We start from the raw sequence: 57,671 nt of genomic DNA, 5'->3' as shown, positions 1-57,671 counted from the left end.
AAAATTTTACGACGCTCTTTGAAAAACCATGTACTGCAAAACTGAATTCATTGATCGATCATTGCCTATCTATAACCGGCAATGGTCCTTTTTTTGTACAACCAAAGTATATCAAGCTGCATAAAATATATCGGAGAAACTTAAAACCTTGATTCTTGTTTAGAAAAGAGTTATGATAGTCATTAAAAATTTCCACATAATTGTAAGGAGGGGTTAGATGAGAGATGTAAAGCTTTTGGATATTTTTACACATCCCATTGCTCAAAAATACTTGAACCGTTCAGGGCTGTCACATGCGATTGCGGTAGCATACCATGCTTTTCACTTAGCAAACGAATATAATGTCGACCCTGATATTGCTGCTAAAGCTGGACTTTTGCATGATATGGGTCATTTCACCTGGTATCGCAATGGTAAATGGGATTATGATCTTTATAAACAAAATGATATTCACCCCATAAAAGGTGCAGAACGAGCACATAAACTGTTAATCCGCTTGGGAGAAAACCCGATTAAGGCAAAGACCATTTCCCTCGCCATCTTATTTCACACCGATTCGTTCTTACCTTCAAATGATATTATTCGTACACCGCTTCAGCAAGTCGTCAAATGGGCCGACGAAAAAGATGAAGAAGAAGGTGGAAAACACCATTATCGCAAAATTGATTTTCCACGGGCAAAGGAGAGCATCATGAAACTTGATACGCTCATAGATGAGGAACAAAGAAAAAGGCTATCATCCTGAAGGCAAACGGGTTGATAGCCTTTTTATGTCAGGAGGGGCATATTTAATTAAAGTATTTTACAGTTTAAATTTGTTATCAGGTGAATTAATGATGTAAAATATAGACCATTAGAACTATTTCTCTGCGGGAAATTATAAAAACGATCGGATTAATAACAAATAATGAAAAGAACAGGTGAAGTTATGAAGTCGATTAAGCTAATGATATATGGTGGTCAGGGAGGACTTGAGGGAATCATCGAAAATGAAGAAGACATTAAGGTCATAGGGATAACCGGAAATGAAATGGACCTTCTTGATTCTGATCATAGACCATCAGTCATGCCAGATGCCATTCTTATTGATGCCCGGTCATCAGGGAAGTATGGACAGGAAGTCATGCCAATCCTAAAGGAAAAACACCCATTTACTCCTTTCGTCATTTTTACTGCCTATTCAGAAGATCATTATCTTATCGAAGCGATATGCCATGGTGCAGCAGGTTATGTGTTACAGGGTGGCGGAATGAAACAAGTGCTGTCGGCAATCCGTCAATGTGCCAATGGTCAAATAGTCTATCCTGCCTCAATAAAATCAATATTAATGAAGAAGCTGCAGCAGAATGTTGAAAGATCACCAGTAACTTTGGATAAGGCAATCGAAAAATTGGGGGCCTTTTCCAAACGCGAGTATGAACTGCTTATCCTGATAACCCAAGGGGAAACGAATCAGCAAATTTCAAAAAAACTTTTTCTATCCATCGGCACGGTAAAAAACTATATAAGCCGGATTTACAGAAAACTGAATGTTAATAATCGACCGGAGCTTATTGCGCTTTTGTATAGCTTTCAAAATAGCGGGATGAAGGGATGACTTACTCATGTCCGTCCCCCCCGTTAATCGTTTTCACGGATTCTTTATCGGAGTCACATTCCAAAACAATTAGGTAGCGGCAGAGAGACAAAATCGTTTAACCCAACCAGCCCTCAGCTTTTTAAAAATGCCTCTGCATATGCATCATTCCGCCTGGTGGATAATAAAGAATCAAGAAAATGATGGAGATTGAAAAGAATAAATATATAGAAGGTAAATGCGGTTCTAACCTGTCCATTTTGGATTAAACTATTAAGAGGGAGATTCGGTTTAAGGAGGGGCATCATGGTCAGAAAATGGGCTGGCAGAGCGATTCTATTATATATCCTTTATGCAGCAGCGATGTATTGGTATATTTTTTATGGAGCTGATACCTCCATTCCCGAAGCTTTGCGTGGAACTGCAGCAGATCCTGCAACATTCCTGAATGCAAGGGAACTAAAGCTTAGCGAAGAATATTCAGGGCTGCGGAATTTCATTTTTTTCGTATCCACGCCATATGAGTGGCTGCTGTATTTCTTCATTTTACTATTTGGTTTATCAAAAGCATTTGAAAAGTCGTCAAAGGCGGTCTCGAGAAGGAAAGCGATCAGAACGGGCATTTACTTATTCTGGCTTTCCGTTATTTCTTACCTGGCACAGTTTCCAATCAGTTTCATTGGATATCGGATGAGCAAAAGTTACCATATAAGTACACAAAGTTTTACCTCGTGGATGAAGGATGGAGTCATCGAATTCTGGGTGAATTTTGGGATGATGTTCATTATCGTTTCCGTTTTATATTGGTTAATGAAGAAAAGTGTGAAGAAGTGGTGGCTCTATGCCTGGATGTTGTCCATTCCATTTACCTTGTTCCTGATGTTTGTTCAGCCTGTAGTGATTGATCCGCTGTACAATGAATTCTACCCGCTAAAAAATAAAGAGCTGGAAACGGAAATATTGGCACTTGCGTCACAGGCTGAAATTCCGGCTGAACATGTGTATGAAGTAAATATGGCGGAAAAGACAAATGCCTTGAATGCATACGTGACCGGCATAGGTTCCAACTCAAGAATAGTTCTTTGGGATACGACTCTGAACAAACTGAAGGAAGATGAAATCCTTTTTATCATGGCACATGAAATGGCTCATTATGTGGAAAAGCACATTTATATAGGGATTGCAGGTTATTTAGGACTGACTTTAATCGGTTTGTGGCTGACATCGAAAATAATGAATTTTATCATTAGACGCTGGGGCCACCTGTTAAAGGTCCGTTCGGTTGACAGCATATCATCTCTTCCATTATTTCTCTTAATAACGTCTGTGCTGCTCTTTGCTTCGAGTCCGCTGTCCAATTATGTTTCCAGATATCAAGAAACAAGGGCTGACCGTTACGCCATTGAAATGACCGGGGATAAAGAATCAGCAATCACGACTTTCCAGGAACTCACGAGGTCGGGTTTGAGTCAGGTCAACCCGCCATTCCTGGTTAAATGGCTGAGGTATTCCCATCCAACCATGCTCGAACGGATTTCAACTGTTGAAAATGCAGATACAAAGGGTGATTGAAAGCCAGCTGAATACCAGCCGGCTTTTTTTCTTCGGAAAGTGGAAGTTTGTAGTTGTTTTCAGAAAAAACTATTATTTTTAAAAATCTTAGGTTCTCTACTATAATAAATTAAATTCCCAGTTCGTTTTAAGGAGATCGGATATGTATAATGTACTTTTCATCACTATAGGCTCAGTGCTTGTGGCAGTAGCCTACAACTTATTTTTGATACCACATTTAATTTTAAGCAGCGGACTTAGTGGGCTTGCGATTATGTTCGGAATCATCACCCCGGTCAACACAGGGATATTGAATTTTCTGATGAACCTGCCATTGCTGATTCTTGGATACTTGAAATTAGGGAGACGCTTTATCACCTATACGATATTATCAGTTGTCGTGATTTCCGTCAGTTTATATCTCATTCCAGTTCACGGAATTTCCACTGAACCGATTTTGTCTTCTTTATTTGGCGGAATCATATCGGGAATCGGTATAGGCATCGTCTTTCGCGCTTCGGGGTCTTCGGGCGGCTTTGACATCATTGCCATGCTATTGGCTAAGAAGAGCGACTTTCCGCTTGGTACATTGCTTTCGGTGATGAATGCAGTTGTGGTGGTTATCTCAGGCTTCATCTTCGGTTGGGATGCCGCATTGTATACGCTGATTTCCATTTATGCAGCAGGAAAGGTGATCGATACGATCCATTCCAATCACATTAAATTAACATTGATGATCGTGACCAAAAAGAGTGACGAAATGAAAACGAAGCTCCTGACCAACCTATATCGTGGTATTACAGTCATGGATGGTGAAGGTGCATATTCAGGAGAAAAGAGTAAAGTAATGATGACAGTCATTACACGTTATCAGTTAACCGATGTAAAAACGATGATAAAAGAAGTTGATCCGAATGCTTTTGTCAATATTACCGAAACATCCGAGGTCATGGGGATGTTTCATAAAGAGTGATGATAATTAGAAAAGCCTCCCAACATTATGGGAGGCTTTTTTGATCATTAGGCTTTTTTTAAATCATGCATTTTAATTTCCAAACTGTTTTAGTAAAACGTTCATTTCAGAACTTAGTTTTAAGAATAAAGGTTTGTTTTTCTTATCCAAGGCTTCATCGATCTGTTTTGCAAGGATATTCTTTTTGGTAGTAAGGACGGCTTCCTGAATAATCATATCAATTAACATTTCCTGAACCACGGCATCGTTTTTCATTTCGCTCATTGATAAGGACTTCACTGACTCTGAATAAGATTTTTCATTTTTCAAAGTTACCACCCCTGACCCTTTTTATTATTATATGGATTTGAGCGGATAAAATCAACTGAAAATTTAAAAAATTTAAATATTAATAGAGAATGTGTCGTTTATATGAAGAAAAAGCCACTATATAAAAGAATTTTTAATTCTTTGTGAACTTACTTTTTATGTTCAAGGGTTGTGCTATTATAGTGAGTAATTTAACATACATTTACTATCTCCATTCACTTTTCTTCGGCAATGGGGAATGGAAGGGTACAAGCAATTAAGTGCATAAGCTTTGGTAAAGTAAAAGCGATGTTTAGCAATGAGGAAGAGGTGGATTAAAAATGAAGGAAAACAATCAGGGAATCATCGAGGAATATGAAATCACGCCACATACATTGATGGTTTCGCCAATCAATTACGGCAGTAAAATATATGCCCGTATAGTTGAAATGGAGGACGAGTTCATATCCCCGTTTAAACCTTTGGAAATAATAAAGAAAAGCTGTGAGTTTTTCGGATCAAGTTATGAAGGACGCAAGCAAGGCACAAAACAGCTTATAAACATCACACATAAAGCACCTATTGCGATCGATCCGACCAGTTCGATTTTCTTCTTTCCCACTACATCTCCGTTGCGTCCTCAATGCATCTGGTTATCACATGAGCATGTGGTATCCTATGATCGCCTGGATTCCAAACATACTACCATCACATTCAGGAATAGACAAACCATCGATATAGCAGTATCATGCAGTTCTTTCGAAAACCAGCTGCACCGGACTTCGTTTTTAAAAACGAAATTGATCCAGAGGATTGAGGAAACAAAGAGGAAATCATTCTATCTGTTCAACGAAGCAAACGGGGTCAAGGCTTCAGAGGTAATGTCAAAGTATATACCGCGTTAGACATTCAAAATTAAAGCAAGCCCTTCTTATTAAAGAAGGGCCCAGGAATTAATCTTCAAATAATTCATCCATTAGATCGTCAATTTCTTTTCTTAACTTCTCAGTGCCCTCTTTGGAAATGGTGATGGTATCTCCATCGATAATCAGCATATCTCCTACTTTTGCTCCCTTGGGGAGAGCGCTTTTAGGAAAATCCTTCATGTTACCACCATCGATTTCAACGACAGCGATCTTTCCTTCGAAGCGGTCAATAATACCTTGTACCATTTATTTCACCGTCTTTACAGTAATTTTCTGACCTGTAGAAGTAAAAATAATGTTACCTGATTTATCTGTGCGATAAGTTTTGGCCTTCACTGAATTCAACCGTTTTATAACAGTGGAAGTAGGATGCCCATAGCCATTTTTTCCTACACTGATTACAGCGTATTTCGGTTTTGTTTTGTTAATGAATGCTGAACTAGTTGATGTTTTTGCACCATGATGGCCCACTTTAAGTACATCCACACTTGGTACCAGTTTTTTAGCCAGCATATCTGTCTCTGATTTTTCTTCAGCATCACCTGTAAACAAGAATGTTTTTTTGTCGTGTTTAAGTAAAAGGACTGCACTCCAATTATTTAAGTCAGACTTGGCATATTCTTTAACAGGTGCAATGAATTTAAGGGAATTATCCTTAGCTTTAGTGTTGATTTCCACGCCAGTCTGCGCTTTTTTTATTGTAAGCTTCTTCTGCTTAACAGCCGTTAAAAAGTCTTTATATGCCTGGGTAGTATGAGAAACTTTAGGGGCATACACAGATTTTACATTAAGCGATTTAATCACATAAGCCAGACCGCCCACATGATCCGCATCTGGGTGAGTGGATACTAATGCATTAAGTGTTTTCACCTTTTGCTTTTTTAGGTAGGCTACAACTTCGTCGCCCTTTCCTTTACCGCCGCCATCAATTAAAACGTTTTCGTTACCGGTTTGAATAAGGATGGCATCTCCTTGTCCAACATTGATGAAATGTACCTTCACATTTGAGGCTGCCTCAGTTGCTTTAAGTCCAGTGAATAAAGACAAAACAAGAACAGCAACCAGTAGAATATTTATTTTCTTCATTTTTCCCCTCCAAATAATAATTTACCATGTGTAATTCGAAAAATGGGGATTTGGACATAATTTTCTTTGTGATAAAAAAAGGAAGCGGGCATCAGAATCGTGGTTAGGTAAAATGATCCTGGGTATTTATGATGGATTGTCGCTGGTGAAGAAGGGGAATCTATCTGAGTTTTTAATATGGTGGAGGAGATGATATTCTACAGGCGGATAATGGAATGATTCTTTCATACGATCAATCATATCAATGTTTGCTTTAGCAAAAGTCACAACCAAAAGCCCTTCTCATATGAGAAGGGCTTCAGAATTAATCTTCAAATAGCTCATCCATTAAATCTTGAATTTCTTTTTTTATGTTTCAGAGCCTTCTTTGAAAAAACATCGATATACAAACATTTCCTCTTTTGCTTCCTTAGGATAAAGCATTTTTACTGTAATTTTCTAATTTGTGGAAGTTAGCTGAACACAGTTTAAGTATAGGTATCATAAAATGTATAGTTACTGGAAATGTGTACAGCCTTCTTCTCTCAAATGGTTCAGAAATAGAGGTGAGAGAATGCTGAATTTCAAATCACTTCTAAAATGAAACTACCTATTAAAGTGATAAAAAAACATGCTCTCCCAAAAAAAAGTGCCTTTTGGGGGACCTTTAATTGCTTCTCAAGGTAATATATATATCCAAAAATGAAAGACGTTCCTAATGTAAGAATAATGTAATCTGCTTCAAAACCTAGAATTGTATAGTTATATACCGGTATACTTCTAATATAACCAATAACGAATACCCCTATTGCAATATATCCAAGTATAGAATTTATTATAAGGCTACTCTTTTTCATAATTTCCCCCGACTTTATTTGGACTGCACTTCATAGCGTTCGTATATCATTTTAAAGCGACATGCCGTAAATCAATATAAGGGTATAAAGATTTATATGTTATGAAATTATTCTCTTTTTTTGACCCCATTGTATAATTTCTGTCTCTATGTAACCCTTATTATCTCTTTCCGCTAACTATTCGGGAGGTCTGTACTTTCCGTCTTCTTTGTTATGTGTTTCTTCTGGATAAATCTCTTTAACAAAAGTTTTCAAAATGAAAATTGGTGCAATATACTGTGTTTAGACAAAATACTTTCTGCTATTCCAATTAGATCTAATAGATTGTACACCATATATTAGTAAAATGTTGCTATGATTGGATATAATTAAATACGTTAGCAATTAATCAAGAAGCATTTACAGAGTGTAGTTAAAATCAGAAAATCAAATTTACTCGATGGATATCATTTGCTGATAAAGTTCCAAATAAAAAACATTATAGCTTATTCTTAACCGAAACATTCCGTTACGTTAATTCATATATTGACTGATTAAGCTTAACCTTCTCATATAAGATACTGGATGATCTAATGCTCCAAACATCCACATACATGGATGCCTGCACCCGCTAATTCCTTGAACGGTGGTTTTTTTCGAAAAAGTAATAACATAACAAGTCTTCAGTTTTGTTGCGAAGGCGGGGATTGAAATAATTATGATGTTCCTCGTATCCTTTATATAAAAAACAATACATCGTGAAGGATTCATCGCGTTTGATTTCACTAACCTTAATATTCTCCTTGCGCAAATAGCGCCGCACCTCGGCAAGTTCGTCTTGAACCACTTTTAAAATATGTTCGACTAGCTCCGAATAGGGCCTTTTTAATTTAAACGGACTAATTTCGATGACCTTGAGATCCCGGTTTAAGACTGTAATAACCATAGGGAGGTAGATGGCTTTTTCAATCATATTTCGGTCATCTTCTGGAATGCGGGTCATCATGACCGCCCCTTTCTAAAATAGCGCGTTTTTAATAATAGTATGTATATTCTGCAAAAATAAGAACATCCGTTCTGTTTTTTATCCTAATGTATTTTCAGTGTATATGCAAGCAGTTTTGATAAATCAAGAAATATTCGTTAACAAGATTATGTTTTCCGGAGATAGGGAAAGTATGAAGATATATGGATAATAATTCTTGCAATTTCAGGGGAAAGTGATATATCTAAAATAAACAGTTTTTAATAAGTTTATGCTGCAATGATGGCAGCATGTCGAGGGAGATAATTATGGATTTGGATACTATACGTGAGTGGTTTACACTTGATCATATATCGGCACTTATTCAGCAATATCGCTCATTCGGTCCAATTCCTGGGATCTTGCTGCCGATGCTGGAAGCATTTTTGCCTTTTTTGCCCTTAGTGGTGTTCGTGCTTGCTAATGCAACGGCTTTTGGTCTCTGGTGGGGATTTTTATTTTCTTGGATTGGTGCGGTAGCGGGGTCTTTTTTGATCTTTTGGATTATTAGAAGATATGGTCAAATGAGGTTTTTCCGATTTTTGCAAAAGCATAAACAGGTGCAGAGGTTGATGGTTTGGGTTGAGAGCCATGGATTCGGTCCTTTGTTCATATTACTCTGCTTCCCTTTTACACCTTCGGCTATCGTTAATATCGTGGCAGGACTTTCAAAAGTCAGTACCCTGCAATATGGACTTGCAGTAGTGGGTGGGAAAGCGGTGATGATTTTTACGATCAGCTTCGTAGGTTACGATTTAGTATCATTAATTCATAAGCCTGTGCGAACGATCATTATCGGAATCGTCATCTTTATCCTATGGTATGTGGGAAAAAGACTGGAAGTCAGGCTAAATAAAAGCATGAAGAGAGAAGAAGGACAATAAATTAATATATAAATGCAGTAGGGGTTGAACTAGATGGAAAAAACAAACAAGAATTCTTTATCCGATTGGATAAAACCAGCGATGATAGCTTTTGTTATTTACATCTTAATCCGTACATTTCTCTTTTCAAGCTATGATGTTGAAGGGAAGTCGATGCAGCCGACCCTTGAAGATGGAAATAAACTTGTCGTGAATAAAATCAATTACCGGATTCATGATATCAACCGTTTTGACATTATTGTTTTTCATGCTAATTCACAAGAAGATTATGTTAAGCGAGTCATAGGGATTGCAGGTGACCGAATTCGTTATAAAGATGATTGGCTTTACGTAAATGGTGAAAAAGTGGATGAGCCTTATCTTGAGAAATTCAAGGAAGGTTTCCCGGAACAGGATTTTACAGGTGATTTTACATTAAAAGAATTGACGGACATGACCAAAGTTCCGGAGGGTAAGCTTTTTGTCATGGGTGATAACCGTCTTGAAAGTGCTGACAGCCGTCATTTTGGTTATATACCGGTTGAAAATGTTGTCGGTAAAGTGGATGTTCGATATTGGCCGGTCAATGATTTCAATTTTAAATTTACAGGTGAATGATTGTGGAAGCCCCAAAATTATGTGGGCTTTTTCTTTTGGGGGAAACGCGAACGTACGATTGGTGTTTTTTAAAGGGAAACGGTAAAATAATAGAAAGTAAATCTAATTGGAAACAGAAACCTAGTCATAAAGACGAAAGTATTTCTGGTATGATGGGTCTAGATATTATGTTGTAAGGGGGAAAAAGAGATGTCACTCCGTTTTTTACTGGGAAGATCGGGTGCAGGGAAAACTTCGAATATATTGGACGAAATCCGCTCCAAATTGGCAGAAGATCCCGAAGGAAATCCAATTATCTACCTCGTTCCTGATCAGATGACGTTTCTATCTGAATATAAATTAATTAAAACACCAGGCCTTGCCGGAATGATCCGGACACAGGTTTTCAGTTTTAGCAGGCTTGCATGGCGCGTCCTTCAGGAAACCGGGGGGATGAGTCGGCTGCATTTGGACAGTGTCGGCGTCAATATGTTGATACGGAAGATCATGGAAGATAAAAAGGAAGAGTTAAAGATGTTTCGTCGATCTGCTGATAAGCAGGGGTTCATTGCACAGATGGAGCTAATGCTGGCCGAGTTCAAGCAGTATTGCATCCAACCTGATGACATTCAAAACTATTTGCAAGAAACCTCACAAGCCGGCAGCGGCATTCAGGATAAACTGCATGATCTTGAATTGGTCTATCAGGCTTTTGAGGATGAAATGGTCAACAAATATTTAGATTCCGAAGACTATTTCACTTTGCTGATCGAGAAAATGCCAGAGTCTTCATATATAAGGAATGCGGATATATACATCGATGGTTTTTATAGCTTGACTCCACAGGAATTATTGATTGTGGAAGAAATGATGAAGCTGTGCAGGAGTGTAACGATCTCACTGACGTTAGATCAGCCCTACAGGCAATATGCCCCGGATGATTTGCAGCTGTTCAGGCAAACGGGTAATCTTTATCATCACCTTTATCAGGCTGGATTGAGGAATGGCATACCGATTTCAGAAGATCGAATCTTAAAAGGGACGGAAAGGTTTGGAAAGAGTCCAGGGCTGAATCACCTGGAAACTCATTTTGCCATTCGTCCTGCACAAACGTTTGAGCAGTCACCTGATGTAACGATCGCCCAGGCAGTTAACCGCAGAGCTGAGATTGAAGGAGTTGCCCGGGACATCTTGTCGCTGGTCAGACAGAAACAGCACCGTTTCCGTGATATTGCGATTTTAGTCCGTAATGGGGAAGCATACGCAGATATTTTACAAACCGTTTTTCGGGATTATCAAATACCCTTGTTCGTCGATTCCAAACGGACGATGCTGAATCATCCTCTGATTGAACTGATTCGTTCCACTTTGGAGATCATCAATGGCTATTGGCGTTATGAGCCGGTATTTCGTGCAATCAAGACTGAGCTTCTATTTCCGCTGCAAAAAAATCATGATAGGATGCGCGAACAGGTAGATAAGCTGGAGAACTATGTGCTGGCCCGCGGCATTAAAGGAAGCAGGTGGACGTCCAAAGAACGTTGGACCTACAGGCGCTTCCGCGGCCTGGAACTCGAGGACCGGAACCAAACGGATAAGGAAATGAAGCTTGAGCAAGAGTTGAATGAGATGAAGCAATTATTTACCGAGCCCATCTTGAAGCTCTCAAAACGTGTTAAAAAGGCTGCTAATGGCAGGGAATTGTGTGAAGCCCTTTATCTATATCTTGAAGAATTACATGTGCCGGAAAAATTGGAAAAGCTAAAACTAGAGGCAGAAGAAGCAGGTGATTTGGTATCGGCAAGAGAGCATGAGCAAACTTGGAATGCGGTTGTCGACCTATTGGACCAATTCGTTGAACTGCTGAGCGGGGAAGAACTCTCCATGAAACAGTTTGCAGTAATTATTGAAGCTGGTCTGGAATCTCTTGAATTTTCTTTGGTACCGCCGGCAATTGACCAAGTATTGGTCGCTAATCTAGATTTATCCCGCCTGGATGATGTGAAGACAGCTTTTGTTATCGGCCTGAACGAAGGGGTTTTGCCAGGAAAAGCTGTATCTGACGGAATTTTTTCAGATAGTGATCGTGATGTGCTGCTGGCTGGCGGACTTGATGTTGCCCCAAGTTCAAAAGTGCGCCTGCTGGATGAGGAGTTCACAGCGTACAAAGCATTCACTACGCCTGCTGAGGCACTTTATTTATCATATCCGCTTGCCGATGAGGAAGGAAAGGCACTTTTACCCTCATCCTATTTAAAACGGGTAAGGGACGTATTGCCTAACGTTTCCGAAGTGTATTATATGAACGATCCATCCGATCTGCCTGCTGAGGAACAGGTGAAATATGCTGCGAATCATGATGTGGCACTATCGTACCTGGCTGCCCAATTGCAGCTGAAAAAAAGAAACTATCCAATCCATTCACTATGGTGGGATGTGTATAATGCCATTATTGATGATGAAAGGGCCGGTCCTTCAGCAACTAAGGTTTTATCGAGCCTTTTTTATCAAAATAGGACAAAGAAATTATCTGAGGAAACAAGTAAGCAATTATACGGTGAGAGCATTCTTACGAGTGTATCCAGGATGGAAATGTTCAATAGCTGCCCGTTTTCCCATTATGCCGCTCATGGCTTGAAATTGAGGGAACGGCAAATTTTCCGTTTGGATGCACCGGATATAGGCGAGATGTTCCATGGAGCGTTGAAAATGATTTCCGATTACTTGAAGGAACATGATATACCTTGGTCTACATTGACTTCGGAACAATGCTTGGAGCTGGCCAGAATTGCCGTGGAGAGACTTGCTCCTAAACTCCAAAATCAAATCTTGTTAAGTACGAATCGCCATCACTATTTACGCAGGAAACTGGAACACGTGATTGGACGGGCCTCGATCGTATTAAGTGAACATGCAAAGGTGAGCGGTTTTGCTCCAATTGGATTAGAACTCGGATTCGGAAAAAATGGCGAGCTGCCACCACTATCTTTCACATTGAAAAACGGTACGAAGATGGAATTGGTCGGGCGGATCGACCGCGTTGATAAAGCGGAAGAAGATGAGGGTGTCTATTTGCGTGTGCTCGATTATAAGTCGAGTGAAAAGGAACTGAACATGAGTGAAGTATATTATGGACTCGCGCTGCAGATGTTGACATACCTTGATATCGTCGTCACCCATTCCAAGTCGCTTATTGGAAAAGAAGCGATCCCTGCCGGGGTTTTATATTTTCATGTGCATAATCCCGTTGTCAAATCAAAGGGAATGCTCAGCTTGGATAAAATTGAAGAAGAAATCTATAAAAGTTTTAAAATGAATGGACTTGTACTGGATCATTCAAATGTCATTCAAATGATGGATACTTCACTTGATATTGAAAATCCTGGTAAGTCGGATATCATTCCAGCTGGATTTAAAAAGGACGGATCGCTCCTTGCGGCTTCCAAAGTTGCCAGCAGGGAAGAGTTTTCGCTCCTGAATCATCATGTGCGCCGTATTTATCAGGAGGCTGGTGATCGAATTGTCGATGGTGATGTGGATATAACACCATACAAATTAAAGGAAAAAACGCCGTGTACCTTCTGTTCCTTTAAATCTGTATGCCAATTCGACCAGTCACTGGAGGAGAACCAATTCAGGAATTTGGCACAGAAAAAACAAAATGACGTTCTTGAGCTATTAAGGGGGGAGGGGGAGAGCGATGAGTAAAACGAAAATTCCTGCTCTGCCAGGAGACGTGACTTGGACGGAAGATCAATGGAAGGCGATATGGGCTAAAGATCAGGACATTCTGGTTGCGGCCGCAGCAGGCTCAGGGAAAACAGCGGTGCTGGTCAACCGGATCATTCAAAAAGTCATTTCAGAAGAAGAACCAATCGATGTTGATGAACTGCTCGTCGTTACATTCACAAATGCCTCGGCTGCCGAAATGCGTCATCGGATAAGTGAGGCATTAGAAAAAGCGATCAATGATAATCCGCATTCACAGCATTTGCGTAAGCAGTTGAGCTTGATTAATCGTGCTTCGATTTCCACACTTCATTCTTTTTGTTTAGAGGTGATCAGGAAGTATTATTATCTGACGGATATCGACCCGGGCTTCCGAATTGCAGATTCTACGGAAATCCAGCTGCTTCGTGATGAAGTGATGGAAGAGCTTTTCGAGGAGCAGTATGGGCAAAGTGATAATGAAGAGTTCTTTAATTTGGTTGATGCTTTCACTAGCGATCGAAACGATGATGCACTTCAGAATATCGTTCGATCGCTGCATGATTTTTCGCAATCGAATCCAGACCCGGACCGATGGCTTGATGGTGCCGCCAGTATGTATGAGCTGGCAGATGATGATGGGATTGATGATCTTTCGTTTATCGATTCATTGAAGTTCGATATTGGTTTACAATTGGACACCTCCAGAGATTTATTGGAACGCTCGCTTGCGTTGACAAAAATCCCTGGGGGACCGGCACCAAGGGCTGAAAACTATTTAGCCGATCTTGCCGTGGTGGCTAAACTTTCGGAAGTGAAGGACCAATCCTGGAATGCTCTTTATGAAGAAATCCAAAATGTGAAGTTTGGGACGGCGAAACGCCTTTCTGGTGCGGAGTTTATCAAAGAAATTACGGATGAGGCTACCAAGTATCGGGATAAGGCGAAGAAGATCATCAAATCGTTACAGGAAGAGTTATTTTCCCGTAAACCGGAAAGCTACTTGAGGGATATAAGGGAGCTCAAGGGATATGTCGATACACTTGTAATGCTTGTTAAACGGTTTGATGAAAGGTTCTTTGCTGCAAAAGCAGAAAAGAACTTGGTGGATTTCGCCGATTTGGAACATTATTGTCTACAAATTTTGACAGGGGAAACGGTGGATGGTGAACGAAAACCCTCAGCGGCAGCCATTGAATACAGGAACCAGTTCAAAGAGGTACTAGTGGATGAATATCAGGATACTAACCTGGTTCAGGAATCCATTTTAAAACTTGTGACGGCCGACGGCGAATATGATGGGAATCTTTTCATGGTAGGCGATGTCAAGCAGTCCATTTACCGGTTCAGGCTTGCGGAACCGAATCTCTTCCTTGGAAAATACACACGTTTTACCCATGATGGTGTTGATTCCGGACTGAAAATTGATTTAAACCGCAATTTCCGGAGCCGAAAGGAAGTTCTCGATGGGACCAATTTCTTGTTTCAACAGTTGATGGGCATTACTGTCGGTGAGATTGATTATGATGAAGATGCCCAATTGAAAAAAGGCGCCCCATATCCCGAAGACGATCCAAACCCGATCGAACTCCATTTAATTGACGGAACAGCCGATCCGGAAGCTCATTCTGAAATGGAAGGATCGGAAGGCGGGTTTGAGGCCGAGGAGCTTGAAAAAGCGCAGCTCGAAGCAAGGCAGATGGCAAAGCTCATTAAAAAGGCTATAAGCGAAAAGCATCGGATATATGATACGAAAACCAAAAAGTACCGATCTGCCACTTATCGGGACATGGTCATTCTTCTTCGTTCGATGCCATGGGCACCGCAAATCATGGAGGAATTTAAAAAACAAGGAATTCCGGTCTATGCCAATTTATCGACAGGGTATTTTGAAGCGACCGAAGTGGCCATCATGATTTCCCTATTGAAGGTGATTGATAATCCGCAACAGGATATCCCATTGGCATCCGTTCTCCGTTCACCCATCGTAGGATTGGATGAAGAAGAGATGTCACAGGTGCGTTTATTCCATACAGGGAGCTACTATGAAGCGCTAGCTGATTTTTACAGAAAGAGTGACCCGGAAGAACATCCGGGGCTTTATGAAAAGGCCACTGCTTTTTATAAAAAACTAGTGACATGGAGAAAGCTTGCCAGGCAGGAGGCATTATCAGACTTGATCTGGCTGCTATACCGCGAAACGCAGTTTTATGATTTTGCAGGTGGGATGCCGGGCGGAAAACAGCGTCAGGCCAATTTAAGAGCGCTGTATGACAGGGCAAGGCAATATGAAGCAAGTTCTTTCCGCGGTCTGTTCCGTTTCTTGCGTTTCATAGAAAGGATGCAAGAACGTGGAGATGATTTAGGGGCAGCTCGTGCTTTAGGGGAACAGGAAGATGTAGTCCGGCTGATGACGATTCACTCGTCAAAGGGGCTTGAGTTCCCGATCGTGTTCATTGCCGGTCTTTCCAAGCAATTCAATATGATGGATTTACGCAAGCCCTATTTACTTGATAAGGATTATGGCTTTGCGGCAAAGTATGTGAATTCCGAATTACGGATAACTTATCCATCCCTCCCTCAATTGGCTTTTAAGAAAAAAAAGCAGCTTGAATTAATTGCCGAGGAGATGCGTGTCCTCTACGTGGCTCTAACGAGGGCTAAGGAAAAGCTTTATTTGATTGCCAGTATCAATGATGCAGAAAAGATGCAGCAAAACTGGGAAAGTAATGCGGCACATGGAGATTGGCTATTGAAGGACTATGTACGGGCAGGTGCAAAAAGTTATCTTGATTGGATTGGTCCATCCCTTGTCCGGCATCGGGATTCTCTTGGGGCTGCAGGTCTTGGCTTGGAAATGGAGTCGCACCCATCGAATTGGTCCATTTCCGTCATTCCAAGTGAAGAGCTTGCTGTTCTGGATGAGGAAGAGGCACTGGTTCAAGAGCGAATGCTTGAACATGTCCAGAAATCGGAGAAGGTTGATATCGTTTCTGAGTTTTATGATGATATCAAGGAACAGCTCGAGTGGGAGTACCCCGAGCATGAGGCAACGGTGTATCGTTCCAAGCAATCCGTTTCTGAATTAAAACGTCAGTATGAACTCAAGGACGAGCAAAGTTCCACAGAGCTGTTGCGTAAATTTAAGCGGCCTATCACGAAGCGGCCGACTTTCATGCAAGAAAAGTCACTGACTCCTGCTGAAAGGGGTACGATTACACATTTAGTCATGCAGCATATTGATTTATCAAAAGAGGTTACCATTCAGTCGATTCAGGAACTGATGGTTGACTTGATTCAACGTGAGCTGTTGACGGAGGAACAGAAAGAAGCTGTGGACCCTGAGACGATCGTCGATTTCTTTGACAGTGAAATCGGGCAAAGAATGCTAGAGGCCGTGAACCTTCGCCGTGAAGTGCCATTTACGATGTCGCTGCCTGCAAAGGAAGCTTACAGCGATTGGGCAGCTGGAGATGAAGAGATCCTAATCCAAGGTGTAATTGATTGTATCTTTGAGGATGAACAAGGTCTTGTGCTTCTCGATTATAAAACGGATACAATCACCGGCCGTTTTGCCAGCGGGTATGAAGGGGCTAAAGAGATTCTTGCCGATCGATACCGGATGCAGCTTCAGCTTTATACGCGGGCTGTTGAAGGGATAATGAATAAGAAGGTAACCGGCCGTTACTTGTTTTTCTTTGACGGCTCGCATTTATTGGAAGTATAAGAGAGAAGGAGTGTCCCATTGATGTGGGACGCTTCTTTTTGGATAAATAAACAGAATAGTTTGAAAAGGTATAAATGCTTACTATATACTAGTGGAGAAAAATACCTTTTTAAAGGAGTAGAGAAGAGTATGACGAGTGAGATTAAGAGCAAGGGATACTTTGGTGAGTTCGGCGGAAGCTTTGTACCGGGTGAACTTCAGGAAGTAATGGATATTTTAGAAACGGAATTCCTGAAATATAAGGATGACCCCGAATTCATTGAGGAGTTTAAATATTATCTGAAAGAATATGTAGGACGCGAAAACCCGTTAACACTTGCAAAGAATTTAACGAAAAAGGTTGGCGGGGCAAAAATATACTTGAAGCGTGAAGATCTGAACCATACAGGTGCTCACAAAATTAATAATGCGATCGGCCAAATCCTGCTCGCTAAACGGATGGGTTCTAAACGAGTCATCGCAGAAACTGGCGCTGGGCAGCATGGTGTGGCGACTGCGACTGCATGTGCGATGTTTGGCATGGAATGTGTGATTTATATGGGTAAGCTGGATACGGAGAGGCAGGCATTGAATGTCTTTCGGATGGAATTGTTGGGGGCAAAAGTCGTAGCGGTCGAAAAGGGACAGGGTCGATTGAAGGATGCCGTTGATGAGGCATTGAATGATTTGGTGCAAAACTATGAAAATACTTTTTACTTGCTTGGTTCAGCAGTGGGACCACACCCGTATCCAACGATCGTTAAACATTTTCAATCAATCATAAGTGTAGAATCAAAACGCCAAATCCTTGAAAAGGAAGGAAAACTGCCAACTGCCATCATTGCTTGTGCAGGAGGGGGAAGTAATGCGATCGGTGCTTTTGCTCATTATATTGATGAAGACAATGTCCGTTTAATTGGTGTAGAGCCAATTGAAGCCCCAAGTATTTCGCAAGGTGTCCCGGCAGTATTGCACGGATTCAAAAGTTTGACGTTAGTGGACGAACAAGGAGAGCCAAAACCGACATTCTCCATAGCTGCCGGTTTGGATTACCCGAGCGTGGGGCCCGAGCATAGTTTTTTGAAAGAAAGCGGACGAGCGGAGTATGTGACGGTAAAAGGGGAAGAAGCCCTTGAGGCTTTTCAGGTATTATCCAAAACAGAGGGAATCATTCCTGCTCTCGAAAGCTCACATGCTCTAGCTCACGCCATGAAGCTCGCAAAAGAGTTAACAAGAGATGATATACTGATCGTTAATTTATCAGGCAGGGGAGACAAAGATGTCGAGCAAGTATTCAACATGTTAGAAAAATAGGCCGAATTTAAAAGCCTCCCTGGAAATGGGAGGCTTTTTCTATAACTAATTATTCCCTGTAATGGGCTGGTCGACCCCATTGACATCAAGGACATTGCTACCGTTCAGGCCATTGGCCGTAAAAACGATTGCAGCCGTGTTCCCTGAGCCGGATCCGCTAACGGATTTGGAGGAAGACTTAGGGGAAATGACAGCGCAATCACCGAATAACAGGTTTCCTTGAGCGACATTAAATACTTGAACTGGGCCGATAATGGCGGGCATATGAACCCCTCCTTTAAAAGTTTAAGTGTTGTTGGTTGAATCCTCGATTGGCGTCTCTTCGGGTTTTTTAGGAACCTCCCGAATATGTTTCACTCTTGATTCCATACGTGCATGGCCTACGTTCCCCACACCAACGACAGATGAGGAAGATATCCCGATAATATTGATATTGCCGACCCGTATGAAGGGATTCGGATTTGAAAAACTTGTTATGACTGGTTCATTCAATCTTGGGATATAAAGTGGTTTCTTAAAAATGTCATAGTCTTCGAAATGAATATCGACGGAATGGAAAGTTTCACTTTTCTTTTGAATCGCTAAAGCCAGGGAATGTCCGTCAATATATGAAGTATCCCCGATTTGCAGGGCTGAGCTGAATGATACCGTGTCGGATACTATGGATTTTACTTTTGATATTCTTGAAAACATGTTATTTATCCTTCTGGAGAAAGAGGTACGAATGGCCCGATGATCAGGGATTCCGGCGGGGTATCGAATGCTGAGGATAGTTGGACCGTTTGTACATCCCCTATGAGAAATAAGGCAGAGCTTGCTACACCGGTAATTTTAATATCTCCTACACAAAGCTGGTGATTGGTTACATTAAACTCCATTTGGATTTCCTCCTGTCTCGGCTTGTGAATGGGTAATGAATTGTAATAATGCAGTTTGAATATCGGATTTCACCTTTTCCCTGATCTTTTCCTTGATATTATCCCTTTGCTGCGGAGCACGTTCGGCGTAAGAAAGATTATCGAAATACATATTGATCCGTTGATGAAGCTGGCGCTCGACGTCTTGTTTAATGAAGTCATGATAAGAGGGTTCCAATGATATTTTCAGCTGGGTTTCCGCATCGTTGATCATATTTTCCAAGTCTGAAAGTATATCGTTTTGAATCTCCTGGACGACGATTTCCCTGCCTGGAAATAGGTTAGGTGCTGGTTGGACGGGTTGGTTGTTGACGGCAAATTCATCAATGTTGTTAAGGTCAGTTGGATTTAAACCAATATTCAATGTTCCATCTAAAGATTCGACCTTTAGCTGATCGAATTTATATTCAATTTTATCCACATGGATTGGCGGTTTATTTTTCAGCTCGGCAATTTCATCTGTCAGGCGTTTGAGTTCGTGTTCAAGTTTCATGATCCGTTTATCCTGGGCTTCAAGGAAACGCTGCATTTGTATGGAATATGAATAGAGATCCTGATTCACGATTCAACACCCCACCTTCACAATAAGTTAATTTCATATAAGACAGTATATGAAAAAGTTGGAGGTAGGTGAATGCCTATGAACTAGGAGGGTGTAAATGGGACGAAACTGGTCGATGGGATTACATCTGCTTCAATTTCGGGAGCAGGCTCAGTGAATCCACCGGTATTGGCCAATGTGGAATATGGTTTGATCACCCCGGCACTTCCTATTTGAAAAACGGATGAATTGGCGATGCTTTCAATTTTTATCATATTGATTTGTATGGTCTGGTGAATATTGAAGATCATGCTGACTCCTTTCTTAAAACATTAGAGATTTAAGACCAGTGGCTGATCAACACCATCTGTATCATTTGTATTCGTGGTGCTATAGGCATTATAGAGGGATATGGATTCACCCGTATTAAACGAGCCAGCACCTGCAAACGTTTTTGAGGTGGAAAATGGACTAATTTTAAAGACGTCACCAATATGGACAATTCCACTGCTACCGACGTTGATGACTTGAACGACTCCTACGATGGCCGGCAAGAAAATCACCCTTTTTTTATTCTGGTTTTTCCCTGAATCTTAGGCATGAGCCTAGCGCTGAAGGGAGTTTCAATGTATTGTATGTTGACTGATGATTGATGTGATTCATCTGCCTATCAATATATTGTTATATAACACTGGCGGATATTATTGAAATGTTATAAACAGATATGGTAATATAATTCTAATTCAGAATTTTCAAATAAAACTAGAGGTGAGGAAATGAATGTACCATTAGTATTATCGCAGTTCTTAGATCGAGCAGCCTTACTATATGGCGATAAGAGAGCCATCATTGGGGATGACAGGGTATTAACCTACGCAGAATTGAACGGCCGTGTAAACAAGCTTTCAAATGGTTTAAGGAATCTTGGAGTCAAAAAGGGTGAAAAGGTGGCATATTTGGCACCTAACTCAATTGAAATGCTTGAAGGCTTTTATGGGGTGTTTCAGCTTGGGGCCGTAATCGTTCCCTTGAATATCCGCTTGAAACCTGCAGATTATGTATTCATTTTGAACCACAGCGAGTCAAAGGTCCTTTTCGTAGATCAGGAATTGTACCATCTTATTTCCCCTGTTAAGGATGAACTTGAATCGGTGGAGCACATAATCGTTCATTATAAAGGTGAAGAAATAAATGAAACCGATTACAACCATTGGCTGGAACGTTATGATGACAAGTGCTTTAACCGGGAAACCGTGGATGAAAATGATGTTTCGAGTCTCCTTTATACTAGCGGGACCACAGGGAATCCTAAAGGGGTGATGCTGACTCACCGCAACAACTATTTACATGCCCTGGGTGCGATGCATCATTTCAGGGTCAATGACCGCGATACATATTTGCATGTACTGCCGATGTTCCACGTAAATGGGTGGGGTGCCCCATTTTATTATACGGCAAATGGTGCCACTCAAGTTTGTTTGAGGAAAACCAGCCCCGAAACGATATTTGATGCATTACAAAAGCATAAGGTTTCCATCATGCATATGGCACCAACGGTTCTGAATTCATTGTTTCAGTATTATGAACGGAATGTTCCGAATCTCGAGCAGGATATTCGAATCGTTGTTGCGGGTTCCGCTCCGCCTCCTGCATTCGTTACAAGGGTGGAAAAAGAGTTAGGCTGGGAATTCATTCAAATTTACGGAATGACTGAATCGACACCTGTTAGTCTGATATCGCTGATTCGTTCTGAATTCGATGATCTTTCGGAAAAAGAAAAATACAGGATGAAGGCGAAAGCCGGATATCCCATCATAGGCAGTGAGGTAAAGGTTATCCATGAAAATGGTGAGGAAGTGGTCCATGATGGCGTGGATATCGGGGAACTCATTGTCCGCAGTCATGGAGTGATGTTAGGTTATTGGAAAAATGAAGAAGCGACAAGCCAGACATTGAGAAATGGATGGCTGCATACAGGGGATATGGCCACCATCGATGAAAATGGCAATGTGGATATCGTTGACCGCAAAAAGGATATCATCATCAGTGGCGGAGAAAATATTTCTTCCATAGAAGTGGAAGGGGTGCTCTACGAACATCCGGACATTCTTGAGGCGGCAGTCATTGCCGTTCCCCATGAAAAGTGGGGAGAGACGCCGCATGCCTTCATTGTGCCAAAAAGGGGCGTGGAATTAACGGAGGATGATATAAGGACCTTCACACGGGAAAAACTAGCTCACTTCAAATCAGTTACCAGTGTGTCGTTCGTCGATGAGCTTCCGAAAACGGCATCGGGAAAAATACAAAAAATCCATCTCCGTAATGATTACTGGGAATCTAAGGGTAAAACAGGCAGATTCGTCAATTGAAGCTCACTAACGCTGTTCAGAAATGATCAGCGTTTTTTTCTGTTCGCCCGTTCGATGGGTTTCATATTAAGCTATGAAGATATCGGACTTGATAAATGAAGATTGCGGGGCCGATATGTTTCCATTCGTAAATAAGCCGCAGTAACTCATGCCATTGTTGGATAATGATGTTCATTCAAGAGCATTGGAATTTGTTTCGATAAAAAGCTTCCTGTTTAACGAGAAAGTGTTACTATTATAAAATATTTCAAATTATTTTGATTTTCATTTTTTCATCATGTTTATTGTAGGAGTCTTGGATTGTGGGGGAGAGCATTGAAACGTATACATTATAGCTGGGTTATTTTAATCATAACATTCTTCTCGATTATTGTAGCCGGAATCGTTAGGTCATCATCGGGAGTATTCATCGTTCCATTTGAAAATGAGTTCGGGTGGGATCGGTCCGTCATTTCTTTAGCCTTCGCCATAAGTTTGTTTCTTTATGGATTATCGGGTCCATTCATGGCCGCTCTAATTGAAGTGCTTGGATTGAAGAAAATGATGGTATTGGCCATGTCCACTTTATTGGCAGGGATTCTACTCACTTTTTTCATGGAGCATGAATGGCAGCTCATTCTTATCTGGGGAATTATCATTGGATTGGGTTCTGGAGTGTTTTTAACGGTATTGAGCCCATATGTGGCAAATCGTTGGTTCGAAAAGAGGCGGGGACTGGCGGTCGGGATACTCACGGCAAGTACGGCCACAGGTCAGCTCATTTTACTTCCGGTTTTAGCCATCATCATTGAGAATTACTCGTGGAGATGGGCGATTGGATTAATTTTGGTCCTTAGCTTGATCATGCTGGCAATCATCCTTTTGTTCATGAAAAACAATCCGAAGGAAGTGGGCACTCTTCCATATGGATTAGAAGAGGAAAATCAGGAGGCTGTTACAGTCCAAAAGAAGAACCCCATCGCCATGGCCTTTCAGTCGTTGATTGAAGCAGTGAGAGTGAAGGAATTCTGGTTATTGGCAGGAAGCTTTTTTATATGCGGACTTTCGACGAGCGGGTTGATCGGCACACATTTCATTTCTTACTGCATTAGTTTTGGTTTACCGGTTGTGACGGCAGCATCAATGCTATCTTTCATGGGAATCTTTGATTTGATTGGTACGACTGTATCCGGGTGGTTATCAGATCGTTTTGATAACCGTTGGCTATTGTTTTGGTATTACGCTCTAAGGGGTGCTTCCCTCGTATTACTTCCTTTTGCGCTAAATGAAGGCTCAATTGGCCTATTGATCATCTTTTCCGTTTTTTATGGCTTGGATTGGATTGCCACCGTTCCTCCGACCATTAGCATTTCAAGGCAAGTCTTTGGCATGGAGAAAAGCGGGATCGTATACGGGTGGATATTCGCGGCCCATCAGGTCGGTGCAGCAGTGGCGGCGTATGGTGGAGGGCTTATCTTCAAAATATTCAACTCCTATACATGGGCATTCTTCCTTGCAGGAATCTTTTGCTTATTGGGCAGCTTGTTTGTCATACTGATAAAAAAGCAAAAAGCGGTCACAAAAGTTAAAGATGGTGCAATGGAGTTATAGAAAAACTGTATGGATGAAAGTGGGTGTACCTATGAAGGGCACGATGGTACCATTGCAGGAAAGTAAAAGGATCGAAAGCATCGATATTTTACGTGGATTAGCCATTTTAGGGATTTTTTTAGTGAATATGCCTTCTTTCCACTCGCCGCTCTTGTACATAGATGGTGCCGAGCGGTGGGCTGGAGGATGGGACAGGATTTTGTATGTATTCAGTGATATTGTCGCACAGGCCAGCTTTTATCCGTTATTTGCCTTTCTGTTCGGTTTCGGGGCGATCATACTGGCTGTAAGGAGTGAAGAAAAGGGTACTTCATTTCCTTTGCTATATATGAAAAGGCTAAGTTTCCTGCTGATACTTGGATGCATTCATGCTTTTTTCATCTGGCATGGGGACATCCTCATTAATTATGCTGTATTTGGGTTTGCCTTTTTGTTTTTTTATAAGATGAGGGGCAGGAATTTAATTCTGCTAGGCTCGGTTTGTTATGTCCTGCCTTTTGCCATATTGGGTTCACTATTTCTTATAATGAGCATTTTTGAAGGGGATTCGATGGCAATCACGACTGATTCGGAGATGATGAAACAGTCTTTGGAAGCTTATCAATCTGGTACATTTACGGAAATAATGAGTCAAAGGGCGCTGGATTGGTATATGGTGAACAACCCCTTTAATGCCATTATCCTTTTCTTATCGATTTTTCCGTTTTTTTTAATGGGAGCAGGCGTTGCAAAACAAGGCTTTCTCCAAAATCCAACCCAATATAAACGACAATTGAAAACGATATCGATTGTAAGTTTGCTATTGGGGATGTCAATTAAGTTTCTGCCATATGTGACGGTATACCATTTTGGTACGATATTCGTGCAGGATTATTTGGGAGGACCGTTACTTACGGTTTTTTATATCACGGCAATCGCGCTTTTGGCGGAGCGGGCAGGGGCTTCCCGCCTATTACAACCGTTTTCGTATATCGGAAGGATGTCGATGAGCAATTACTTGTTCCAATCGATGGTATGTACGGCCATTTTTTATTCATATGGGCTTGGTTTATATGGATCAGTCTCCTATACGACAGGATTTGTTTTCCTAATAGCCCTGTTTTGCCTGCAAATTCTGCTTTCCTTATTGTGGATGGGTCTGTTTTATTACGGACCGGTTGAATATATATGGCGTTTTTTTACATATGGTAAAAAGCCGGTTATGCGCAAGTAGGGACCAGTTAAGAAGAAATGTAAATGATGTTCATTAAATTGTTGGTTTTACCCATTCAGGTGGGTCCTTAGTTTTGTTTTTTTGTAAAAGCCTATGATATGATGAAATGGAAACTGAACGAGGGGGCAAAAAAATGACACATATGCATATTACAGCTTGGGTTATCGGAATCATTCTTTTCTTTGTCACATATTCGATGCTTAAAGGTGAAAACCCGAAAGCGAAAATGCTACATATGATAACACGGTTGTTCTATCTATTGATTTTCCTTACTGGCGGCATGCTGATCACTGATTTTGGTGCTTACGCAGTAAAAATGATTGTTGGAATCATCGTGATTGCGGCGATGGAAATGGTGCTGGTCCGTACGAAAAAAGGAAAAAGCACAAGTGCCATGTGGACATTGTTTATCGTAGCGCTTGTATTCGTCCTTTATTTAGGACTTTCGCTGCCACAAGGAATGGACTTTTTTTAATACAGAATTATAAACGGGTAAATGAGGAAATCTCATTTACCCGTTTTCTTTTACCCGTTATTGTGAATTCACTTTCTCAATGACGATCCTTTTTCCGGTGTTCAGGGTGAATTCAAAACGATCATGATCCTTTTTCCCGTAAGAAAAGTGGTGCTGAACGAGACAAATTTGGCTCTCGTTATCAAAGGTGAAAAAATTCACGCCGGACTGGTTTGGGACTGCCCTTAAAAAGGTGAGCTGGTTATAGCTATATATACAATCATAAATAGAAAAATCAAGTGAATTCAATGTCGTTACAAATTGGAAAAAAGAATCGTCGTTCAATTCTTCCAATAAACGTTCAAAAGAGTAGAGCAGTTTTTTGCGTATCCGAATGGGCTCATTTTCCCTTAAGAAGGTGATTTCCCGATGAAGCAGGATTTTCCCCTCTTCTTCAATTACTCCTTGCTGCCAGCGCCCACCCCTGTACACTTCGATGATGCTGTCAACGTGGTCTTCAATGGAGCAGGCCTCATCTGTTTCATCATCGAAAAAAATCCATTGTTGATTGATATTTTCCACTGTTCCTTCGGTAAAAGCTCTTGTTTGCCTGTTCATTAACTTAGTTCGTTGTTGCTGACTCATACATATACCTCCAATAGTGGAATCCTCACCTACTTTTTAGTCAAAATCCAATGAAAATATAACTGTATATTTTAAAATATTATGGACAAATAACCATCTTTCCGTCTTTGCATAGGCTATGTTTAAACACGGGATGCTTTGCTCAACAATTCATTAACGACGCCGGGCGTTGTGGGCAGGGGGTTCCTACGGAATGATGCTGAGCGATACTTAGGGACTGTAAATCTTTTTAAGACAGGGAGCCAATATATTTTTGATAGTCCGGATAGAAAGGATGAAGTGTAAAATGTGTGGGATAACAGGCTGGGTGCATTTTCAAAAAGATTTACGGACAAAAACGAAAACGCTGGAAAACATGACAAAAACGTTGGCAAAGCGGGGGCCAGACGAAGAAAATGTTTGGAGCGAAGCCCATGTTGCCTTTGGTCATAAACGGTTAACGGTTGTCGATGCGGAAGGCGGAAAACAGCCGATGACGAAAAATCACGAAAACGGCAGATATACGCTTTGTTATAATGGTGAGCTATATAACACCGAGGATATTCGTAAACAGCTATTATTAAAAGGATATTCCTTTAACGGTCATTCTGATACAGAAGTTTTGCTAACTTCTTATATAGAATGGAAAGAAAAATGCATTGACTTGTTCAATGGGATTTTTGCGTTTGCGATTTGGGATGAAAAGGAACAGAAATTATTCGTTGGAAGAGATCGCATGGGGGTAAAACCATTCTTTTACGCGGAAAGGGACGGCGGGTTCATTTTCGGATCGGAGCTGAAGGCGATTCTGGCCCATCCGGATGTTAAAACGGAGATTGACCGCGAAGGGCTGTCTGAGGTTTTTGGTGTTGGTCCATCCCGAAAGCCAGGTTCAGGCATATTTCATAATATCCAGGAATTAAGGCCTGCCCATGCGCTTACCTTATCAAGGAAAGGCCTCCGGATTTGGAGATACTGGAATGTGAAAAGCGAAGAACACCGGGATACTCTTGATGAGACGGCCGAGAAGGTTCGCTTTCTTGTCGAAGATGCAGTGACGCGGCAACTCGTATCAGATGTTCCGCTGTGTACCTTCTTATCAGGAGGGCTTGACTCAAGCGCGATAACGGCCATTGCTGCAAACGCCTATCAAAAAGAAGGGAAAGGGCCGCTTCATACGTATTCCATTGATTATGAGGATAATGAGCGTTATTTTAAAGCAAATGATTTTCAGCCAAACTCTGATGGGTATTGGATTAAAAAGATGTCGGATAGTTTTAACACGGTACACCATTCATCGATCATCACTCAAGAGCAGTTGACAAATTATTTAACGGAAGCAGTCCTTGTAAGGGACCTCCCAGGCATGGCGGATGTCGATTCTTCCTTACTTTGGTTTTGTAAAGAAATCAAGCGAGATTTTGTCGTAGGCCTGTCCGGTGAATGTGCGGACGAAATTTTTGGCGGTTATCCTTGGTTTCATCGTGAGGATGATTTGAATCGTGCTGGTTTTCCATGGATGAGATCTACGGATGAGCGGGTATCTTTATTGAAAAAGGGATGGCGCGAGAAATTGAAGCTTGAGGAATATGCGCAGGAAGCTTATTTGACCACCCTTGCCGAAACGCCTAAATTGGAAGGAGAAAGCGGTGTAGCAGCAAAGCGAAGAGAGCTTTTCTATGTGAATTTATTATGGTTCATGACGACGCTCCTTGACAGGAAGGACCGGATGAGTATGGGGGCAAGTCTAGAGGTGCGCGTGCCATTTGCCGATCATCGCCTTGTTGAATATGCATGGAACATTCCTTGGGAAATGAAAATGGAAGGCAACCGTGAAAAGGGTATTCTAAGGAAGGCTTTGGAGGGGCTGCTACCGGATGAAGTATTGTATCGTAAAAAAAGTCCATATCCAAAAACCCATAACCCTATATATACAGACCGTGTGCAGGCGTGGTTGAAAGACTTACTGATGGATAAAAGTTCGGTGCTGCATGAGTTTTTCGATAAGCAGAAGCTAACCGATATAGTAGATTCCAGGGGTGCCGCTTTTAAAGTGCCGTGGTTCGGGCAATTGATGTCAGGTCCACAGCTGCTCGCACACTTGGCACAAACCCATGTATGGTTCAAAGAATATGATATCCAGATAATCGAATGAAAAAAACGGGGCGATTTTCATTGCCCCGTTTTTTTCAATGCCTCAATGATTGATTGCGAGAATTTTATATTGATAACCGCTCAATTCAAATTTGCCAACTTGTGTGGTTTCCTTTGTTCTTAAATCCGTTAGTGTACGTCCTTCCAAATCAAAAGGGAGGGTAAAGGATTGCTGGACATCCGTCGGATTGATGAGGACCACGACAGAACGTTTTTCATTATACTTTTGGTAGGCCACGATATTTTCGTTTCCGGCTGTATCAAGGAATTTGAACTTCCCGTCATTGGCAAGTAATCGTTCTTCTTTTCGCAAGTGGATCAATGCCTTAATTTCATTGAGCAGCTCGGTGTTTTGTTTTTCCTCTTCCCAGACCATGCATTTTCGGCACCCTGGATCCATGCCACCTGTTAAGCCGATTTCATCGCCATAGTATATACAAGGGCTGCCTTTGAATGTCAGCAGGATTGCGTGGATGAGCTTGGCTCGAGCTAGATCTTCCCCGCAATCCGTGTAAATCCGCGGTGTATCATGACTTCCAAGAAGATTGAATGTCACGTCAAAAACATTGGTCGGATAACTGTGATAGATGGCTGTCATTTCTTCTGTGAACTCGCGTGCTTTGATGGTTTGTGAGGCGACCAGGCGAAAAACTTGGTTGGTGAAAGGGTAATTCATGACGGCATCGAACTGATCGCCGCGAAGCCATGGCATTGAGTCATGCCAAATTTCCCCAAGAATATAAAGGTCAGGCTTTATTTTTTTCACCGTTGTTCGAAATTCACGCCAGAATGGCTGGTCGACTTCATTTGCCACATCGAGCCGCCAAGCGTCTATATCGAACTCCTTGATCCAATAAGCCGAGACTTCGAGCAGATATTCTTTCACCTCCGGATTTGCCGTATTCAATTTTGGCATCGATTCAAAAAAACCGAATGTTTCATAATTGGGCCTTTCCCCTCCCTTAAGAGGGAAGCTGTGTGGGTGGAACCAATCCTTATATTTCGATTTCTCTCCCTTTTCGAGTAAATCCTGAAAAGGGGGGAAATAGTAGCCGCTATGGTTAAAAACGGCATCGAGCATGACCCGGATATTCCGTTTGTGGCATTCGGCTATTAGCGTTTTCAATGTTTCCTTCGTTCCGAATTGCGGATCGATACTCCGATAATCAATCGTATCGTATTTATGATTGGAGTGGGCATGGAAAATCGGCGTGAAATAGATTCCGTTGATGCCGAGATTCTCTAGGTAATCCAAATGTTCAATGATTCCTTCAAAGTCCCCGCCAAAAAAATTATCCACCGCCGGATCTTCACTTCCCCAGGGTTTCACACCTTCCGGATCGTTATCGGGGTTTCCGTTCGCAAAACGTTCAGGGAAAATTTGGTACCAAATTGTATCCTTGACCCATTCCGGTGCCCCGAAAACTTCATTTTGATGTAGATAGGGAATCGCGAAATAGCATCCTGGATCTCGGGGGGCTTCTTTAAAGAAGCCCTTTTCCGTGTAAAATGCACTTTCTTCTTCTGAGGTTACCTTGAACCCATATCGTATTCTTCGGTAAGGAGGTTTCACATAAATATGCCAATAATCATAACGGTTATCGCTGCCTGACAAGCTCATGGGAAGTTCTTCATACTGCCATTGACCATTATCTGATATGTATGGATCACCAAAAATCAATCCAACTGAGGAGATATCTTGTTTTTTCGTACGTAGGCGGATATGTAGGGTTTCAGTGTTGATGGGATAGCCGTAATTGTCATTAGGTCTATGGTGTATGGATGAAAATTCCATTTAAAACCACTCCAATTCTATAAGTATTTGAGGATGTGAAAAAGAAAACTTTCCAGCTGTTTATGAGGGGGGGATCTCTATGAAGCTGCACTAGCCAGGTTAAGTGCTTTTTCAATATGGTTATATACCCTATTTCAATTGAAAGAAGCACTTATTAACTAAAAAATAACAAAAAGTGTTCATCACTACAAGGAAATAAATACACCAAGGAAAATGTTGTAAAAACCAAAGCCGTTCATATAATGATAACAATAGCTTTGGCATCGCTTTCATTAAGTGGCTTTATTTGAAGTACTGAACTGAAAAAACAGTATTATTTGGTGCTTTTGGACATGATAGAATAAACATTTTAAAAAGGAGAATCAAAGTGAAGAAGCTGATTTTTCATTTGTTCATGTCCATGTTTTTGATCGTTAGTGTAAGTGCTTGTGGTTCCAGTTCAGATTTGGAAAATGAAGCAGTGAAAGAAGAAAATAAGGAAAAGGAAGACGAAGCCAGCAATGAAGCGAAGCCGGAAAAATTGATCATTTGGGAGGAAAAAGGTAGAGCGGAGGCCCTAAAGCCGGTGATTGAAGCTTTTGAAAAAGAATATGGAATCAACGTTGAGCATGAAGAGATTGAAATAGCTACCGAGATGTATGAACGGCTTCGTCGTGATGGGCCAATCGGAAACGGAAAGGCCCCGGATGTCGTAACTTTTTCTCATGAAAGAGTCGGGCAAATCGTGAAGGAAGGCTTAATTCAGGAAGTGAAGGTGGAAGATGAGGTATTGAATGCCTTCATTGAACCTTCAATTAGGGGGGAAATGTATCAAGATAAGGTATTTGGATTGCCGAAATCCGTAAACACATCCGTTTTCTTTTATAATAAAAAATTGATGGCTAAGGCTCCTGAGACGATGAATGGCCTTTATAAAATGGCGAAGGAATTAAGAAAGGGTGACGTTCATGGTTACTACGCCAAATGGAATGGTTTCCATGATTCGTATGGAGTAATCGCTGGAATGGGAGGTTATATATTTAAAGATAAGAATGGGAAACTAGACCCTTCCGACATTGGTTTGAATAATAAGGGTGCCATAAAAGGGGCTGCATACATCCAAAAATGGTATAGGGCGGGTTTGATTCCCAAAGGCGACAAGGCAGCGATCGAAAAGTTGTTCATGCAAGGGAATTTGGCTTCTATCATGAGTGACGGGAACTCATTTACCGAGCGGAAGGATACAGGAATTGCCCCCATGCCTGAATTGCCCAATGGCAAGCCAATGAAAACGTTCATGGAAATCAAAGGCTGGCATGTAACAGCATTCACAAAACATCCTTATTGGTCTACGAAGTTAGTTGAATATTTGACTAATGATGATAATGCAATGCAGCGTTATGATTTAACAGGGGAAATCCCTCCGAATAAATCAATCAAACACAATGCCGCAATCAATGAAAATGAAAGGGCACAAGCCTTAAGCATACAATTACAATACGCTGAACCAGTACCGAATATTCCGGAAATGAATAAGGTATGGGGACCGATGAATTCAGCCATGGATGAAATGACCACTCAAAAAGCAAAACCAAAAAGGACTTTGGATAAAGCGGTCAAGACGATAAATAAAGAACGTTAATCATGTTCTGCCTTTTTTAATTCAGAAACCATATCCAGTATCCCCAATTTGTCCCTTTAGTGTAAAGTTTTTTATAAATTGGATTTGACGTTAAGGGGTCAAAAGGCTAATCTTAAAGGCGTAAAGAGATAGCTAGGAGGAGAGCGGATATGAGAAAAAGAGTGTTATCACTCGCTTTAATTCCGTTGCTTCTTTTTTACGCCATTCCAGTAGGAGCAGCTGAAAAAGAACAACGAACTTGGAAGGATGAAATCGTATATTCATTATTGGTCGACAGATTTTTCGATGGGAATACTCAAAATAATGGAGATGCGAACGTGAATGACCCTTCCGCGTTTAATGGTGGGGATTTCGAAGGTGTCACGAAGAAACTTAATTATTTAAAAGATATGGGTTATACCGCTATCATTCTTTCACCGATTTTCGCTAACGATGCAAAAGGCTATCATGGCGATTGGGTGGCCGATTTTTATAAAACGGATAAACACTATGGGACAATGAAAGAGTTTAAAAAACTCGTGAATGAGGCACATAAACGTGATATGAAGGTGATCATTGATTTTCAAGCAAATAATGTGGGTCCTGACTCCACTTGGCTGACCGATCAAAAAAAACAAGATTGGTTCCATGAAGAAAAAAAGATTTCCAAGGACGGTAGCCAAACGGCTTTGGAAACAGGCTGGGTCGATGGTCTTCCCGATTTGAATCAAGATAATGAGGAAACAAGAAAATATTTACTGGATGCTGCCAAATGGTGGATAACGGAAACCGATATTGATGGATACCGTATAAATAAAGTCCAATACGTAGCGAAGGATTTTTGGAAGGAATTTGTGGATGCAGTTAAATCTGAAAAATCAAATTTCTATACAATCGGCGATGTGCAAGGTGATGCCGAATTGATTTCAAGCTACAAGGAGACGGGTATCGATGCTTTTATGGCTTATCCGCAAAATTCAGAGCTACGGAAAGCATTTGCTGCACCCGATAAAGAATTGAAACCTGTTTTTGATGCGTTTGCGAAAAGCGAAGATAAATTAGGGGGCAATGCCCATCAGGCATTGTTCATGGATACAGAGGGAATGCCCCGGTTTACAAAGGATGCAGCCGACCATAACGAAAATCCAGGTTCCAGATGGAGAATGGCGCTGTCGTATCTTTATACTATGCCAGGGGTGCCAATCGTATTTTATGGTTCGGAAATTGCCTTGAACGGCGATATTGCCCCGGATAATCATAAATTGATGAATTTTAAGACAGAACAGGAATTGGTGGAATATATAACAAAGCTTTCTGACCTCAGAGACATGTACCCAGCATTGAAAAAAGGGGATATGGAGCTTTTATATGAAAAAGGTGGGGCTTCGGTATTCAAGCGTGTATATGGTGAAGAAACGATTGTCGTCGCCATGAACAATACGACTGAAACTCAAACGATAAACCTTACTGATATGGAGCTTGAAAGCAATAAAGAGTTGAGAGGTATGCTGAATGGGGATCTGGTCCGCAGTAAGGACAACAGCTACTCTATCGTAATCGACAGGGAGACGACAGAAGTCTACACGCTGTCACCTAAGTCGATTATTAATATTCCTTACCTGTTAGTTATAGGATTGGTTCTTCTTATTTTTGGTATATTCATTGCTTTGGTTATTAAGCGTTCTAAACGAAACCAACCAAAATAATCATATGCCTCTCGATTGTCGGTAGCCGCCAAACATTGTCCCTAAGGCTTTGTGGAAAACAGGATCGGGAGGTTACAGCATGAATAAGACCTGGTGGAAAGAAGCGGTTTGCTATCAAATATACCCGCGCAGTTTCATGGATAGTAATGGTGATGGAATCGGGGATATAAAAGGATTGATATCTAAGCTTGACTACCTTCAGGATTTGGGGATAGATGTTATTTGGATTTGTCCATTTTATAAATCTCCCAATGCGGATAATGGCTATGATATTAGTGATTATCAAGCAGTTTCCGATGAATTCGGTTCAATTGAAGATATTGATCTATTATTGAAAGATGTTCATGGACGTGGGATGAAGGTGATACTCGATCTTGTTTTGAATCATACAAGTGATGAGCACCCCTGGTTCGTCGAGTCACGTTCTTCCCGCGATAATCCGAAACGGGATTGGTATATATGGAGGGATGGGCAGGACGGCCGTGAGCCTAATAATTGGGAAAGCATCTTTTCCGGAAGTGCCTGGAAATTCGATGAAAGGACCAATCAATACTATTTACATTTATTTGCCGAAAAGCAGCCAGACTTAAACTGGAAAAATACTGATGTGCGAAAGGCATTATATGAAATGGTCAATTGGTGGCTCGATAAGGGAATCGATGGCTTCCGGATTGATGCGATCACGCATATTCATAAGCGTGAAGGCCTTCCGGATATGCCCAATCCTTATTGGCATCAGTATGTACCTGCGTTTGAAATGCATACCAATCAGGACGGAATTCTGGATTACCTTCAGGAGTTGAAAGAAGAGACTTTCTCTAAGTATGATATCATGACGGTCGGTGAGGCCAATGGCGTCAGGATTGAGCAGGCGGAAGAATGGGTCGGGGAATCGAAGGGGAAGTTCAATATGATCTTTCAATTTGAACATCTAGGGCTTTGGAATAGGGGACAGAATCACGATGTTGATGTTCAAGGGTTAAAGCGCACAATGACCAAATGGCAAAAGGGGCTGAAAAACAAAGGATGGAATGCTTTGTTTTTTGAAAATCATGACCAGCCGAGAAGTGTATCCACCTGGGGAAATGATCAACAATTTTGGTTGGAAAGCGCAAAAATGATAGGGGCCCTATACTTTTTTATGCAAGGGACACCTTTTATTTATCAAGGTCAGGAAATTGGCATGACGAATGTCCAATTTGATTCGATTGATGATTATGATGATGTCGGTATGAAAAACTTCTACCGGATAGAGACCTCGAAAGGTCGTCCTCATGATGAAATCATGAACATTATATGGCATAGCGGCCGTGATAATTCACGAACACCGATGCAATGGAACGATATTGAAAATGGCGGATTCACCCATGGAACACCTTGGATGAGGGTTAATCCAAATTATCGCGCCATTAATGTAGAACAGCAGAAAAATGACCCGTCATCCATTTATCATTTTTATAAAAGGATGATTGAACTTCGAAAAAAACATCAGGTCCTCGTTTATGGGGAATATGAATTGTTATGGGAAGATCATCCTGAACTTTATATTTATACAAGAAACATGAATGATAATTCAGTCATGGTAATATGTAACTTTAGTATGAATCACCATCAAATCGACCTTTCCTATTGGGGGAAAATGGAACTTTTACTAGCTAATTATGATGATTGCCCTGAGGTATCCCTTATTGATTTACGTCCATATGAAACGAGGATTTATCGTTATTGATTGCTATGGACTTGATTGGAAATTAGCTTAAAACCTATGTAGTTAGTCGTCTGACTTCTTATTTTCCAATACACCTGTCGTTTTTGAAGAAGCTGATCATACATCAGCTTCTTTTTGAATTTTAAAACATAGATGAAAAAAACGGAAAAGTAAGTATTTTCTGAAAAATTGAACAAACATTAAAAAAAGTATGGATATAACTATTGAACTGAGTGTATTATGAATACATACAAAATGTATAAATATAAAACAAATATTAAAGAAGTGTTTATTGGTATTCACCTTTTTTAAAAATGAAGTCAATAAAGGCTAAGAGGGGAGAGGGGAAATGCATGGCCATCACAATAAAAGATGTGGCACAGCTAGCGAATGTTGCTCCTTCAACAGTTTCTCGAGTGATTGCAAACAATCCTCGGATAAGTGAAAAAACAAAGGTACGGGTACGTAAGGCGATGACTAAATTAGGATACCATCCAAACTTCATTGCACGTAGTCTTGCCAATCAATCGACCAGGATCATTGGTTTGGTAATGCCAAGTTCGTCAAATGATTATTATCAAAATCCCTTTTTTCCGACGATCCTCCAGGGTCTAAGTGAGGGAGCCCAGGAAAACCACTATTCCTTGTTGCTAAGCACGGGAAAAACCGAAGATGAAATCTACGAAGGAGTAGTGAATATGGTGCAGGGGGGTATGGTGGATGGAATAATCCTGATGTATTCAAGGATGAACGATCACATTCTGACCTATTTGAGAGAAAGGGCTTTTCCATTTGTAATCATTGGGAAGCCCTATGATTACATCGAGGAGATAACATATGTTGATAATGATAATGTCTTGGCAGCCGAACAGGCAACGGATTACCTTATACAGCTAGGGCATGAAAGGGTTGGATTCATCGGAGGTGATGAATCCCTTGTGATGACCCTTGATCGCTTATCAGGATATGAACGGGCATTGGAGAGGGCTGGAATTGATCGAAGGATGGAATATACCCTGCATGAAGACTTTTTGCATGAAGGGGGACAAGCCGCTGCAAAAAGGTTACTATCCATCGATGAACCACCTACCGCTTTGGTGGTCAGTGATGATCTCATGGCACTTGGCATCGTCCATTCACTTCGCGAGATGGGCGTGCGCACTCCTGAAGAAATGTCAATCGTCAGCTTCAATAACGTTCTTTTCTCTGAACTGTCATTACCGGCCCTGACTTCCGTAGATATTAATATTTTTGATTTGGGATATCAGGCCGCTAAAGGCATCATTCACATGCTGCAGACTGGGGATGCTCCTGCCGGGACCATCATTCCACATCATTTCGTGGAAAGGCACTCCTGCAGATCGATCAAGCAAGGTGCAATGGCCATGACTTATTAAAGAAAAGGGCATTGCAAAAGCAATGCCTTTTTTTGCTAGAAATGTACGCTGAAACTTTTGAATGCATGTACACCCGTTCCGTGTCTGACTAATTTATTCCCTTTAAGATATTTAATGGCTGCTAGAACTTCCTCAAGAATCCTTGGTTCGAGGCCGAGTTGGTTGTGTCCGCCATAGATTTTGGAGACTGCCTTGATCTTTGCGATTTTTTCTAACGAATTAACAAGGTCTTCAGGGCTCGTAGAGGGATAAAATGCATAAACGGGGGTATCTGAATAGAGCAGGTCGCCAGTGAAAAAATAACCTGTTTCATTATCCAAAATTGAGATGTGGCCAGGTGAATGCCCAGGCGTGTGATAAATGATTAAACTACGGTTCCCGAGATCGATCGTGTCCCCATCAGATAAGAGCCTATCAGGGTACCCCTGGTATGGCTTGTATGTAAAAGGATCGAATGATTCAGGTATGGGTAATGTTATATCCCGGGCCATGTTCTTTCTTATTTGTTCCAAGGACAAACCATCAATGCCATTGATTAGCCAATTGGCATCATCACCATGAACATAAATGGTATCAAAATCACCGTGACCCCCAATATGATCCGCATGAACGTGTGTAGTCAGGACGGTAATAGGAAGATCGGTAAGCTGGTCTGTAATCCCCTTAATCGAACCGATGCCTAACCCTGTGTCTATTAACGCAGCTCGGGTCTCCCCAAGTAATAAATAGGAATGAACTTTCTCCCAATGACCATATTCACTGATTGCAAACGTATTTGGGTCCAATTCCTGAACGGTAAACCATGGATCTGCAATTTTTTTCAAAAATGACTCCACTCCTTCCAATCATATATTCCGCGCTAACCGGTAATATCCTGCTTGAAAGAGCAAAAGCAGCGGATTTGTGAAATCCACTGCTTTTGGAAAGGTAAGGCTTATCCGTTTACAACGGTCCCGCCGTTTACATGGATGACTTGTCCGCTGACATAGGATGAATCATCACTTGCCAAATATACATAGGCTGGTGCCAATTCCTCTGGTTGCCCTGCACGGCCCATTGGAGTATCCTGTCCGAATTTGGCAACATCCTCTTCGCCGAATGAGGCAGGAATCAGCGGTGTCCAGATCGGGCCTGGAGCCACACCGTTCACTCTGATGCCATCTTTTGAAATGGAGTTCGACAGGGCTCTTGTAAATGAAAGTATTGCACCTTTTGTTGAAGAGTAATCGATTAGTTTTGGGTTGCCCTGATAGGCTGTGATAGAGGTTGTATTAATGATGCTGCTTCCTTTTTTAAGGTGCTTCAATGCAGCTTTAGTTAAGTGGAACATCGAGAAAATATTCGTGCGGAACGTTTTTTCCAATTGTTCAGCTGAAATGTCCAGGATACTTGTCTGCACATGCTGTTCTCCGGCGTTGTTGACTAGAATGTCCAAACCGCCAAATTCATCAACCGTTTTTTTGACGACTTCCTGGCAGAAGGCTTCATCACCGATATCACCGGAAATGAGTAAACATTTCTGGCCTTCTTTTTCAATCAATTCTTTTGTCGTTTTGGCATCCTCGTGTTCATCCAAGTAAGCAACTGTCACATTAGCTCCTTCTTTAGCGTAGTAAATGGCAACCGATTTACCGATTCCGCTGTCTCCTCCTGTTATGATTGCCGTTTTACCTTTTAATTTGCCGCTTCCTTTGTAGGCAGCTTTAACTGAATCAGGGTTCGGTTCCATTTTTGTTTCCAGTCCAGGTTGATGCTGCTGATGTTGAGGTGGAAATCCTTGTTTGTTCTGATTTTGGTTTTGAGTAGTCAAGATATAAACGCCTCCCATTTAATTATCTACGCTTTTTCTATTCCTTCTTTTAGGAAAAAGAAAACATGGAAAAAATACCCAAATGAAGTCTTGTTTAATGTTTTAACTGAAGGGAACATGACTAGTCTTTCCATGTTCCATGAAGGCGATTCATTTGAAGAAAAAGGGGGGATGAACTCTTATGGAGGCCGTTGCAACAAATAAAAAAAGACCCACCCAAAGCAGGTGAGCCCTTAATACTTAGCGGTAATTTAGGAATTGTACATCAATGGACAGATCAGCGCCCCGGATCGCGGAAATGATTCCTTGTAAATCATCCCGGTTCTTACCGGTAACCCGGATTTGATCATCCTGGATTTGGCTTTTCACTTTAAGACCGCTATTTTTAATGATGGTATTGATTTTTTTTGCTTGCTCCTTATCGATGCCTTGAATTAACTTAGCCCGTTGGCGAACGGTTCCGCCAGAAGCTCCTTCTAATTTGCCATAATCCAGGTTCTTGACGGGTACGTCACGTTTAATGAGCTTACTGATGAGAACATCCTTCAGCTGATCGAGCTTATATTCATCGTCGGATACTAGAACCAGGTCTTCTTTTTCAATTGAGATGCTGCTTATGCTCCCTTTAAAATCATAGCGAGTCTGTATTTCCTTCATAGCCATGGTAACTGCATTCGTTACCTCTGAAAAGTCTACTTTCGAAACAATATCAAATGAATTTTCCTTTGCCATCACTTACCTCCAGCAGGGTTTATTTCCTTTATTATAGAGAAAGTGTGATAGGAAGACAACTATATAAACGATATTAAAAAAGCGAGGGGACTAGCCCCGCGCTTCATTTATGGTCCGTTTTCTTCGAATAGGAGTGCTTACCTGCAGTAAGGTTTTCCTGATAAGCGATATTTTTTTCAGCATTTCTTGCTTGGTTATCTTTGGGCCTTTTATTGTCATCGGTTGTTTTGGACATAGTGAAAACTCCCTTCCATTATCTGATCAATATATATTGTTCACAATTATGGAAGGGAGTATGTATGTTTATGATTTCTCAGGGGTATCGTTTAAGAAGAAGAGGGCAATTGTGCCAGGACCGGCATGTGCACCGATGACGGAGCCAATTGTATGGATCATGAAGTCGGTTGTCCCAAATTCATTTTGGATGGCTTCCTTCCATTCCAGTGCCGTTTCTTCATCATCGCCATGACTGATGGCAATCGTTTGGGTTGTTAAATTTTTGCCTCTTTCGTGCATTAATTCGATTACACGTTTAATCAATTTCTTTTTGCCGCGTATCTTTTCGAGCGGAACAAGCTTCCCATCTTCAACATGCAATAACGGTTTAATGTTTAATAAACCGCCAACAAGGGCAGATGTCTTGGAGATGCGGCCGCCACGGGCCAGATATTCTAGATTATCTACAGTGAATAGATGCTCCATATGCCGCGTTTGGAATTCGATGGCAGCCAGGATTTCTTCTTTAGTGGCACCGTTTGCTGCCAGATCGGCCGCTTTCTTTACAATTAAACCGACGCCCATTGAAGCACATTTCGTATTGACGATTTCAATGTCAAGTTCAGGGTACTCTTCCTTCACCTGATTAAGAATCATCACTGCCGTTTGATATGTTCCTGATAACTCAGAAGAAAAGGCTATATATATCCCTTGTTTTTTCTCCTTGGCAAACTGTGTGAAAAGTTCTATAAAGTATTCTGGGGAAGCTTGCGATGTTTTCGGGGCTTTTCCTTCAAGCATCGCCTGATAGACTTCGTGAGAATTAATAGTAAGTAAATCTTCATAATTTTCCCCTTCAAGATGGACTTGTAAAGGGATTAATGAAACATTGTTTTCCTTATAGAAAGACAACGGCAAATCACATGCACTATCTGCAAGAATTGTGATAGCCATAATACACCTGCTTTCTTTTTACAATTTTTAGAAAAATGAGTGGTCACTCTACTTTTTAGTGTAGCACGTAACGGTGAAAATTCAATCTCTACGTAAATAGAATAAATAATTAAGGGTAAAAAGATAATAGAATAAGGGTGAAATGGAGGTTTTTAGGATGTTTAGTGGTGAAATGAAGAAAATTATCATAGTTGTGGTCGGAGCATTGCTTAATGCCATCGCAATGAACTTTTTTCTAATACCGGCAAACGTATATGCAAGCGGCTTTACGGGAGTGGCCCAGCTTCTATCAAGGATGATTGGTTCTTTTGCTCCTTTTAATGTATCGACAGGTATTCTATTGCTTTTATTGAACATTCCAGTAACGATCATTGCTTGGCGAAAGGTTGGAAAGTCTTTCACTTTTTATAGTTTCCTCAGTGTTGCCTTGATGTCCTTCTTTATGGAAATCATTCCGATTACACGCTGGTCACCTGACATATTATTGAATGCGGTATTTGGCGGAGTCATTGCTGCAGTAGGTGTGGGGATCACATTGAAATACGGTGCATCGACTGGAGGAATGGATATTATCGCCATGCTTCTTTCACGTAAGAAAGATAAACCTGTAGGTACTTATTTATTTCTGCTGAATGGCGTGATCATTGTAACGGCAGGTGCTGTTTATGGACCGGAAAAAGCTTTGTATACACTTGTTACCCTTTATACATCGACACGTGTCGTGGACGCGATACATACGCGTCATGAAAAGCTTACGGCCATGATCATTACAAAGAAAAGCGAAGAGCTTAAACAGGCAATCCACGCTAAATTAGTTCGCGGAATTACAAGGGTTCCCGCAAAAGGTGCGTTCACTAACGAAACTAAGGAAATGTTATTGATTGTCATTACAAGGTATGAACTGTATGACCTTGAACGGATCATCAAGGAAGTGGATCCACACGCTTTCACAAACATCATAGAAACGTCAGGCATTGTTGGAACTTTTCGCAGGGAATGATATTAACAAAAAATCTAGGCCATTACACTTCTATTACAAAAGGGAGTATTTGGGCGTAATAAGTTTATTGCCTGTACAAAACGGCTAATTCTTATATTGTAGCGCCAATTTAAAATCTTAGAAGGAGTGATGAAAATGGCCAACGACGAAAAAATGAGCAGACAGGAAGCAGGCCGTAAAGGCGGGGAAGCCACATCTAAAAATCACGACAAGGATTTTTACCGGGAAATTGGGCAAAAGGGCGGAGAAGCCACATCGGATAATCATGATAAGGAATTCTATCAAGAAATTGGACAAAAGGGTGGGGAAGCCACTGCTGATTCCCATGGTAAAGACTTTTATAAAGAGATCGGTGAAAAAGGCGGTAAGGCACGAAATAACAATTGAAACAAGCGAAAGCCTCCAGGAATCCTGGAGGCTTTCACGTTATTTAGAGTGGTTTTCCAGCTCTTCCTGAAGTTCTCGCAGTTGTTCTTTTTCGGCCTCGTTCGTATTGGCAAAGGCTGATGAAAGAGCGTTTTTAGCGATTTCCTCTGTCTTTTGCTGGTCACCGTCATGCTCAGAGTGGAGAGCTTCTTCAACAAATTCCCTTGCCTTTTGAAATAATTTGTTTCCCATTAGAAGCCACCATAGCTTTGTTCAGACATAATCCTTAACCTGTCTTTTTCTGCTTCTTCAAACGTAGTGTGATAAGGGATTTTTTCGGCATGCTTGGCAACACTTTCTTTGCCCTGCTGTACAAATCGTTTAGATTTACTGCTTTTACCCATTCTTATCTCCTCCGATTCTGAGCGTTTCGACAACGGAATGGATCTGTTGTCCATATTAGTTTGGCTTGAAAGGTCGATATTATGAAGGTAAAAAATGACGTATTAGGCTTTTATATTGAATTTTTCTTCGAGGAAGACGGCTATACCATCTTCTTCATTCGTCAATGTAGTCGTATTTGCTACCGTTTTTACTGGTGAGATCGCATTTCCCATGGCCACCCCGGTTCCCGCGTATTCAAGCATTTCCAAATCATTATCTTCATCACCGAAGGCGATTATCCTATTTTGAGGAATTTCCAGATAGTTGGATACCCGTTTAAGCCCTACGGCTTTACTTAACCCGCTTTTTATTATTTCGATGATATGAAAAGGCTCTGCCCAGCGGCGATGATCGACCAATTCTGCATGAACATCGGATAAATGCTGGCGAATCTGTCCTACGAATTCACTATCTGTGTGAATTAGCATCGAAGTTGGGGAATCCTGAAGGTAATTGCGCAAGTCACCTGTCTTCATGGTAGGATTTCCTACATTGAACATGTTCATCAATTTTTCATCATGATAATGGACATAAACTTCATCCCGGACTTCTGCGATGATGTTGTGATATTTAAACTGATCACATGCTTCGACAATCTCTTTCGCAACATTTATATCCAGTGGAGAGTGGTATACCCCCCAGCTTGTATGTAATGGGTGATGGACGAAAGCACCATTGAAATTAACGATTGGTGTATTCAACCCCAATTCCCGGTAATAAAGTTCACTTGAGCGAAAGGGACGCCCGGTGGCGATCATAACTTCGTGTCCATCTTCTTTTAATTTCAGGAGTGTTTTTTTAGTCCTTGAAGAAATTGTTTTGTTATCTGTAAGTAAAGTACCATCAAGATCCAATACGATCAAATGTTTCTCAGCCATGTACACACCTTCTGTTCTTTTTGATTTCATTATATGTGAATATTGTTAAGCCTATTTTAAAGTAAATGTAAATCTTTTTCATTCTTTATGCATTCCTGTATGATATTACTATATCCAGGATTAAGATAATTAAAGCGAAGCTCAGGTTTAAAGGAATGAAATGATGAATGCCAATGCCATTTTGATAATGGTATTGGAAAGACCGGAACAAATTATTCGGAGGGGTTAACTTGATAATAATTGAAAAAGAACTAATTGGAAATATTCCTGTCTTGCACCTAGGTGAAGAAACCACTTTCAAACAGGAATTGCCGCTTATTATTTTTATACATGGTTTTCAAAGTGCAAAAGAGCACAATCTACACTATGCTTATTTATTGGCTGAAAAGGGGTTTCGTGTGCTTCTACCCGATGTGATTCATCATGGGGAAAGGGAAGCCGGTTTAAGTGATTCTCAAATGATGCCCCGTTTTTGGGAAATGGTTTTACAGACAATCCAGGATTTATCTTTGCTGAAGGATGATTTATTATCCCGAAAATTAATTGATCCCGACAGAATTGGCGTAGCGGGTACCTCCATGGGGGGAATAGTGACTAATGGGGCCCTGGCTGCTTATGAATGGATTTCCGCCGGAGTCAGTTTAATGGGTAACCCATCATATGTCGCGTATGCAGAGCTCCAAATGGAGGAGATTAAGAAAAGGAAAGTTAATTTCCCAGCTACTGATGAGGAAGTTGCCAAGGTGATTGAACAGCTCAAGCCATTTGATTTGAGTCTTAATCAGGATAAGCTTTGCAACCGTCCGCTTCTTTTTTGGCATGGTGCCAAAGATCCGGTTGTGCCTTATCAACATGCATACCTTTTTTATGAAGGGGTCAAAGCAGGGTATGATGAGGCAGATGAAAATATTGATTTTATCCTTGACCCCAAGGCTGGACATAAGGTCAGTAGAGAAGGAGTGCTAAAGACAGCAGACTGGTTCGCGAAACATTTACTGTCAGCTGTGCAAAATGCTTAAGTACTTACACAAAATCTGTTATGATGCTTATACGGACATAATGATGAAACCGATAATCTAAAACGAAGAGATTATCCATAAAAGGAGTGATCGAAGTGGATCAAGATACAAAAGACATTATTTTGGGAGCTTTGGAGCAGGTCATTGACCCTGAGCTTGGTATAGATATCGTTAATTTAGGCTTGGTATATGATGTGGATATGGATGAGGAAGGTCTGACTACGGTGACGATGACATTGACAGCAATGGGCTGTCCGATGGCTGGGACAATCGTAGATCAAGTTAAATTGGTTCTGGAAGATATCCCCGAGGTCAAAGAAACGGATGTGAAGATTGTCTGGAGTCCGCCATGGACGAAAGACAAAATGTCCAGATATGCTAAAATTGCATTAGGTATCAAATGATAACTCTGTAATAGAAATAAAAAGCCAGTCAAAAAAAGTGAATCCATTCAAGGAGCCACTTTTTATGGTCTGGTTTTTTCTAATACTTTCGGCTAGGAGTGGTTAATTGAACAGTCAAATTAAAGATTCATTGGACAGGCCACTAAGGGATTTAAGGATTTCAGTCATAGATCGCTGTAACTTTCGCTGCCAATATTGCATGCCTGCTGAAATTTTTCACGATAATTTTCAGTTCCTGCCTAAAAGTGAGCTATTATCTTATGAGGAAATTGTAAGGCTTTCTAAAATATTCGCACGCTTAGGGGTAAAAAAACTAAGGTTGACTGGCGGGGAACCATTACTACGGAGAGATCTTACCACTCTGATTTCAAATCTCGTTAAAATTGAAGGTATTGAAGATATTGGACTGACCACGAATGGGGTCTTCTTGAAAAAACATGCCGTGAATTTGAGGGAAGCTGGTTTGCAAAGGGTGAATATCAGCTTGGACAGCCTCGATGACGACCTTTTCAAGAAGATGAACGGCAGGGATATCGGCATAAAGCCAGTTATTGAAGGCATCGCTGCTGCCAAGGAAGCAGGGCTTGGCGTAAAAGTGAATATGGTTGTGAAAAAAGAAACCAATGAATCTCAAATCCTGCCGATGGCCCGATTTTGTAAAGATGAGGGCATTCAATTACGCTATATAGAATTCATGGATGTCGGACATACAAATGGCTGGCAGTTGAAGAATGTCATTACGAAAAAAGAACTGCTTGCGATGCTCCAAACCGAATTCGATCTTGAACCGGTTGAAGAAGATTATTTTGGAGAGGTGGCAAAACGCTACCGTTATAAAGGCACTAATGCAGAAGTGGGCTTCATAACCTCGGTATCCGAGTCTTTTTGTTCAAGTTGTACACGTGCACGCCTTTCTGCTAATGGAAGTTTATATACATGCCTGTTTAATGGAAAGGGAAATGACTTGAAGTCATTGCTCCGTTCCGACATGACAGATGAAGAATTGACCGGGTTCATCATTTCACTTTGGAACCGTAGGGACGACCGCTATTCGGATGAGCGGGCAGCGGGTACGGTGAAGAAACAGGAAAAAATCGAAATGTCATTCATTGGCGGGTAATCCGTCCGAATGAGTAAAAAAAGGGATGGCAGTTATGCCATCCCTTTTTTTGAATAGTTGTCAGGAACTGATGTCAGTCATTTTATACTTTTTTTATGCATTTTTATATAGGACACAAGGCAATGAAAATAATTCAATGGTCCTAGGGATGGATTTAGCGTGAAATAAACTCCAATCATTTTAAGAACAGTAAGGCATTATGTATTGCTGCTTTTTTATGGGAAGGATTCAATCGATGGTACAGATTTCTATTGGACAGTTTTCACAGTCGATTTCCTGTTTCAAATAGTCAAAGTCAAGAATCGTAATGCGTCCCTTTTTAATGGAGATGACATTGTTTTTCCTTAATTGAGCAAGCATTCGATTGACCACCTCGCGGGATGTGCCGCAAAAATTGGCGAGTTCTTGGTTTGTAAAGGGAAGGTTGATAACTTTACCGTCTTCTGCTTCAGTGCCATAGCTATTTGATAAACGGATGAGGGTGGAGTAAAATGCACCTTTCTTACCGTGCAGGAGCATATCGCGGAATTTAGCCTGGTTTTTACGGTTTTGAGCGGATAACCATGTCATCATCTCGACTGCAAGATGGCTATCGGAGGCGATTTTATCTTCTAATGCTTCTTTGGAGATAACCGCAACAGTTCCATCTTCCATCATTTTTGCATTCATCATATATTTAGGATTTTGAGAAAATAATACGGTTTCCCCAACCAAATCATTCTCCGAACTAATGCGTATAGTCAATTCCCGACCGTCGGGAACAACCTTGCTCACTTCCACTTTCCCTTTAATAATGTAATATAAATCACTTGCTGGGGTGCTCTCCTGAAAAAGGTAGCGCCCTTTTTCCATATGTTTAACTTGTTGTTTATTATCTAAAATTGCATGCATCCGATTAGATAACGATAATTCATTCATGCATATGACCACCTTTCAGATAGCGTCATTACTCAATTACTACCTTTGATTTAAACGGAAAAAACCCTAGTAGTCAACAAGTTTGGATAATTCTAGGATTTTCGTTGGATAATTTTTCATGTAAAATTTATGTTTTAAATTTTATAAAAATACATTTGATTTTATTTTTATTCAGTCATATAATAATAGAATCAAAGAATGACAGGGACCTGAAATTATAGGAGATGGTTTTATGAACGTATCAATAGTAGGTGCAACGGGTTATGGAGGAATGGAACTAATAAGATTTTTGAATAATCACCCGCAATTTAAAATAAAATCATTGCATACTTCATCCCAATTTGGTCGAAGTTTATATGAAGATAATGCACATTTAATGCATATGAAAGATACATTAGAAAAAATTGATCCGGAAGCGATTGCAAAAAAATCCGATATTGTATTTCTTGCAACTCCTTCCGGTGTTTCCTCGCAATTGATTTCGGAATTTTCTGACCTTGACATTAAAGTGATCGACCTATCAGGAGACCTCAGGCTTCAAACTCCAGGTGAATACGAGCAATGGTATAAAAAGCCGGCCGCGCCTCAGCATATTATTGAAGAGGCCGTATACGGGTTGGCTGAATGGAATGCCGAAGCAATCAAAAAAGCGACGATTATTGCAAATCCTGGGTGCTACCCAACCGCTTCACTATTAGGTCTTGCCCCTTTATTCACTGAAGGATTGGCGGGAGCAGCTGCCGATGTGATCATCGATGCAAAATCCGGGGTTTCAGGGGCGGGTAAATCACCTTCGGCAGTTACCCATTATAGTGAAATGAATGAGAACTTTAAAATATATAAGGTAAATCAACATCAACACATACCTGAAATCGAACAACAGCTTGGGCGATGGTCAACAGGTATACAACCTATTACCTTTAATACACATCTTGTTCCAATGACGAGAGGGATTATGGCAACGATGTATATTAAGGTAAATCGGGAAACCTCAAATGTTGAATTAAAGGATTTATACGAAACCGTATACGAGAACCACCCATTTGTCCGGGTACAGCCCCTTGATCGCTTTCCATCCACGAAACAGGTATATGGATCGAACTTTTGCGATATTGGCGTCGATTATGATGAAAGGACAGGTAAGGTAACGGTGGTTTCGGTAATTGATAATTTAGTGAAGGGTGCTGCAGGGCAGGCCATTCAAAATGCAAATATTTTAATGGGACTAGAAGAAACGGCAGGACTATGGAACAGTCCGATATATCCGTAAACTTTGGAGGGAAACAATGAATACACTACAGCAAGTTGAAGAAATCAAACATATTCAAGAAGGAAACATTTTAATGCCCCAAGGGTTCAAAGCGTCAGGTGTCCATGCAGGATTACGCTATTCTAAAAAGGACGTTGGCATCATTTTTACCGATGTCCCAGCATCAGCCGCTGCCGTTTATACACAAAATATAGTTCAAGCAGCTCCAATCAATGTAACGAAAGACAGCATTGCCGTTACTGGGAAACTACACGGCATTGTAGTGAATAGTGCTTGTGCGAATGCTTGTACAGGTGAACAGGGTTTAAAAGATGCAAAGGAAATGAGGAAGCTTGCGGCTCAAAAGTTCGGTTTGGAGGACCATTCATTTGCAGTGGCTTCAACAGGAGTCATAGGGGAATTCATGGAAATGGAAAAGGTAAGGAAAGGCATAGCGTCATTGCAGCCAGAAAATACAACTGAAGCTGCTGAAGCTTTTGGTACAGCCATTTTAACAACGGATATCGTAACGAAGAGCTGTGGTTATGAAACAATCATTGACGGCAAAACCGTGAAAATGGGCGGTGCTGCAAAGGGCTCGGGAATGATTCATCCAAACATGGCCACGATGCTCGGCTTCATTACGACGGATGCTGTAATTGAACCGGCTGATTTACAGCAGGCACTATCCTCGATTACCAATGATACATTCAATCAAATCACGGTTGATGGCGACTGTTCAACGAACGACATGGTGTTGGTGCTCGCGAACGGAGAAGCGAACAATGAACCTTTGACACCTGATCATCCGGAATGGTCCATCTTCCTGGAATTATTAAAGCAAACTTCGGAAAATCTCGCAAAACAAATTGCGAAAGACGGAGAAGGTGCCACAAAACTGATAGAAGTGAATGTTCATGGCATGAATACGAAGCAAGATTCACAGATGATGGCGAAGACGATCGTTGGGTCAAATCTAGTGAAAACGGCAGCTTTTGGAGCGGATGCAAACTGGGGACGAATCATTGCTGCGATGGGAAGAAGCGGAGTGGTATTCAATCCCGATCAAACAACGATCGTTTTTGGTGACATTGTCGTACTTAAAGATGGTGAGCCAATAATGTTTTCTGAGGAAGATGCCAAAGCATACTTGGAAAATGAAAGTATCATCATTCATGTTTATTTGAAAGATGGTAATGAATCAGGCACGGCATGGGGCTGCGATTTAACCTATGATTATGTGAAAATAAACGGAAGCTATCGTTCGTAAGGGGTGAAAAGTATGGACATATTAGTCATTAAGTGCGGCGGCAGCATCATTAACGAGTTATCGGAGTCGTTTTTCAATAGTGTTAAAGAGTTACAAAACCGCGGCTACCATATCGTCTTTGTGCATGGAGGCGGCCCTGATATAAATTCAATGCTTGAAAAATTTGAAATTGAACCTGTATTTGAAGATGGGTTAAGAAAAACGACCACTGAAGTGTTGGAAATTGTGGAACTTATGCTGGCAGGCAAATCAAACCGAAGCCTCGTTCATAAATTGGAGGCTCATGGCATCAAGGCAGTCGGGTTAAATGGCTCAGACGGCGGAATTCTCACAGGTGATTATATCGATGAAAAGAAACTTGGGGCTGTTGGTGAAATACAACAAGTCAATACGGAATTATTCGGGCTTTTATTCGAAAAAGGTTATTGTCCGGTATTGACGCCCATTTCAACTACCGAAGATGGCACTAAATTAAATGTGAATGCCGATATGGCTGCAGGATCTGTAGCGAAGGCACTATCGGCCGATATGTGTTTATTTGTAACCGATGTTAAAGGGGTCTTGAAGAACGGGCAGATCATCGAGAAATTGAATGAAACGGAAACGAAGAATATGATCATGGATGGAAGTATCCATGGGGGAATGATCCCGAAGGTCAATACAGCGTTGTCGGTGCTGAATAAAGGGATTGAAGAAGTGATGATCGTTAGTGGGAAAGATCATTTTTATCAAGGCGGTCAATTCATCGGTACGAAATTTCTTCAGGAGGAAGGGGTATTACAATGAGTTCTTTATTTCCAACATATGCAAGGTGGAACATTGAGCCAAGAAAAGCGTCAGGATTGAAGATTACGAGTGTAACAGGTAAAGAGTATTTGGATTTCACATCCGGAATCGGGGTAGTGAATCTTGGACATTGTCATGAGAAGGTAAAAACGGCCGTCACGGAACAGCTTGATAAATATTGGCATGTATCGAATATGTTTCAAAGTTCCATACAGGAACGGACAGCAAAAATGCTGGCTGATGCCTCTGGTTTAAGTCAGGTATTCTTTGCCAACAGCGGTGCCGAGGCGAATGAGGCAGCTATCAAACTAGCACGTAAAGCTACCGGGAAAAGCAAAATTGTCACATGTCAGCAGTCTTTCCATGGCCGTACGTTTGCAACGATGGCTGCAACGGGGCAGGAAAAAATCAAGACTGGTTTCGGACCGATGCTAGCTTCGTTCGAATATGTTCCATTTAATGATAATGAAGCGATGACAGCAGCCATTGATGAAAATACGGCAGCTGTAATGATTGAAATCGTTCAAGGAGAAGGCGGCATACATGTTGTACAGCAATCATATCTGGACGCGATTCAAACTAAATGCCAAGAACACGGAGTTCTCATCATCATAGATGAAATTCAGACGGGGATAGGGCGTACAGGGAAGCCATTCGCATTCCAGCATTTCAATATCCAACCGGACATCATCACTTCTGCAAAAGGGCTGGGAAATGGCCTGCCAATCGGGGCGATGATTGGGAAGGAAGCGCTGTCTGAGTTTTTTAACCCTGGAAGTCATGGATCCACTTTTGGAGGTAATCCCGTCAGTGTCTCAGCAGCTGAAGCTGTGTTAAAGGAAATTTTCCATTCAGGGTTTTTAAAAGAAACCGTTTCAAAGGCTGAATACCTTAAAAGCCAATTGGCAAAAGCATTGAAGGGCATGGAAGAAGTGAAAGAGATTCGCGGTCTGGGAATGATGGTTGGAATTGAGTGTAAACAAGATGTTCAGGTGTTTTTAATGGAACTGCAAGAAGAGGGCTTACTTGTATTGAGTGCAGGTCCTAAAGTACTTCGTTTACTCCCATCCCTGACAGTTACCGAATCGGAGATCGATAGGGCGATAAATAAAATTAAAAAAGTATTGGCAATAAAACAAACTATCTAAATTTATTGAATTTTTATAGAACAAAATGAATAATTATGCTATTGTATATATAAATATACATCATCTAAAGAGGTGAAGATCATGAAAAGCTATCTATATTTAGAGAATGGTTCCGTCTTTGAAGGGGAACTGCTGACTAAATCTACTGAAAAAACGATCACTGGAGAGATTGTCTTTTTCACAGGAATGACCGGATATCAAGAAGTGTTGACAGATCCTTCATATAAGGACCAGATTGTCATCTTCACATACCCGCTAATCGGAAATTACGGAATCAATGAACATGATTTTGAAAGTAAGAAGCCGCATGTTGCCGGTGTGATTGTATATGAAGGGAATATGAGCCATTCCCATTATCAGGCTGAATATTCACTTGGTGAATATTTAGACAAGTGGAACATCCCTCTTTTAAGCCATGTTGACACAAGAGCGGTCGTTAAGAATATAAGACAGGAAGGTTCCATGCAGGCAGTCATCACAGCAGAAGAAAAATATACTGTCGCACCCGGCCTGATTGGTTTATCAGCCCATGTAGCTGAGGTATCCACAAAGGTTATCGAGAGCTTTGGGGAAGGCGACAAGCACGTTGTGATGATGGATTTCGGTTATAAAAAATCCATATTGGATTCATTGGTCGAGCAAGGCTGCCGAGTCTCTGTCGTACCATTCGATACGGAATTCGAGCAAATCAAGGACTTGAAGCCAGATGGCATTTTGCTTTCAAATGGGCCTGGGGATCCAAAACAGCTTGAATACCTCTTAGGAAACATTAAAAAGATCATTACGAATTTTCCAACGATGGGCATCTGCCTCGGTCATCAATTAACGGCCCTTGCCTTAGGCGGAAATACAAAAAAAATGCTGTTTGGACATCGCGGTGCGAATCAGCCCGTGGTCGATTTGAAAACGAAAAAGGTGTATATGAGTTCGCAGAATCATAGTTATGAGGTTGATGAACCGAGCCTGCAAGGAACATCACTGCAGGTGAGGTTCAGAAACGTGAATGATAACACGGTTGAGGGGCTCATGCATGAAGACTTGCCAATCTTCACTACCCAGTACCACCCAGAGGCTAATCCAGGACCTATCGAGAGTTCATTACTATTCAACGACTTTTTACAAATGATAAATGATTATAGCGGGAGAGAAAAAGCTTATGCCTAAGGACGACACGATACAGACCATTTTAGTGATTGGTTCGGGGCCGATTGTCATCGGGCAGGCCGCCGAATTCGATTATGCAGGTACACAGGCCTGCCTTGCTTTAAAGGAAGAAGGATATAAAGTCATACTGGTCAACAACAATCCAGCAACGATCATGACTGATGATATGAATGCGGATGCTGTCTATTTCGAACCTTTAACAGTTGATGTACTGGAAAAGATCATTTCCAAAGAAAAGCCGGATGGCCTGCTCGCTACATTAGGCGGTCAAACAGGATTGAATCTTGCTTATCAATTGGATGATGCTGGAGTACTTGAAAAATATAATGTCAAATTATTGGGAACCCCGATCGATTCCATCAAAAAAGGGGAGGATCGTGAACTGTTCCGTGAGTTGATGTTTGAAATAGGTGAACCCGTTCCCGACAGTACGATTGTCCATACACTTGAAGAAGCGCTGGCTTTTGCCGACAAAATCGGTTTCCCCATCATCGTTCGTCCCGCTTATACACTCGGCGGAACTGGCGGTGGTATTGCCGATTCACTGGACATCTTTAAGGAACTTGTACGGGGCGGACTTCAAGAAAGCCCGATTACACAATGCTTGATTGAAAGAAGCATAGCTGGTTATAAGGAAGTCGAATATGAGGTTATGCGAGACGGAAACAATACGTGCATTACCATCTGTAATATGGAAAATATCGATCCGGTAGGGATCCATACAGGTGATTCGATCGTCGTGGCACCATCACAGACTTTATCGGACGATGAGTTTCAGATGCTGCGTGCCGCATCCATTAAAATCATTTCTGCTTTAGGTATCATAGGCGGCTGTAACATTCAATTTGCCCTTGATCCGAATAGCAAGCAATATTATTTAATAGAAGTAAACCCGCGCGTCAGCCGTTCATCGGCACTGGCTTCCAAAGCAACAGGCTATCCGATAGCACGCATTGCCGCAAAGCTCGCTGTCGGCTACGATTTATCGGAACTCATCAATCCAGTAACGAAAAGCACATACTCAAGCTTCGAACCTGCTCTTGACTACGTAGCGGTGAAGTTTCCGAGGTGGCCATTCGATAAATTCACGACCGCCAACCGCAAATTGGGAACACAGATGAAGGCGACTGGTGAAGTGATGGCTTTACACCGCAGCTTTGAAGGGGGAGTCCAAAAGGCCGTCGATTCTTTGGAATTGAAAACGATTGGGCTGCAGCTATCATCGCTGAAAAATAAATCGGTTCCTGAACTTTGGGAAAAGCTTGCCGAAAAATCCGATGAACGAATATTTGTCATTTTTGAAATGCTTAGAAAAGGCGTGACGATTGAAGAAATCCATGAAGCGACAGCCATAGATTATTTCTTCCTTAAATCCTTTGCGTCATTGATCCATTATGAATTTGAGATTGAATCTAAGGCAATCGATCAGGTAACAAAGGATGAACTGCAGACATACAAGGAAAAGGGCTTTTCCGACCGCTATCTTGCTTCCGTATGGAAAGTAAGTGAGATGGAAGTGAGAGCACACCGCAAATCACTGGGCCTTACGGCTGTCTACAAAACGGTTGATACATGTGCAGCCGAGTTCGAATCACATACGAACTATCACTATTCAACATATTTTGGTGAGAACGAACAGAAAAAAACTGATAAAAAGAAAGTCTTGATGATTGGCAGCGGTCCGATCCGCATCGGGCAGGGAATAGAATTTGATTACTGTTCGGTTCACGGTGTATATGCACTCCAGGATGAAAATGTTGAAACGATCATGATCAATAATAATCCGGAAACGGTAAGCACGGATTTTGCGACGGCAGATCGCCTTTATTTCGAACCGTTGACTCTTGAATATGTCCTTAATGTAATAGAAGCGGAAGATATTAAAGATGTTATCGTCCAATTTGGTGGGCAGACTGCGATAAACCTGGCAAAAGGCCTGGAAGAATACGGTGTCAATTTGTTGGGGACTTCCTTCGATACACTTGATCAATTAGAAGATCGTGATCGTTTTTATCAGCTTCTTCAAAAACTGGATATCCCGCATGTACCGGGTTCTATGGCTAATGGTGATGAACAATTAATTGCAAGTGCAGAGGCAATCGGCTTTCCGGTGCTTTTACGCCCATCCTATGTAATTGGCGGCCAGGGAATGGAAATCATCCGCTCCAAGGAAAGCTTGTTGAATAGAATGGCAAATGGAACGGCACTTGTCTATCCAGTGTTGATCGATTCCTATATTCCAGGAAAGGAAGCCGAAATCGATTTGATTGCGGATGGAAATGATGTATACATTCCCATCATTGCCGAACATATAGAGAAAGCAGGCGTCCATTCAGGGGATAGCATGGCATTATTGCCAGCTCAATCCTTAACGGATGATATCAAAGATAAAATGACCCTTTATGCTAAAAAACTAGTTAGTGAACTTGGTTATAAAGGACTTATGAACATCCAATTCGTGATTGAGGGAAATAGTGTTTATGTATTGGAAGTGAATCCTCGTGCAAGTCGGACAATTCCAATCATCAGTAAAGTGACCGATGTTTCCTTGGTGCAAATAGCGACAAAAATATTGCTTGGGAAATATTCATTGTCGAACGCGTTCGAAAAAACGGGCTTAATGGATGAAATTCCATATGCAGTCGTCAAATATCCCGTATTCTCTACATTTGCACTAAGCGGACTTGATTCGAAAGTAGGTCCGGAAATGAAATCAACGGGTGAAGGGATCGCCATCGGGGAAACGGTAAATGAAGCTTTGACAAAAGTATTCCATGCTCAAAAAGCTAAACATACTACTGGTGTTTATCAATCAGAATCTGTCCAATTAAGTGAAGATTTGTTAGACCAAATCAAAGAAGCAGGTTTGATATTGGGGAATTCGGATTTTGATAAATGGTTAAATGAAGGAAATGCGGCGGTAGTTTTGGCATATGGAACGACAGAGGAAGATAAGAAGCTAAGGTTACTTGCAGCGAAATACCGACTGCTTGCATTTACGGAAGAAGAGACGTTCAAGGCCTATCTACAATCGGTAGAAAATGCTGATCCAGGGGTGAACTCACTTCAGGAATGGCTTGTACCATATTCGAAAGGAGTGTCACACGTATGAGTTCAATGACGGCACCGACACAAGCGAAGATTTTAAATGGAAAAGATTTTTTGACCATGAAGGAGTCTACACCAACGGCAATTGCAGATTTGTTAAAACTGGCGCAGACCATTAAAGGCAAATTGCAAGCTGGTGAAGAATATACGCCTTTAAAAGGCAAAACGCTGGGGATGATCTTTGAAAAATCGTCTACCCGTACCCGTGTTTCTTTTGAAGTGGGCATGATGCAGCTTGGCGGACATGCTTTGTTCCTGAGTGGCAATGACTTGCAAATTGGACGTGGTGAAACTATTTCCGATACTGCAAAAGTCCTTTCTGAATATATTGATGGCATCATGATTCGTACCTTTGAGCATGAGAAAATCCTGGAATTGTCAGAAAATGCTTCTATCCCAGTCATCAATGGGTTAACAGATCTTGCCCATCCTTGTCAGGTGCTTGCTGACTTCTTGACGATCATCGAGATAAAAGGGCAGCTAAAAGGCTTGAAGATGAGTTATATCGGTGATGGCAATAATGTCGCCAATTCATTAATGGTAGGCTGTGCAAAAATGGGAATGGATTTTTCCATTGGATGTCCTGACGCCTACAAACCTGATGAAAAGGTCGTCGCATATGCTAAAAAAGTGGCAGAAGAGACTGGCAGTGAAATTTTGGTGACAACCTCAGCTTCGGAAGCAATAAAAGATGCAGATATCGTCTATTCCGATGTTTGGACCTCCATGGGGCAGGAAATAGAGAATGGTATTCGCTTGGAAGCTTTTAAAGATTATCAAATAAATGGTGAGCTAGTTAAACTTGCTAAAGATGATTACTTATTCATGCATTGCCTGCCTGCACATCGGGAGGAAGAGGTTACGGCTGAAGTCATCGATGGACCTAATTCCGTCGTTTTTCACCAAGCCGGAAATCGTCTCCATGCCCAAAAGGCGGTCCTAGTGGACTTAATGTCTTAACCAAAAAAAGGCGTCTGCTCTCTGAGCGGACGCTTTTTTGATTCAAGCCGCTTTCCTAATTTTTCTGACATGAAAGGAAGGAACCTGGTAATAATAACAGGGAAAGCATGTAAAGGGGTGAGATCTATGGGGCAAAATCGTCAATTTAAGCCAGGTCAGAAGGCTCCGAATAATGGGACCTACGTAGAAATCGGTGAAACGGGCAGTACGGTAGTGAATCCGAAAATGGTAAAGCTTGATGCAGGGGATTCTTTTCCTGAAACATCCAATCATAACCGGATATGGACATATAAGCGGAAGCCATGAAACATCTAAAAGCAGGAAAAAGGAATGATCGCAATCCTTCTTCCTGCTTTTTTCTATTCAGCGGAATAACCGAATATATTCGAGATTTCCAAACAGCACTTCCTTAAATAATGGCTTAAAGGATCTTCATAATGATCAGGAATGCTCTCGGTGAACCCAACGGCAGTGATCGCCCCCAATAATTCCGAATTATAATTAAAAACCGGAATGGACATGGATGAAACGGATGGTACAAGTGGCTCTTTGGCAAAAGCTATTTTGTATTTCCGAATTTCATCATATTCATTTGTTTCTTTAAGGAACGAGCCTGTAACATTACGATCTTTTTCAATCCATTCCGCTGTCAATGAAGGATCCTGAAATACAGTGAATACCTTTCCGGAAGAGGATGATGGCGGGAGTCGCGTACCTAACTGTGCCCCGATGTTTAAGTTTTGGTTGGAATTCCATATTTTTGCAGTTATTGGTCCGTCGTATGTCCAAACGGAAAAAAGGACCGTGCAAGAAGTATGGTGACTGATTTCCTGTAAATAAGGAGTTATTCTGCTCGTTACATCCTCATTTCCTATCGCTGCCATTCCGTATTGAATCAATTTGCTCCCAAGATGATACATACCGGTTGTCTTATCGCGATATAGTAGCTCCAGTTGAGTCAAAGTATTCAAATACTTATAGAGGTTACTTTTCGTTATTTCCGTTAATTCCTGTATATCAGAGAATCTTAAAGGAGTTCTTTGGGAAGCAAGTAAATCTATGATGCTCATCCCTATTTGTAATGATTGAATCGTCGAACCGGATTTTACGATTTCCATAAATCAATCTCCCTAATCTGTTTTAATTTAGGTCTAGTATATCAGAATCTGTAAAATTTAAATGAAAATTAGCAGAAAAACCGCCGGCTGCTTGAATCTATCAATATCCTTTTCTATTAAAAAAATAACTTTAGCGCAGTTTTTATTGATTCCGAAGTGCTGATAATGGTGTAGATGATAACATTTATACAAAAATTTGCAATACTTTCTTGACAATATTCCGAAAATTGAGTTATCATTTATATAAATAGTGAACAGTGTTATCTATAAGTGAAATTAAGAAGATGTACAGTCATTCAAATACTGGTATGTGAAGCGAATCCAGCTGAATCAGGATGGTGGCATCAAAAAGAGGTATTAAAAAAATCCAGATAAATAAAGGAGAATGAAATATGAAATTAGTAACTTTCAGCAGTCAAGGCTTTAAACGTATTGGTGCAATTTACCCGAATAATGTAGTAGTTGACTTGAACTATGCCTATCAAGCGCTTCTTGAAAGCGAAGGGAAACTT

At 41.2% G+C, this 57,671-nt stretch carries 55 protein-coding genes and 1 pseudogene (2 of these 56 cut by a window edge); 34 read left to right on the top strand and 22 right to left on the bottom strand.

What is annotated here, in order from left to right; genetic code table 11:
• From ACYP5M_RS19040 to ACYP5M_RS19020, 5 genes are all read left to right on the top strand, one after another.
• Nucleotides 1–45, top strand: the 3' portion of a protein-coding gene (locus tag ACYP5M_RS19040) for a fatty acid--CoA ligase family protein (RefSeq protein ID WP_230177346.1). 1,500 nt of this gene lie to the left of the window's left edge; the window shows 45 of its 1,545 coding nt (coding positions 1,501–1,545); its start codon lies beyond the left edge, outside the window; its stop codon occupies nt 43–45.
• A gap of 172 nt (nt 46–217) precedes the next feature.
• Entirely contained in the window at nt 218–745 is a 528-nt protein-coding gene (locus tag ACYP5M_RS19035) for an HD domain-containing protein (protein ID WP_101224165.1), read from the top strand.
• Nucleotides 746–928: 183 nt separating this feature from the next.
• Complete coding sequence (locus tag ACYP5M_RS19030) at nt 929–1,597, top strand: LuxR C-terminal-related transcriptional regulator (RefSeq protein ID WP_260356903.1); 669 nt, start codon at nt 929–931, stop codon at nt 1,595–1,597.
• Between the two features lie 285 nt (nt 1,598–1,882).
• The gene (locus ACYP5M_RS19025) at nt 1,883–3,148 is read left to right on the top strand and encodes a M48 family metallopeptidase (protein ID WP_434168842.1); all 1,266 of its coding nucleotides are present in this window, start codon (nt 1,883–1,885) and stop codon (nt 3,146–3,148) included.
• Between the two features lie 142 nt (nt 3,149–3,290).
• A complete protein-coding gene (locus tag ACYP5M_RS19020; protein WP_101224162.1) occupies nt 3,291–4,100 on the top strand; it encodes a YitT family protein in 810 nt (269 codons plus the stop codon).
• Between the two features lie 72 nt (nt 4,101–4,172).
• On the opposite strand, the gene ACYP5M_RS19015 is transcribed toward ACYP5M_RS19020, so the two are convergent.
• Complete coding sequence (locus ACYP5M_RS19015; RefSeq protein WP_137017118.1) at nt 4,173–4,409, bottom strand: IDEAL domain-containing protein; 237 nt, start codon at nt 4,407–4,409, stop codon at nt 4,173–4,175.
• Between the two features lie 320 nt (nt 4,410–4,729).
• Here ACYP5M_RS19015 and ACYP5M_RS19010 point away from each other — a divergent pair, with 320 nt between their 5' ends.
• A complete protein-coding gene (locus tag ACYP5M_RS19010) occupies nt 4,730–5,293 on the top strand; it encodes a competence protein ComK (protein WP_101224160.1) in 564 nt (187 codons plus the stop codon).
• Between the two features lie 48 nt (nt 5,294–5,341).
• Here ACYP5M_RS19010 and ACYP5M_RS19005 read toward each other — a convergent pair whose 3' ends face one another.
• The 3 genes from ACYP5M_RS19005 to ACYP5M_RS18995 form a co-directional block, all read right to left on the bottom strand.
• Nucleotides 5,342–5,560 carry a DUF3006 domain-containing protein gene (locus ACYP5M_RS19005; protein ID WP_101224159.1) on the bottom strand — a complete coding sequence of 73 codons (219 nt, stop codon included), beginning with the start codon at nt 5,558–5,560 and terminating at the stop codon, nt 5,342–5,344.
• Nucleotides 5,561–6,400 carry a ComEC/Rec2 family competence protein gene (locus ACYP5M_RS19000; RefSeq protein ID WP_434168844.1) on the bottom strand — a complete coding sequence of 280 codons (840 nt, stop codon included), beginning with the start codon at nt 6,398–6,400 and terminating at the stop codon, nt 5,561–5,563.
• 1,446 nt (nt 6,401–7,846) lie between these two features.
• Nucleotides 7,847–8,218, bottom strand: coding sequence for a hypothetical protein (locus ACYP5M_RS18995; protein WP_101224156.1), 372 nt, complete (start codon nt 8,216–8,218; stop codon nt 7,847–7,849).
• Between the two features lie 290 nt (nt 8,219–8,508).
• Here ACYP5M_RS18995 and ACYP5M_RS18990 point away from each other — a divergent pair, with 290 nt between their 5' ends.
• The 5 genes from ACYP5M_RS18990 to trpB all read left to right on the top strand — a co-directional run bounded on the left by ACYP5M_RS18990 (nt 8,509) and on the right by trpB (nt 18,427).
• On the top strand, nt 8,509–9,123 hold the full coding sequence (locus ACYP5M_RS18990) for a TVP38/TMEM64 family protein (protein WP_048680052.1): 615 nt from the start codon (nt 8,509–8,511) through the stop codon (nt 9,121–9,123).
• 33 nt (nt 9,124–9,156) lie between these two features.
• Nucleotides 9,157–9,720: a signal peptidase I gene (gene lepB / locus ACYP5M_RS18985; protein ID WP_230177350.1), complete on the top strand. Its 564-nt coding sequence runs from the start codon at nt 9,157–9,159 to the stop codon at nt 9,718–9,720.
• 189 nt (nt 9,721–9,909) lie between these two features.
• Nucleotides 9,910–13,407: a helicase-exonuclease AddAB subunit AddB gene (gene addB / locus ACYP5M_RS18980; RefSeq protein ID WP_101224154.1), complete on the top strand. Its 3,498-nt coding sequence runs from the start codon at nt 9,910–9,912 to the stop codon at nt 13,405–13,407.
• Nucleotides 13,400–17,134 (top strand): helicase-exonuclease AddAB subunit AddA, encoded by a 3,735-nt coding sequence (gene addA, locus ACYP5M_RS18975; protein WP_434168847.1) that lies wholly within the window; start codon nt 13,400–13,402, stop codon nt 17,132–17,134. The genes addB and addA overlap by 8 nt, the downstream gene beginning before the upstream one ends.
• Nucleotides 17,135–17,263: 129 nt before the next feature.
• A complete protein-coding gene (trpB, locus tag ACYP5M_RS18970; RefSeq protein ID WP_434168848.1) occupies nt 17,264–18,427 on the top strand; it encodes a tryptophan synthase subunit beta in 1,164 nt (387 codons plus the stop codon).
• 45 nt (nt 18,428–18,472) lie between these two features.
• Here trpB and ACYP5M_RS18965 read toward each other — a convergent pair whose 3' ends face one another.
• The 6 genes from ACYP5M_RS18965 to ACYP5M_RS18940 form a co-directional block, all read right to left on the bottom strand.
• The gene (locus tag ACYP5M_RS18965; RefSeq protein WP_095391926.1) at nt 18,473–18,691 is read right to left on the bottom strand and encodes a spore germination protein; all 219 of its coding nucleotides are present in this window, start codon (nt 18,689–18,691) and stop codon (nt 18,473–18,475) included.
• Between the two features lie 21 nt (nt 18,692–18,712).
• Nucleotides 18,713–19,120 (bottom strand): spore germination protein GerPE, encoded by a 408-nt coding sequence (locus ACYP5M_RS18960; RefSeq protein ID WP_434168850.1) that lies wholly within the window; start codon nt 19,118–19,120, stop codon nt 18,713–18,715.
• Between the two features lie 5 nt (nt 19,121–19,125).
• The gene (locus tag ACYP5M_RS18955; RefSeq protein WP_034314611.1) at nt 19,126–19,305 is read right to left on the bottom strand and encodes a hypothetical protein; all 180 of its coding nucleotides are present in this window, start codon (nt 19,303–19,305) and stop codon (nt 19,126–19,128) included.
• Nucleotides 19,295–19,906, bottom strand: a complete 612-nt coding sequence (gene gerPC, locus ACYP5M_RS18950; protein ID WP_434168851.1) for a spore germination protein GerPC — start codon at nt 19,904–19,906, stop codon at nt 19,295–19,297. Before gerPC ends, ACYP5M_RS18955 begins: the two co-directional genes overlap by 11 nt.
• A gap of 83 nt (nt 19,907–19,989) precedes the next feature.
• Nucleotides 19,990–20,196 carry a spore germination protein GerPB gene (locus ACYP5M_RS18945; RefSeq protein ID WP_101224149.1) on the bottom strand — a complete coding sequence of 69 codons (207 nt, stop codon included), beginning with the start codon at nt 20,194–20,196 and terminating at the stop codon, nt 19,990–19,992.
• A gap of 21 nt (nt 20,197–20,217) precedes the next feature.
• A complete protein-coding gene (locus tag ACYP5M_RS18940; RefSeq protein ID WP_241590647.1) occupies nt 20,218–20,439 on the bottom strand; it encodes a spore germination protein in 222 nt (73 codons plus the stop codon).
• A gap of 222 nt (nt 20,440–20,661) precedes the next feature.
• Between ACYP5M_RS18940 and ACYP5M_RS18935 the strand changes: the two genes are divergently transcribed.
• From ACYP5M_RS18935 to ACYP5M_RS18920, 4 genes are all read left to right on the top strand, one after another.
• Nucleotides 20,662–22,254 carry a long-chain-fatty-acid--CoA ligase gene (locus ACYP5M_RS18935; protein WP_452444731.1) on the top strand — a complete coding sequence of 531 codons (1,593 nt, stop codon included), beginning with the start codon at nt 20,662–20,664 and terminating at the stop codon, nt 22,252–22,254.
• Nucleotides 22,255–22,569: 315 nt separating this feature from the next.
• On the top strand, nt 22,570–23,844 hold the full coding sequence (locus ACYP5M_RS18930; RefSeq protein WP_101224438.1) for an MFS transporter: 1,275 nt from the start codon (nt 22,570–22,572) through the stop codon (nt 23,842–23,844).
• A gap of 31 nt (nt 23,845–23,875) precedes the next feature.
• Nucleotides 23,876–25,057 carry a DUF418 domain-containing protein gene (locus tag ACYP5M_RS18925; protein WP_434168853.1) on the top strand — a complete coding sequence of 394 codons (1,182 nt, stop codon included), beginning with the start codon at nt 23,876–23,878 and terminating at the stop codon, nt 25,055–25,057.
• A 133-nt stretch (nt 25,058–25,190) separates the two neighbouring features.
• Nucleotides 25,191–25,532, top strand: a complete 342-nt coding sequence (locus tag ACYP5M_RS18920) for a YisL family protein (RefSeq protein WP_101224146.1) — start codon at nt 25,191–25,193, stop codon at nt 25,530–25,532.
• A 57-nt stretch (nt 25,533–25,589) separates the two neighbouring features.
• On the opposite strand, the gene ACYP5M_RS18915 is transcribed toward ACYP5M_RS18920, so the two are convergent.
• Nucleotides 25,590–26,156: a DUF2777 domain-containing protein gene (locus tag ACYP5M_RS18915; protein WP_020018810.1), complete on the bottom strand. Its 567-nt coding sequence runs from the start codon at nt 26,154–26,156 to the stop codon at nt 25,590–25,592.
• A gap of 286 nt (nt 26,157–26,442) precedes the next feature.
• Between ACYP5M_RS18915 and asnB the strand changes: the two genes are divergently transcribed.
• On the top strand, nt 26,443–28,290 hold the full coding sequence (gene asnB, locus ACYP5M_RS18910; RefSeq protein ID WP_427573823.1) for an asparagine synthase (glutamine-hydrolyzing): 1,848 nt from the start codon (nt 26,443–26,445) through the stop codon (nt 28,288–28,290).
• Nucleotides 28,291–28,332: 42 nt separating this feature from the next.
• Here the strand turns inward: asnB and ACYP5M_RS18905 are convergent, their stop codons facing one another.
• Nucleotides 28,333–30,084, bottom strand: a complete 1,752-nt coding sequence (locus ACYP5M_RS18905) for a glycoside hydrolase family 13 protein (protein ID WP_452444730.1) — start codon at nt 30,082–30,084, stop codon at nt 28,333–28,335.
• A 367-nt stretch (nt 30,085–30,451) separates the two neighbouring features.
• On the opposite strand from ACYP5M_RS18905, the gene ACYP5M_RS18900 reads away from it, so the two are divergent.
• The 4 genes from ACYP5M_RS18900 to ACYP5M_RS18885 all read left to right on the top strand — a co-directional run bounded on the left by ACYP5M_RS18900 (nt 30,452) and on the right by ACYP5M_RS18885 (nt 36,495).
• Nucleotides 30,452–31,705, top strand: a complete 1,254-nt coding sequence (locus tag ACYP5M_RS18900; RefSeq protein ID WP_452444729.1) for an extracellular solute-binding protein — start codon at nt 30,452–30,454, stop codon at nt 31,703–31,705.
• 149 nt (nt 31,706–31,854) lie between these two features.
• Nucleotides 31,855–33,390, top strand: coding sequence for an alpha-amylase family glycosyl hydrolase (locus tag ACYP5M_RS18895; RefSeq protein WP_459735394.1), 1,536 nt, complete (start codon nt 31,855–31,857; stop codon nt 33,388–33,390).
• A gap of 79 nt (nt 33,391–33,469) precedes the next feature.
• The gene (locus ACYP5M_RS18890; protein WP_101224142.1) at nt 33,470–35,119 is read left to right on the top strand and encodes a glycoside hydrolase family 13 protein; all 1,650 of its coding nucleotides are present in this window, start codon (nt 33,470–33,472) and stop codon (nt 35,117–35,119) included.
• A 332-nt stretch (nt 35,120–35,451) separates the two neighbouring features.
• The gene (locus tag ACYP5M_RS18885; RefSeq protein ID WP_101224141.1) at nt 35,452–36,495 is read left to right on the top strand and encodes a LacI family DNA-binding transcriptional regulator; all 1,044 of its coding nucleotides are present in this window, start codon (nt 35,452–35,454) and stop codon (nt 36,493–36,495) included.
• Between the two features lie 35 nt (nt 36,496–36,530).
• Here ACYP5M_RS18885 and ACYP5M_RS18880 read toward each other — a convergent pair whose 3' ends face one another.
• The 5 genes from ACYP5M_RS18880 to ACYP5M_RS18860 form a co-directional block, all read right to left on the bottom strand.
• Nucleotides 36,531–37,310, bottom strand: a complete 780-nt coding sequence (locus ACYP5M_RS18880; protein WP_459735479.1) for an MBL fold metallo-hydrolase — start codon at nt 37,308–37,310, stop codon at nt 36,531–36,533.
• A 119-nt stretch (nt 37,311–37,429) separates the two neighbouring features.
• Nucleotides 37,430–38,305, bottom strand: coding sequence for an SDR family oxidoreductase (locus ACYP5M_RS18875; protein WP_402941320.1), 876 nt, complete (start codon nt 38,303–38,305; stop codon nt 37,430–37,432).
• A 240-nt stretch (nt 38,306–38,545) separates the two neighbouring features.
• Nucleotides 38,546–39,037 carry a YajQ family cyclic di-GMP-binding protein gene (locus ACYP5M_RS18870; RefSeq protein WP_101224139.1) on the bottom strand — a complete coding sequence of 164 codons (492 nt, stop codon included), beginning with the start codon at nt 39,035–39,037 and terminating at the stop codon, nt 38,546–38,548.
• Between the two features lie 103 nt (nt 39,038–39,140).
• Complete coding sequence (locus tag ACYP5M_RS18865; RefSeq protein ID WP_082196697.1) at nt 39,141–39,272, bottom strand: DUF3941 domain-containing protein; 132 nt, start codon at nt 39,270–39,272, stop codon at nt 39,141–39,143.
• A gap of 68 nt (nt 39,273–39,340) precedes the next feature.
• A complete protein-coding gene (locus tag ACYP5M_RS18860) occupies nt 39,341–40,207 on the bottom strand; it encodes a DegV family protein (protein ID WP_434168858.1) in 867 nt (288 codons plus the stop codon).
• 157 nt (nt 40,208–40,364) lie between these two features.
• On the opposite strand from ACYP5M_RS18860, the gene ACYP5M_RS18855 reads away from it, so the two are divergent.
• Nucleotides 40,365–41,207 (top strand): YitT family protein, encoded by an 843-nt coding sequence (locus tag ACYP5M_RS18855; protein WP_230177369.1) that lies wholly within the window; start codon nt 40,365–40,367, stop codon nt 41,205–41,207.
• 135 nt (nt 41,208–41,342) lie between these two features.
• Nucleotides 41,343–41,591 (top strand): annotated as a pseudogene (locus ACYP5M_RS18850) (KGG domain-containing protein); the annotation flags it as partial.
• 42 nt (nt 41,592–41,633) lie between these two features.
• Here the strand turns inward: ACYP5M_RS18850 and ACYP5M_RS18845 are convergent.
• The 3 genes from ACYP5M_RS18845 to ACYP5M_RS18835 form a co-directional block, all read right to left on the bottom strand.
• Nucleotides 41,634–41,825, bottom strand: a complete 192-nt coding sequence (locus ACYP5M_RS18845) for a DUF3813 domain-containing protein (protein ID WP_101224136.1) — start codon at nt 41,823–41,825, stop codon at nt 41,634–41,636.
• Nucleotides 41,825–41,977: a hypothetical protein gene (locus tag ACYP5M_RS18840; protein WP_202190617.1), complete on the bottom strand. Its 153-nt coding sequence runs from the start codon at nt 41,975–41,977 to the stop codon at nt 41,825–41,827. Before ACYP5M_RS18840 ends, ACYP5M_RS18845 begins: the two co-directional genes overlap by 1 nt.
• 102 nt (nt 41,978–42,079) lie before the next feature.
• Nucleotides 42,080–42,895, bottom strand: coding sequence for a Cof-type HAD-IIB family hydrolase (locus tag ACYP5M_RS18835; RefSeq protein WP_434168860.1), 816 nt, complete (start codon nt 42,893–42,895; stop codon nt 42,080–42,082).
• 230 nt (nt 42,896–43,125) lie between these two features.
• Between ACYP5M_RS18835 and ACYP5M_RS18830 the strand changes: the two genes are divergently transcribed.
• The 3 genes from ACYP5M_RS18830 to moaA all read left to right on the top strand — a co-directional run bounded on the left by ACYP5M_RS18830 (nt 43,126) and on the right by moaA (nt 45,438).
• Entirely contained in the window at nt 43,126–43,914 is a 789-nt protein-coding gene (locus tag ACYP5M_RS18830; protein WP_459735393.1) for an alpha/beta fold hydrolase, read from the top strand.
• 95 nt (nt 43,915–44,009) lie between these two features.
• Complete coding sequence (locus ACYP5M_RS18825) at nt 44,010–44,318, top strand: metal-sulfur cluster assembly factor (protein ID WP_034314562.1); 309 nt, start codon at nt 44,010–44,012, stop codon at nt 44,316–44,318.
• Between the two features lie 106 nt (nt 44,319–44,424).
• Nucleotides 44,425–45,438 carry a GTP 3',8-cyclase MoaA gene (moaA, locus tag ACYP5M_RS18820; protein ID WP_434168862.1) on the top strand — a complete coding sequence of 338 codons (1,014 nt, stop codon included), beginning with the start codon at nt 44,425–44,427 and terminating at the stop codon, nt 45,436–45,438.
• 228 nt (nt 45,439–45,666) lie between these two features.
• Here the strand turns inward: moaA and ACYP5M_RS18815 are convergent, their stop codons facing one another.
• Complete coding sequence (locus ACYP5M_RS18815) at nt 45,667–46,356, bottom strand: Crp/Fnr family transcriptional regulator (RefSeq protein WP_101224132.1); 690 nt, start codon at nt 46,354–46,356, stop codon at nt 45,667–45,669.
• 232 nt (nt 46,357–46,588) lie between these two features.
• On the opposite strand from ACYP5M_RS18815, the gene argC reads away from it, so the two are divergent.
• The 8 genes from argC (at nt 46,589) to ACYP5M_RS18775 (ending at nt 56,347) form a co-directional block, all read left to right on the top strand.
• On the top strand, nt 46,589–47,626 hold the full coding sequence (argC, locus tag ACYP5M_RS18810; protein WP_434168863.1) for an N-acetyl-gamma-glutamyl-phosphate reductase: 1,038 nt from the start codon (nt 46,589–46,591) through the stop codon (nt 47,624–47,626).
• 16 nt (nt 47,627–47,642) lie between these two features.
• Nucleotides 47,643–48,875, top strand: coding sequence for a bifunctional ornithine acetyltransferase/N-acetylglutamate synthase (gene argJ, locus ACYP5M_RS18805; protein ID WP_452444725.1), 1,233 nt, complete (start codon nt 47,643–47,645; stop codon nt 48,873–48,875).
• A 12-nt stretch (nt 48,876–48,887) separates the two neighbouring features.
• The gene (argB, locus tag ACYP5M_RS18800) at nt 48,888–49,661 is read left to right on the top strand and encodes an acetylglutamate kinase (RefSeq protein WP_101224129.1); all 774 of its coding nucleotides are present in this window, start codon (nt 48,888–48,890) and stop codon (nt 49,659–49,661) included.
• A complete protein-coding gene (locus ACYP5M_RS18795; RefSeq protein ID WP_459735392.1) occupies nt 49,658–50,809 on the top strand; it encodes an acetylornithine transaminase in 1,152 nt (383 codons plus the stop codon). Before argB ends, ACYP5M_RS18795 begins: the two co-directional genes overlap by 4 nt.
• An 81-nt stretch (nt 50,810–50,890) precedes the next feature.
• A complete protein-coding gene (locus ACYP5M_RS18790; RefSeq protein WP_101224127.1) occupies nt 50,891–51,973 on the top strand; it encodes a carbamoyl phosphate synthase small subunit in 1,083 nt (360 codons plus the stop codon).
• A complete protein-coding gene (locus ACYP5M_RS18785) occupies nt 51,966–55,085 on the top strand; it encodes a carbamoyl phosphate synthase large subunit (protein ID WP_427573842.1) in 3,120 nt (1,039 codons plus the stop codon). Before ACYP5M_RS18790 ends, ACYP5M_RS18785 begins: the two co-directional genes overlap by 8 nt.
• On the top strand, nt 55,082–56,041 hold the full coding sequence (argF, locus tag ACYP5M_RS18780) for an ornithine carbamoyltransferase (RefSeq protein WP_434168868.1): 960 nt from the start codon (nt 55,082–55,084) through the stop codon (nt 56,039–56,041). Before ACYP5M_RS18785 ends, argF begins: the two co-directional genes overlap by 4 nt.
• A 126-nt stretch (nt 56,042–56,167) precedes the next feature.
• Entirely contained in the window at nt 56,168–56,347 is a 180-nt protein-coding gene (locus ACYP5M_RS18775) for a YjzC family protein (RefSeq protein WP_034314546.1), read from the top strand.
• A gap of 53 nt (nt 56,348–56,400) precedes the next feature.
• Here the strand turns inward: ACYP5M_RS18775 and ACYP5M_RS18770 are convergent, their stop codons facing one another.
• Entirely contained in the window at nt 56,401–57,159 is a 759-nt protein-coding gene (locus ACYP5M_RS18770) for an IclR family transcriptional regulator (protein ID WP_101224125.1), read from the bottom strand.
• Nucleotides 57,160–57,551: 392 nt separating this feature from the next.
• Here ACYP5M_RS18770 and ACYP5M_RS18765 point away from each other — a divergent pair, with 392 nt between their 5' ends.
• Nucleotides 57,552–57,671, top strand: partial view of a fumarylacetoacetate hydrolase family protein gene (locus ACYP5M_RS18765; protein WP_459735391.1) — the beginning only. Its footprint extends 828 nt past the window's final position; the window shows 120 of its 948 coding nt (coding positions 1–120); the start codon lies at nt 57,552–57,554; the stop codon falls past the right edge of the window.

Source organism: Peribacillus sp. N1 (genome assembly GCF_054600815.1).
Note: the sequence above shows the minus strand (reverse complement) of the source record. Positions and strands in the feature narration are given on the sequence as shown.

Excerpts from the sequence above, each read along its gene's own strand:
- ACYP5M_RS19035 (WP_101224165.1), top strand. The coding sequence starts at position 218 with ATGAGAGATGTAAAGCTTTTGGATATTTTTACACATCCCATTGCTCAA.
- ACYP5M_RS19030 (WP_260356903.1), top strand. The coding sequence starts at position 929 with ATGAAGTCGATTAAGCTAATGATATATGGTGGTCAGGGAGGACTTGAG.
- ACYP5M_RS19025 (WP_434168842.1), top strand. The coding sequence starts at position 1,883 with ATGGTCAGAAAATGGGCTGGCAGAGCGATTCTATTATATATCCTTTAT.
- ACYP5M_RS19020 (WP_101224162.1), top strand. The coding sequence starts at position 3,291 with ATGTATAATGTACTTTTCATCACTATAGGCTCAGTGCTTGTGGCAGTA.
- ACYP5M_RS19010 (WP_101224160.1), top strand. The coding sequence starts at position 4,730 with ATGAAGGAAAACAATCAGGGAATCATCGAGGAATATGAAATCACGCCA.
- ACYP5M_RS19005 (WP_101224159.1), bottom strand. The coding sequence starts at position 5,560 with ATGGTACAAGGTATTATTGACCGCTTCGAAGGAAAGATCGCTGTCGTT.
- ACYP5M_RS19000 (WP_434168844.1), bottom strand. The coding sequence starts at position 6,400 with ATGAAGAAAATAAATATTCTACTGGTTGCTGTTCTTGTTTTGTCTTTA.
- ACYP5M_RS18995 (WP_101224156.1), bottom strand. The coding sequence starts at position 8,218 with ATGACCCGCATTCCAGAAGATGACCGAAATATGATTGAAAAAGCCATC.
- ACYP5M_RS18990 (WP_048680052.1), top strand. The coding sequence starts at position 8,509 with ATGGATTTGGATACTATACGTGAGTGGTTTACACTTGATCATATATCG.
- lepB (WP_230177350.1), top strand. The coding sequence starts at position 9,157 with ATGGAAAAAACAAACAAGAATTCTTTATCCGATTGGATAAAACCAGCG.
- addB (WP_101224154.1), top strand. The coding sequence starts at position 9,910 with ATGTCACTCCGTTTTTTACTGGGAAGATCGGGTGCAGGGAAAACTTCG.
- addA (WP_434168847.1), top strand. The coding sequence starts at position 13,400 with ATGAGTAAAACGAAAATTCCTGCTCTGCCAGGAGACGTGACTTGGACG.
- trpB (WP_434168848.1), top strand. The coding sequence starts at position 17,264 with ATGACGAGTGAGATTAAGAGCAAGGGATACTTTGGTGAGTTCGGCGGA.
- ACYP5M_RS18965 (WP_095391926.1), bottom strand. The coding sequence starts at position 18,691 with ATGCCCGCCATTATCGGCCCAGTTCAAGTATTTAATGTCGCTCAAGGA.
- ACYP5M_RS18960 (WP_434168850.1), bottom strand. The coding sequence starts at position 19,120 with ATGTTTTCAAGAATATCAAAAGTAAAATCCATAGTATCCGACACGGTA.
- ACYP5M_RS18955 (WP_034314611.1), bottom strand. The coding sequence starts at position 19,305 with ATGGAGTTTAATGTAACCAATCACCAGCTTTGTGTAGGAGATATTAAA.
- ACYP5M_RS18945 (WP_101224149.1), bottom strand. The coding sequence starts at position 20,196 with ATGATCTTCAATATTCACCAGACCATACAAATCAATATGATAAAAATT.
- ACYP5M_RS18935 (WP_452444731.1), top strand. The coding sequence starts at position 20,662 with ATGAATGTACCATTAGTATTATCGCAGTTCTTAGATCGAGCAGCCTTA.
- ACYP5M_RS18925 (WP_434168853.1), top strand. The coding sequence starts at position 23,876 with ATGAAGGGCACGATGGTACCATTGCAGGAAAGTAAAAGGATCGAAAGC.
- ACYP5M_RS18920 (WP_101224146.1), top strand. The coding sequence starts at position 25,191 with ATGACACATATGCATATTACAGCTTGGGTTATCGGAATCATTCTTTTC.
- ACYP5M_RS18915 (WP_020018810.1), bottom strand. The coding sequence starts at position 26,156 with ATGAGTCAGCAACAACGAACTAAGTTAATGAACAGGCAAACAAGAGCT.
- asnB (WP_427573823.1), top strand. The coding sequence starts at position 26,443 with ATGTGTGGGATAACAGGCTGGGTGCATTTTCAAAAAGATTTACGGACA.
- ACYP5M_RS18905 (WP_452444730.1), bottom strand. The coding sequence starts at position 30,084 with ATGGAATTTTCATCCATACACCATAGACCTAATGACAATTACGGCTAT.
- ACYP5M_RS18895 (WP_459735394.1), top strand. The coding sequence starts at position 31,855 with ATGAGAAAAAGAGTGTTATCACTCGCTTTAATTCCGTTGCTTCTTTTT.
- ACYP5M_RS18890 (WP_101224142.1), top strand. The coding sequence starts at position 33,470 with ATGAATAAGACCTGGTGGAAAGAAGCGGTTTGCTATCAAATATACCCG.
- ACYP5M_RS18885 (WP_101224141.1), top strand. The coding sequence starts at position 35,452 with ATGGCCATCACAATAAAAGATGTGGCACAGCTAGCGAATGTTGCTCCT.
- ACYP5M_RS18870 (WP_101224139.1), bottom strand. The coding sequence starts at position 39,037 with ATGGCAAAGGAAAATTCATTTGATATTGTTTCGAAAGTAGACTTTTCA.
- ACYP5M_RS18865 (WP_082196697.1), bottom strand. The coding sequence starts at position 39,272 with ATGTCCAAAACAACCGATGACAATAAAAGGCCCAAAGATAACCAAGCA.
- ACYP5M_RS18860 (WP_434168858.1), bottom strand. The coding sequence starts at position 40,207 with ATGGCTATCACAATTCTTGCAGATAGTGCATGTGATTTGCCGTTGTCT.
- ACYP5M_RS18855 (WP_230177369.1), top strand. The coding sequence starts at position 40,365 with ATGTTTAGTGGTGAAATGAAGAAAATTATCATAGTTGTGGTCGGAGCA.
- ACYP5M_RS18845 (WP_101224136.1), bottom strand. The coding sequence starts at position 41,825 with ATGGGAAACAAATTATTTCAAAAGGCAAGGGAATTTGTTGAAGAAGCT.
- ACYP5M_RS18840 (WP_202190617.1), bottom strand. The coding sequence starts at position 41,977 with ATGGGTAAAAGCAGTAAATCTAAACGATTTGTACAGCAGGGCAAAGAA.
- ACYP5M_RS18835 (WP_434168860.1), bottom strand. The coding sequence starts at position 42,895 with ATGGCTGAGAAACATTTGATCGTATTGGATCTTGATGGTACTTTACTT.
- ACYP5M_RS18815 (WP_101224132.1), bottom strand. The coding sequence starts at position 46,356 with ATGAATGAATTATCGTTATCTAATCGGATGCATGCAATTTTAGATAAT.
- argC (WP_434168863.1), top strand. The coding sequence starts at position 46,589 with ATGAACGTATCAATAGTAGGTGCAACGGGTTATGGAGGAATGGAACTA.
- argJ (WP_452444725.1), top strand. The coding sequence starts at position 47,643 with ATGAATACACTACAGCAAGTTGAAGAAATCAAACATATTCAAGAAGGA.
- argB (WP_101224129.1), top strand. The coding sequence starts at position 48,888 with ATGGACATATTAGTCATTAAGTGCGGCGGCAGCATCATTAACGAGTTA.
- ACYP5M_RS18795 (WP_459735392.1), top strand. The coding sequence starts at position 49,658 with ATGAGTTCTTTATTTCCAACATATGCAAGGTGGAACATTGAGCCAAGA.
- ACYP5M_RS18790 (WP_101224127.1), top strand. The coding sequence starts at position 50,891 with ATGAAAAGCTATCTATATTTAGAGAATGGTTCCGTCTTTGAAGGGGAA.
- ACYP5M_RS18785 (WP_427573842.1), top strand. The coding sequence starts at position 51,966 with ATGCCTAAGGACGACACGATACAGACCATTTTAGTGATTGGTTCGGGG.
- argF (WP_434168868.1), top strand. The coding sequence starts at position 55,082 with ATGAGTTCAATGACGGCACCGACACAAGCGAAGATTTTAAATGGAAAA.
- ACYP5M_RS18775 (WP_034314546.1), top strand. The coding sequence starts at position 56,168 with ATGGGGCAAAATCGTCAATTTAAGCCAGGTCAGAAGGCTCCGAATAAT.
- ACYP5M_RS18770 (WP_101224125.1), bottom strand. The coding sequence starts at position 57,159 with ATGGAAATCGTAAAATCCGGTTCGACGATTCAATCATTACAAATAGGG.